This is a genomic window from Pontibacter sp. GD7 (assembly GCF_058216375.1).
In genome coordinates this window covers 1-56,511 of sequence record NZ_JBYZMP010000012.1, presented here as the reverse complement: position 1 = coordinate 56,511, position 56,511 = coordinate 1, and the positions used below count along the sequence as shown (strand labels likewise).

General features: G+C 41.4%; 59 protein-coding genes, 4 tRNA genes and 1 pseudogene (1 of these 64 only partly in view). 40 read left to right on the top strand and 24 right to left on the bottom strand.

Annotated elements, in window-relative coordinates; translation table 11 throughout:
• The 4 genes in view from AC4BAP_RS16580 to AC4BAP_RS16565 are tightly spaced (at most 19 nt apart) and all read left to right on the top strand, a layout consistent with a single transcriptional unit that may run on beyond the window.
• A protein-coding gene (locus AC4BAP_RS16580; RefSeq protein WP_490583788.1) for a type I restriction-modification system subunit M crosses the window boundary here: on the top strand, window positions 1–1,681 show its 3' portion. Its footprint begins 38 nt before the window's first position; only the last 1,681 of its 1,719 coding nucleotides appear in the window; the start codon falls outside the window, past its left edge; the stop codon is at window positions 1,679–1,681.
• Between the two features lie 11 nt (window positions 1,682–1,692).
• On the top strand, window positions 1,693–3,078 hold the full coding sequence (locus AC4BAP_RS16575) for a restriction endonuclease subunit S (protein ID WP_490583787.1): 1,386 nt from the start codon (window positions 1,693–1,695) through the stop codon (window positions 3,076–3,078).
• Window positions 3,079–3,091: 13 nt separating this feature from the next.
• Entirely contained in the window at window positions 3,092–6,067 is a 2,976-nt protein-coding gene (locus AC4BAP_RS16570; RefSeq protein ID WP_490583786.1) for a type I restriction endonuclease subunit R, read from the top strand.
• A gap of 19 nt (window positions 6,068–6,086) precedes the next feature.
• Window positions 6,087–7,058, top strand: a complete 972-nt coding sequence (locus tag AC4BAP_RS16565; protein WP_490583785.1) for a DUF3644 domain-containing protein — start codon at window positions 6,087–6,089, stop codon at window positions 7,056–7,058.
• Between the two features lie 119 nt (window positions 7,059–7,177).
• Here the strand turns inward: AC4BAP_RS16565 and AC4BAP_RS16560 are convergent, their stop codons facing one another.
• From AC4BAP_RS16560 to AC4BAP_RS16515, 10 genes are all read right to left on the bottom strand, one after another.
• Window positions 7,178–8,068: a GIY-YIG nuclease family protein gene (locus tag AC4BAP_RS16560; RefSeq protein ID WP_490583784.1), complete on the bottom strand. Its 891-nt coding sequence runs from the start codon at window positions 8,066–8,068 to the stop codon at window positions 7,178–7,180.
• Between the two features lie 138 nt (window positions 8,069–8,206).
• On the bottom strand, window positions 8,207–8,725 hold the full coding sequence (locus AC4BAP_RS16555; RefSeq protein ID WP_490583783.1) for a hypothetical protein: 519 nt from the start codon (window positions 8,723–8,725) through the stop codon (window positions 8,207–8,209).
• A gap of 27 nt (window positions 8,726–8,752) precedes the next feature.
• A complete protein-coding gene (locus AC4BAP_RS16550) occupies window positions 8,753–8,977 on the bottom strand; it encodes a hypothetical protein (RefSeq protein WP_490583782.1) in 225 nt (74 codons plus the stop codon).
• Between the two features lie 27 nt (window positions 8,978–9,004).
• Window positions 9,005–9,874: an agmatine deiminase family protein gene (locus tag AC4BAP_RS16545; protein WP_490583781.1), complete on the bottom strand. Its 870-nt coding sequence runs from the start codon at window positions 9,872–9,874 to the stop codon at window positions 9,005–9,007.
• A complete protein-coding gene (locus AC4BAP_RS16540; protein ID WP_490583780.1) occupies window positions 9,850–10,338 on the bottom strand; it encodes a hypothetical protein in 489 nt (162 codons plus the stop codon). The genes AC4BAP_RS16545 and AC4BAP_RS16540 overlap by 25 nt, the downstream gene beginning before the upstream one ends.
• A 31-nt stretch (window positions 10,339–10,369) precedes the next feature.
• Window positions 10,370–11,326, bottom strand: a complete 957-nt coding sequence (locus tag AC4BAP_RS16535; protein ID WP_490583779.1) for a PD-(D/E)XK nuclease family protein — start codon at window positions 11,324–11,326, stop codon at window positions 10,370–10,372.
• Between the two features lie 17 nt (window positions 11,327–11,343).
• Window positions 11,344–11,994: a hypothetical protein gene (locus tag AC4BAP_RS16530; protein WP_490583778.1), complete on the bottom strand. Its 651-nt coding sequence runs from the start codon at window positions 11,992–11,994 to the stop codon at window positions 11,344–11,346.
• 31 nt (window positions 11,995–12,025) lie between these two features.
• Window positions 12,026–13,615 (bottom strand): GIY-YIG nuclease family protein, encoded by a 1,590-nt coding sequence (locus AC4BAP_RS16525; RefSeq protein ID WP_490583777.1) that lies wholly within the window; start codon window positions 13,613–13,615, stop codon window positions 12,026–12,028.
• A 16-nt stretch (window positions 13,616–13,631) separates the two neighbouring features.
• Window positions 13,632–14,285 carry an 8-oxoguanine DNA glycosylase OGG fold protein gene (locus AC4BAP_RS16520; RefSeq protein WP_490583776.1) on the bottom strand — a complete coding sequence of 218 codons (654 nt, stop codon included), beginning with the start codon at window positions 14,283–14,285 and terminating at the stop codon, window positions 13,632–13,634.
• A 27-nt stretch (window positions 14,286–14,312) separates the two neighbouring features.
• Entirely contained in the window at window positions 14,313–14,840 is a 528-nt protein-coding gene (locus AC4BAP_RS16515; RefSeq protein WP_490583775.1) for a L,D-transpeptidase family protein, read from the bottom strand.
• 146 nt (window positions 14,841–14,986) lie between these two features.
• Here AC4BAP_RS16515 and AC4BAP_RS16510 point away from each other — a divergent pair, with 146 nt between their 5' ends.
• Complete coding sequence (locus AC4BAP_RS16510) at window positions 14,987–15,343, top strand: hypothetical protein (protein ID WP_490583774.1); 357 nt, start codon at window positions 14,987–14,989, stop codon at window positions 15,341–15,343.
• Window positions 15,344–15,405: 62 nt separating this feature from the next.
• Here AC4BAP_RS16510 and AC4BAP_RS16505 read toward each other — a convergent pair whose 3' ends face one another.
• Complete coding sequence (locus AC4BAP_RS16505) at window positions 15,406–16,095, bottom strand: hypothetical protein (protein WP_490583773.1); 690 nt, start codon at window positions 16,093–16,095, stop codon at window positions 15,406–15,408.
• Window positions 16,096–16,218: 123 nt separating this feature from the next.
• On the opposite strand from AC4BAP_RS16505, the gene AC4BAP_RS16500 reads away from it, so the two are divergent.
• The 17 genes from AC4BAP_RS16500 to AC4BAP_RS16420 all read left to right on the top strand — a co-directional run bounded on the left by AC4BAP_RS16500 (window position 16,219) and on the right by AC4BAP_RS16420 (window position 25,785).
• Window positions 16,219–16,404 (top strand): hypothetical protein, encoded by a 186-nt coding sequence (locus AC4BAP_RS16500; protein ID WP_490583772.1) that lies wholly within the window; start codon window positions 16,219–16,221, stop codon window positions 16,402–16,404.
• The gene (locus AC4BAP_RS16495; RefSeq protein WP_490583771.1) at window positions 16,385–16,765 is read left to right on the top strand and encodes a hypothetical protein; all 381 of its coding nucleotides are present in this window, start codon (window positions 16,385–16,387) and stop codon (window positions 16,763–16,765) included. Before AC4BAP_RS16500 ends, AC4BAP_RS16495 begins: the two co-directional genes overlap by 20 nt.
• A 289-nt stretch (window positions 16,766–17,054) precedes the next feature.
• The gene (locus tag AC4BAP_RS16490; RefSeq protein ID WP_490583770.1) at window positions 17,055–17,354 is read left to right on the top strand and encodes a hypothetical protein; all 300 of its coding nucleotides are present in this window, start codon (window positions 17,055–17,057) and stop codon (window positions 17,352–17,354) included.
• Between the two features lie 62 nt (window positions 17,355–17,416).
• A complete protein-coding gene (locus AC4BAP_RS16485) occupies window positions 17,417–18,229 on the top strand; it encodes a hypothetical protein (protein WP_490583769.1) in 813 nt (270 codons plus the stop codon).
• 43 nt (window positions 18,230–18,272) lie between these two features.
• Window positions 18,273–18,446 carry a hypothetical protein gene (locus AC4BAP_RS16480; RefSeq protein WP_490583768.1) on the top strand — a complete coding sequence of 58 codons (174 nt, stop codon included), beginning with the start codon at window positions 18,273–18,275 and terminating at the stop codon, window positions 18,444–18,446.
• A gap of 71 nt (window positions 18,447–18,517) precedes the next feature.
• Window positions 18,518–18,829 carry a hypothetical protein gene (locus tag AC4BAP_RS16475; RefSeq protein ID WP_490583767.1) on the top strand — a complete coding sequence of 104 codons (312 nt, stop codon included), beginning with the start codon at window positions 18,518–18,520 and terminating at the stop codon, window positions 18,827–18,829.
• A 38-nt stretch (window positions 18,830–18,867) separates the two neighbouring features.
• Window positions 18,868–19,623, top strand: a complete 756-nt coding sequence (locus AC4BAP_RS16470) for a cold shock domain-containing protein (protein WP_490583766.1) — start codon at window positions 18,868–18,870, stop codon at window positions 19,621–19,623.
• Between the two features lie 72 nt (window positions 19,624–19,695).
• Window positions 19,696–19,926 carry a hypothetical protein gene (locus AC4BAP_RS16465; protein ID WP_490583765.1) on the top strand — a complete coding sequence of 77 codons (231 nt, stop codon included), beginning with the start codon at window positions 19,696–19,698 and terminating at the stop codon, window positions 19,924–19,926.
• Window positions 19,927–20,089: 163 nt separating this feature from the next.
• A complete protein-coding gene (locus tag AC4BAP_RS16460; protein WP_490583764.1) occupies window positions 20,090–20,476 on the top strand; it encodes a hypothetical protein in 387 nt (128 codons plus the stop codon).
• Window positions 20,477–20,643: 167 nt separating this feature from the next.
• A complete protein-coding gene (locus AC4BAP_RS16455; RefSeq protein WP_490583763.1) occupies window positions 20,644–20,895 on the top strand; it encodes a hypothetical protein in 252 nt (83 codons plus the stop codon).
• Between the two features lie 100 nt (window positions 20,896–20,995).
• Window positions 20,996–21,232, top strand: coding sequence for a hypothetical protein (locus AC4BAP_RS16450; RefSeq protein ID WP_490583762.1), 237 nt, complete (start codon window positions 20,996–20,998; stop codon window positions 21,230–21,232).
• Window positions 21,233–21,372: 140 nt separating this feature from the next.
• Window positions 21,373–22,008 (top strand): recombinase family protein, encoded by a 636-nt coding sequence (locus tag AC4BAP_RS16445; protein ID WP_490583761.1) that lies wholly within the window; start codon window positions 21,373–21,375, stop codon window positions 22,006–22,008.
• 125 nt (window positions 22,009–22,133) lie between these two features.
• On the top strand, window positions 22,134–23,198 hold the full coding sequence (locus tag AC4BAP_RS16440; protein WP_490583760.1) for a hypothetical protein: 1,065 nt from the start codon (window positions 22,134–22,136) through the stop codon (window positions 23,196–23,198).
• Window positions 23,195–23,626, top strand: a complete 432-nt coding sequence (locus AC4BAP_RS16435; protein WP_490583759.1) for an STAS-like domain-containing protein — start codon at window positions 23,195–23,197, stop codon at window positions 23,624–23,626. The genes AC4BAP_RS16440 and AC4BAP_RS16435 overlap by 4 nt, the downstream gene beginning before the upstream one ends.
• Window positions 23,602–24,189, top strand: a complete 588-nt coding sequence (locus AC4BAP_RS16430; RefSeq protein WP_490583758.1) for a hypothetical protein — start codon at window positions 23,602–23,604, stop codon at window positions 24,187–24,189. Before AC4BAP_RS16435 ends, AC4BAP_RS16430 begins: the two co-directional genes overlap by 25 nt.
• Before the next feature lie 450 nt (window positions 24,190–24,639).
• Entirely contained in the window at window positions 24,640–25,269 is a 630-nt protein-coding gene (locus AC4BAP_RS16425; protein ID WP_490583757.1) for a hypothetical protein, read from the top strand.
• Between the two features lie 129 nt (window positions 25,270–25,398).
• On the top strand, window positions 25,399–25,785 hold the full coding sequence (locus AC4BAP_RS16420) for a hypothetical protein (protein ID WP_490583756.1): 387 nt from the start codon (window positions 25,399–25,401) through the stop codon (window positions 25,783–25,785).
• A gap of 315 nt (window positions 25,786–26,100) precedes the next feature.
• On the opposite strand, the gene AC4BAP_RS16415 is transcribed toward AC4BAP_RS16420, so the two are convergent.
• Window positions 26,101–26,592, bottom strand: a complete 492-nt coding sequence (locus AC4BAP_RS16415; protein ID WP_490583755.1) for a hypothetical protein — start codon at window positions 26,590–26,592, stop codon at window positions 26,101–26,103.
• A gap of 265 nt (window positions 26,593–26,857) precedes the next feature.
• Entirely contained in the window at window positions 26,858–27,241 is a 384-nt protein-coding gene (locus tag AC4BAP_RS16410; protein ID WP_490583754.1) for a hypothetical protein, read from the bottom strand.
• Between the two features lie 137 nt (window positions 27,242–27,378).
• Between AC4BAP_RS16410 and AC4BAP_RS16405 the strand changes: the two genes are divergently transcribed.
• The 8 genes from AC4BAP_RS16405 to AC4BAP_RS16370 all read left to right on the top strand — a co-directional run bounded on the left by AC4BAP_RS16405 (window position 27,379) and on the right by AC4BAP_RS16370 (window position 35,462).
• Complete coding sequence (locus AC4BAP_RS16405) at window positions 27,379–27,894, top strand: hypothetical protein (protein ID WP_490583753.1); 516 nt, start codon at window positions 27,379–27,381, stop codon at window positions 27,892–27,894.
• Between the two features lie 49 nt (window positions 27,895–27,943).
• Window positions 27,944–28,723 carry a hypothetical protein gene (locus AC4BAP_RS16400; RefSeq protein ID WP_490583752.1) on the top strand — a complete coding sequence of 260 codons (780 nt, stop codon included), beginning with the start codon at window positions 27,944–27,946 and terminating at the stop codon, window positions 28,721–28,723.
• Window positions 28,724–28,818: 95 nt separating this feature from the next.
• Window positions 28,819–31,728 (top strand): cold-shock protein, encoded by a 2,910-nt coding sequence (locus AC4BAP_RS16395; protein WP_490583751.1) that lies wholly within the window; start codon window positions 28,819–28,821, stop codon window positions 31,726–31,728.
• A gap of 4 nt (window positions 31,729–31,732) precedes the next feature.
• Complete coding sequence (locus tag AC4BAP_RS16390) at window positions 31,733–32,161, top strand: hypothetical protein (RefSeq protein ID WP_490583750.1); 429 nt, start codon at window positions 31,733–31,735, stop codon at window positions 32,159–32,161.
• A gap of 49 nt (window positions 32,162–32,210) precedes the next feature.
• Entirely contained in the window at window positions 32,211–32,558 is a 348-nt protein-coding gene (locus AC4BAP_RS16385) for a hypothetical protein (RefSeq protein ID WP_490583749.1), read from the top strand.
• 46 nt (window positions 32,559–32,604) lie between these two features.
• On the top strand, window positions 32,605–33,735 hold the full coding sequence (locus tag AC4BAP_RS16380) for a phospholipase D-like domain-containing protein (protein WP_490583748.1): 1,131 nt from the start codon (window positions 32,605–32,607) through the stop codon (window positions 33,733–33,735).
• Between the two features lie 63 nt (window positions 33,736–33,798).
• Window positions 33,799–34,401 (top strand): hypothetical protein, encoded by a 603-nt coding sequence (locus AC4BAP_RS16375; protein ID WP_490583747.1) that lies wholly within the window; start codon window positions 33,799–33,801, stop codon window positions 34,399–34,401.
• A gap of 56 nt (window positions 34,402–34,457) precedes the next feature.
• Window positions 34,458–35,462 carry a competence protein CoiA family protein gene (locus AC4BAP_RS16370; RefSeq protein ID WP_490583746.1) on the top strand — a complete coding sequence of 335 codons (1,005 nt, stop codon included), beginning with the start codon at window positions 34,458–34,460 and terminating at the stop codon, window positions 35,460–35,462.
• Between the two features lie 326 nt (window positions 35,463–35,788).
• Here AC4BAP_RS16370 and AC4BAP_RS16365 read toward each other — a convergent pair whose 3' ends face one another.
• On the bottom strand, window positions 35,789–36,028 hold the full coding sequence (locus tag AC4BAP_RS16365; RefSeq protein ID WP_490583745.1) for a hypothetical protein: 240 nt from the start codon (window positions 36,026–36,028) through the stop codon (window positions 35,789–35,791).
• A 503-nt stretch (window positions 36,029–36,531) separates the two neighbouring features.
• On the opposite strand from AC4BAP_RS16365, the pseudogene AC4BAP_RS16360 reads away from it, so the two are divergent.
• A pseudogene (locus AC4BAP_RS16360) lies at window positions 36,532–37,548 on the top strand (recombinase family protein); the annotation flags it as partial.
• A 535-nt stretch (window positions 37,549–38,083) separates the two neighbouring features.
• On the opposite strand, the gene AC4BAP_RS16355 reads toward AC4BAP_RS16360, so the two are convergent.
• The 4 genes from AC4BAP_RS16355 to AC4BAP_RS16340 all read right to left on the bottom strand — a co-directional run bounded on the left by AC4BAP_RS16355 (window position 38,084) and on the right by AC4BAP_RS16340 (window position 40,428).
• Window positions 38,084–38,167: transfer RNA gene (locus AC4BAP_RS16355), tRNA-Leu, on the bottom strand.
• Window positions 38,168–38,183: 16 nt separating this feature from the next.
• On the bottom strand, window positions 38,184–38,717 hold the full coding sequence (gene hscB, locus AC4BAP_RS16350; RefSeq protein ID WP_490583744.1) for a Fe-S protein assembly co-chaperone HscB: 534 nt from the start codon (window positions 38,715–38,717) through the stop codon (window positions 38,184–38,186).
• Between the two features lie 288 nt (window positions 38,718–39,005).
• On the bottom strand, window positions 39,006–39,296 hold the full coding sequence (locus AC4BAP_RS16345; RefSeq protein ID WP_187066526.1) for a putative quinol monooxygenase: 291 nt from the start codon (window positions 39,294–39,296) through the stop codon (window positions 39,006–39,008).
• Window positions 39,297–39,651: 355 nt separating this feature from the next.
• On the bottom strand, window positions 39,652–40,428 hold the full coding sequence (locus AC4BAP_RS16340) for an SAM hydrolase/SAM-dependent halogenase family protein (protein ID WP_490583743.1): 777 nt from the start codon (window positions 40,426–40,428) through the stop codon (window positions 39,652–39,654).
• Between the two features lie 96 nt (window positions 40,429–40,524).
• On the opposite strand from AC4BAP_RS16340, the gene AC4BAP_RS16335 reads away from it, so the two are divergent.
• The 4 genes from AC4BAP_RS16335 to thiL all read left to right on the top strand — a co-directional run bounded on the left by AC4BAP_RS16335 (window position 40,525) and on the right by thiL (window position 46,038).
• Entirely contained in the window at window positions 40,525–41,565 is a 1,041-nt protein-coding gene (locus tag AC4BAP_RS16335) for a PhoH family protein (protein WP_490583742.1), read from the top strand.
• A gap of 130 nt (window positions 41,566–41,695) precedes the next feature.
• Window positions 41,696–42,124 (top strand): GNAT family N-acetyltransferase, encoded by a 429-nt coding sequence (locus AC4BAP_RS16330; protein ID WP_490583741.1) that lies wholly within the window; start codon window positions 41,696–41,698, stop codon window positions 42,122–42,124.
• Window positions 42,124–44,235, top strand: coding sequence for a ComEC/Rec2 family competence protein (locus AC4BAP_RS16325; RefSeq protein WP_490583740.1), 2,112 nt, complete (start codon window positions 42,124–42,126; stop codon window positions 44,233–44,235). Before AC4BAP_RS16330 ends, AC4BAP_RS16325 begins: the two co-directional genes overlap by 1 nt.
• Window positions 44,236–45,012: 777 nt before the next feature.
• On the top strand, window positions 45,013–46,038 hold the full coding sequence (gene thiL / locus AC4BAP_RS16320) for a thiamine-phosphate kinase (protein ID WP_490583739.1): 1,026 nt from the start codon (window positions 45,013–45,015) through the stop codon (window positions 46,036–46,038).
• Window positions 46,039–46,197: 159 nt separating this feature from the next.
• On the opposite strand, the gene AC4BAP_RS16315 is transcribed toward thiL, so the two are convergent.
• Window positions 46,198–46,566 (bottom strand): hypothetical protein, encoded by a 369-nt coding sequence (locus tag AC4BAP_RS16315; RefSeq protein ID WP_490583738.1) that lies wholly within the window; start codon window positions 46,564–46,566, stop codon window positions 46,198–46,200.
• Between the two features lie 83 nt (window positions 46,567–46,649).
• Entirely contained in the window at window positions 46,650–48,059 is a 1,410-nt protein-coding gene (gene rlmD / locus AC4BAP_RS16310) for a 23S rRNA (uracil(1939)-C(5))-methyltransferase RlmD (RefSeq protein ID WP_490583737.1), read from the bottom strand.
• A gap of 613 nt (window positions 48,060–48,672) precedes the next feature.
• On the opposite strand from rlmD, the gene AC4BAP_RS16305 reads away from it, so the two are divergent.
• On the top strand, window positions 48,673–49,485 hold the full coding sequence (locus AC4BAP_RS16305; protein ID WP_490583736.1) for an SDR family oxidoreductase: 813 nt from the start codon (window positions 48,673–48,675) through the stop codon (window positions 49,483–49,485).
• A gap of 390 nt (window positions 49,486–49,875) precedes the next feature.
• Here the strand turns inward: AC4BAP_RS16305 and AC4BAP_RS16300 are convergent, their stop codons facing one another.
• A complete protein-coding gene (locus AC4BAP_RS16300) occupies window positions 49,876–51,147 on the bottom strand; it encodes a hypothetical protein (RefSeq protein ID WP_490583735.1) in 1,272 nt (423 codons plus the stop codon).
• A 355-nt stretch (window positions 51,148–51,502) separates the two neighbouring features.
• Window positions 51,503–52,240, bottom strand: a complete 738-nt coding sequence (locus AC4BAP_RS16295) for an SH3 domain-containing protein (protein WP_490583734.1) — start codon at window positions 52,238–52,240, stop codon at window positions 51,503–51,505.
• A 69-nt stretch (window positions 52,241–52,309) separates the two neighbouring features.
• On the opposite strand from AC4BAP_RS16295, the gene AC4BAP_RS16290 reads away from it, so the two are divergent.
• The 3 genes from AC4BAP_RS16290 to AC4BAP_RS16280 all read left to right on the top strand — a co-directional run bounded on the left by AC4BAP_RS16290 (window position 52,310) and on the right by AC4BAP_RS16280 (window position 53,341).
• A tRNA-Lys gene (locus AC4BAP_RS16290) sits at window positions 52,310–52,382 on the top strand.
• Between the two features lie 142 nt (window positions 52,383–52,524).
• Window positions 52,525–52,597: transfer RNA gene (locus AC4BAP_RS16285), tRNA-Lys, on the top strand.
• A gap of 129 nt (window positions 52,598–52,726) precedes the next feature.
• Window positions 52,727–53,341, top strand: a complete 615-nt coding sequence (locus AC4BAP_RS16280; RefSeq protein ID WP_490583733.1) for a DUF4403 family protein — start codon at window positions 52,727–52,729, stop codon at window positions 53,339–53,341.
• 67 nt (window positions 53,342–53,408) lie between these two features.
• Here AC4BAP_RS16280 and AC4BAP_RS16275 read toward each other — a convergent pair whose 3' ends face one another.
• Complete coding sequence (locus tag AC4BAP_RS16275) at window positions 53,409–54,770, bottom strand: hypothetical protein (protein WP_490583732.1); 1,362 nt, start codon at window positions 54,768–54,770, stop codon at window positions 53,409–53,411.
• A gap of 88 nt (window positions 54,771–54,858) precedes the next feature.
• Window positions 54,859–55,617: an ABC transporter ATP-binding protein gene (locus tag AC4BAP_RS16270; protein ID WP_490583731.1), complete on the bottom strand. Its 759-nt coding sequence runs from the start codon at window positions 55,615–55,617 to the stop codon at window positions 54,859–54,861.
• A 358-nt stretch (window positions 55,618–55,975) separates the two neighbouring features.
• On the opposite strand from AC4BAP_RS16270, the gene AC4BAP_RS16265 reads away from it, so the two are divergent.
• Window positions 55,976–56,057: transfer RNA gene (locus AC4BAP_RS16265), tRNA-Leu, on the top strand.
• The last annotated feature ends 454 nt before the right edge of the window (window positions 56,058–56,511 follow it).

The following is a 56,511-nucleotide window of genomic DNA, read 5'->3' as shown; positions in this document are numbered from 1 at the left end:
GGTGGCTGACCTATTGCGAGGTGATTACAAACAGGCAGAGTATGGCAAAGTGATACTGCCTTTTACCATATTAAGGCGACTGGACTGTGTGTTGGAAAAGACCAAGCCTAACGTACTGGCTAAGTATGAGTCTCTGAGAAACTCAAACATTCAGAACATTGACCCAATCCTTAATGCTGAAGCTGGGCTTAGCTTCCACAACCGCAGCAAGTATGATTTTGAAAAGCTGATAGCTGACCCTAACAACCTGGCTGCTAACCTTCGGAACTACATCAACGGGTTCTCTGAAGGCGCACGGGAGATAATGGAGTACTTCAAGTTCGAAGAACAGGTGAATAGGCTGGAAGAAGCTGACCTACTATTTCTGGTGGTGAAGCGTTTCCAGGAGATAAACCTGCACCCGAGTAAAATCAGCAGCATGGAGATGGGCTACATCTTCGAAGAGTTAATACGTAAGTTCGCTGAAATCTCCAATGAAACAGCAGGGGAGCATTTTACGCCACGTGAGGTGATACGCCTGATGGTGAACCTGCTGTTTCTCAATGACCGTGAAATACTCACGCAGGAAGGTATTGTGAAGACACTGTACGATGTATGTGCTGGTACGGGCGGTATGCTGTCTGTTGCGGAAGAATACCTGAAAGAACTAAATCCGAAGGCTCGTCTGGAAGTGTTTGGTCAGGAACTGAACCCTGAGTCCTACGCCATTTGTAGAGCCGACATGCTCATTAAAGGTCAGAATCCTGCTAACATTAAGTTGGGTAACTCCCTTTCTAATGATGGGCTTGAAAACAATAAATTTGACTATTGCCTGACTAACCCACCCTTTGGCGTGGAGTGGAAGAAAGCGGAAAAGCAGATAAAAGACGAACACCAGAAGAAAGGCTTTGGTGGTCGTTTCGGGGCTGGTCTGCCACGTATCTCGGATGGTTCTTTGCTTTTCCTGCAACACCTGGTTAGCAAGATGAAGCAGAATGAAGAGGGTAGCCGCATCGGTATCGTGTTCAATGGCTCACCTCTGTTCTCGGGTGGTGCAGGCTCTGGCGAGTCTGAAATACGCAAGTGGATTATCGAGAATGACATGCTCGAAGCCATCATTGCGCTGCCTGACCAGTTGTTCTACAACACGGGAATTGGTACATACATTTGGATGCTGACCAACCGCAAAACAAAAGAGCGTAGGGGCAAGGTGCAGCTTATCAATGCTGTTGGTTTCTACGAGAAGATGTCCAAGAGCCTTGGCAACAAGCGCAACGAGATTAGCCCTAAACAAATAGAAGATATCACCAAAATCTATGGTGAATTTGTGCCAAGTGAGCATTGTAAGCTATTCGACAACGAAGATTTTGGGTATAGTCGCATCACCATCGAAAGACCGCTGCGTAACGAGAACGGCAAGGTAGTAACCGACAAGAAGGGTAATCCAAAGTCTGATGCTTCGCTACGTGACAACGAGAACGTGCCGTTGACCGAGGACATTGAGGAATACTTCAAGCGGGAGGTGCTACCGCATGTGCTTGATGCTTGGATAGACCACAGCAAGACCAAAGTGGGCTACGAAATCAACTTTACTAAATACTTCTACACCTATAAGCCATTACGTTCGCTGGACGAGATACGTGCCGACATAATGAAGCTGGAAGAAGAGGTGTATGACGAGGTGGCTAATGTTATTTCCTAAATCAGAGAAGTATGATAAAAAGATATGATAGCTATAAAGTGGCAGAATTTGAATGGCTTGATGAGGTACCTACTCATTGGGAGGTAAAAAAGCTAAAGTATGTGATTCAGGATTTAGAGTCAGGTGTAAGTGTAAATTCGGAGGATATTCCAGTTGAAGAAGGTGAAGCAGGTATATTGAAGACGAGTTGTGTCTATACTCTCAGATTTGATGCATCAAAAAATAAAAAGGTGCTGCAAGATGAAATTGAACGAACTAAATGCGCAGTAAGAGCAAACAGCATCATAATAAGTCGAATGAATACCCCTGACCTTGTTGGTGCAAGTGGATATGTCTCGAATGCATATGATAATTTGTTCTTACCTGACAGATTGTGGCAAACTGTTTTCCGAAATGAAGTAAGTCTAAATGTTCCTTGGTTGAGTTATTTGATGATATCTGCTCCATTTAGGTCTGTACTAACTTCGAAAGCAACTGGAACCAGTTCCAGTATGAAGAACATATCAAAGGAAGACTTACTAAGTATTAGTGTTGGTTTCCCAAAGCTTGACGAACAAAAAGCCATTGCCAACTTCTTAGACGACAAAACCTCCCAAATCGACTCCCTAATCCAGAAGAAGCAGCATATGATTGCTTTGCTGGAAGAGGAAAAGACAGCGGTTATCAACGAGGCTGTTACCAAAGGGCTGAACCCTAATGCTCCGATGAAAGACAGTGGCATGGAGTGGTTGGGTATGGTGCCAGCGCATTGGAAGATAGTACCACTAAGGTATGTTGGGGAGTGCCAAAATGGAGTTAGTGAAGGGGCTGATTATTTTGGTTCTGGTTACCCGTTTGTAAGCTATGGCGATGTATATAAAAATATTTACTTACCAAAGAGTGTTGCTGGATTAGCAAAGTCTACTGAGGTGGATAGAGATAGGTTCTCTGTGAAAGAAGGCGATGTGTTTTTTACCCGAACTTCTGAGACAGTTGAGGAAATAGGAATTGCATCAACATGCTTACAAACCATTGAAGATGCAGTCTTCGCTGGCTTCTTGATAAGATTTAGACCGAAAGACAATTATTTGTTCAAGAGCTTTTCTCAGTACTTTTTCAGAAGCCAGACAGTGAGAACGTTTTTTATTAAAGAGATGAATCTGGTAACGAGAGCTTCATTAAGCCAGGAGCTACTTAAAAGATTGCCTGTGCTTTTGCCTCCTTATGAAGAGCAGCAAAGCATCTCCACTTATGTAAATCATCAATTAGAAAGGATACAGGGGGTAATTAATAAAGCATTAAGTGAAATAAAATTAATGCAAGAATATCGCATAGCCCTTATCTCCGAAGCGGTATCGGGCAAAATTGACGTGCGTGACTACCAACCAGAACCCATCACTTCCACAGCGTTAGCATAACCACACATTAGCTATGGCAACAGGCATCCACACCGAGCAGACCTTCGAAGAAGCCATCGAAGACTTTCTGATAGAAGAAGGTGGCTACACCAAAGGCGACAGGCACAACTTCAACAAAGACCTGGCTCTTGACGAGTCGGTAGTACTTTCTTTCCTGCAAACCACACAGCCCAAGGAATGGGCGAAGCTGAGTCAGATGCACGGTGCGGAGATGGAAAAGAAGTTGCTCTACAGGCTTTGTAAGGAACTGGAACTTAGAGGTACGCTGGATGTGCTGCGCAACGGCATCACTGATTTGGGCGTGAAGTTCAGGATGGCATATTTCAAGCCCGAGAGCAGCCTGAACCCCGAAGCGGAAACGCTGTACGAGATGAACCAACTAACCGTAACACGGCAGGTGAAGTACAGCAACCAAAACGAGAACTCGCTTGACCTGGTGCTGAGCGTAAATGGATTGCCTGTGGCTACGGCTGAACTCAAAAACCAGTTCACAAATCAAACCGTGGAGCATGCCAAGCAGCAGTACATGTACGACCGAAATGAGAAAGAACTACTGTTTCAAGGGAAGAAGCGTGCGCTGGTGCATTTTGCTGTTGATAAGGACGAAGTATACATGACCACAAAGTTGGATGGGAAAAGCACACGCTTCCTGCCGTTTAACTTAGGTCACAACAACGGTGCTGGTAACCCGATTAATAAAGAAGGTTATAAGACATCTTACCTGTGGGAGAAGATTTGGAAGAAGGATAGCTGGATGGACATACTCGGTAAGTTTATTCACTTGCAGGTGGAGCAATACGAGGTCAACGGTAAGAAGTATACAAAGGAAACCATCATCTTCCCACGTTACCACCAGTTGGATGTGGTGCGTAAAGTAGCGAAACATGCCCGTGAACATGGTGCTGGTAAGAACTATCTGATTCAGCATTCGGCAGGCTCTGGTAAGAGTAATTCCATCGCATGGCTTGCCTACCGACTATCCAGTCTGCATAATGAAAAAGATGAACGTGTATTTGATAGTGTAATCGTTATCACTGACCGAAAGGTGCTTGACCAGCAGTTGCAGAACACCATCTTTCAGTTTGAGCATAAGCAGGGCGTGGTGCAGAAAATAGATAAGAACTCTGCACAGTTAGCGGATGCGCTCAACGCTGGCTCCAACATCATCATCACCACTTTACAGAAGTTCCCTTTCATACTGGATAAGGTTGCTGAACTACCAGCACGTAGATATGCCATCATTCAGGATGAAGCCCATAGTTCAGCACACGGTGAATCATCCAAAAAGATAAAGGAGATACTGGCGGCTAAATCACTGGAAGAAGCGGAGAAAAGCGAAGTAGACACTGATGATGATAATGATACCGAAGATGCTATCCGAAAGTCTATGCTGGCTCGTGGCATGCAGCCCAACCTCAGCTTCTTTGCATTTACAGCTACGCCAAAGGAAAAAACTTTGAAAGTATTTGGTCAGGTGGATGCAGATGGGAAGCCAAAACCTTTCCACCTGTACTCTATGCGACAGGCGATACAGGAAGGCTTTATACACGATGTATTAAAACACTACACCACCTATAAGACCTTCTTTCAGCTAACTAAAGCCATCGAGGATGACCCTGCCCTGAACAAGAAGAAAGCTAACAAAGCGATTGGCAAGTACGTGTCGCTGCATCCGCACAACCTGGCGCAGAAGTCTGAGATAATGATAGAGCATTTCCGCCAGGTAACGAGCAAGAAGATAGGTGGCTTAGCCAAGGCAATGGTCGTGACAGGCTCCCGACTGCATGCGGTGCGCTACTACATGGAGTTCCAGAGATACATCAAAGACAAAGGCTACTCTGATATCAAAGCACTGGTTGCATTTTCGGGTAAGGTGCTGGACAACGGCAGCGAGTTCACCGAAGAGCAGTTGAACGGTTTCAAGGAAAAAGAACTACCTGAAAAGTTTGAAACCACCGACTATCAGGTGCTGCTGGTGGCGGATAAGTACCAGACAGGCTTTGACCAGCCCCTGCTGCACACGATGTACGTGGACAAGAAATTGTCTGGCGTGAAAGCAGTACAAACTTTATCCCGATTGAACAGGACCGCTAAGGGCAAGGAAGACACCTTCGTGCTGGACTTTGCTAACGAGCAGGAAGATATACTTAATTCGTTCCAGCCATACTACGAACTTACTACAGTTGATACTCCAACAGACCCGAACCTGCTATCTGACCTGAAATATAAGTTAGAGTTAGCGCAGATTATCTGGAAGTCGGAAGTGGATGTTTTCTGCGAGGTATACTTCAAGTCAACCGATAGGGTAAATGCCAAGCTTCAGAAGAAGCTGGATGTTGCCATAGACCCAGCGGTGCAGCGTTACAAATGCTTACCAAACGAAGAAGAGAAAGAAGACTTCAAGCACACGCTTATCACATTCATTCGCCTGTACTCTTTCCTGACGCAGATTATGCCGTTCCATGACATGGAGATGGAGAAGCTGTTTGCTTATGGCAGATTGCTGTACAACAAGCTACCTAAGAATGGGTCAGGTAAAGGCATTCATCTGGACGATGAAGTGGCGTTGGAGTATTACCGCATCCAGAAAATTAGCGAAGGCACTATTGCGCTGGAAGAACAGGGCGAATATGGTCTAAAAGGTACAACACAGGCTGGTATGCGAGGCGAAAAGGAAGAGCAGGCGCAGTTATCGGAAATCATTAAGGTATTGAATGATAGGTTTGGTACGGACTTTACGGAAGCCGACAAACTGTTCTTTGACCAAATAGAAGCGGAGTTAATGCTGGATGAGGAACTGTCGCTACAAGCCCGAAGCAACTCCATGGAGAACTTTAAATACGGCTTCGAGGATAGGTTCTTGACCAAAGTAATCCAGCGCATGGAGCTGAACCAGGATATCTTTACTAAGATTATGGATAACGAGGATTTTTCTCAACTGGTGAAAAACTGGATGCTCAAGAAGGTATATAAGAAGCTGAATGAGTAACACATATTAAACTTAGATAATGAAGCTTAAAAAAATCTGGTCTTTCAAAGAAGAGTTGCTAATCAAATCACGAGAAGCAATGCTTTGTGCTGTTCAGATATTCAATAACCCAAATATGAAGTTTAAATCAGAAAGCTTCATAGTATTGTCGAACATCGCATGGATGTACCTATTACACGCTTACTACAAAGAAAAAAAAGTAGAATACAGATATCATAAAATAGTAAACGGTAAAAGAAGGTTTGATAGGACTAAGAAAGGGGCATACAAGTGTTGGGAACTTGAGCGATGTTTAGATGATGATGCTTGTCCAATCGACCCCATAGCGAAATCAAACCTTAAATTCCTAATAGGTCTTCGACACGAGATAGAGCATCAAATGAGTCGAAGGGTAGATGATTACTTGAGTGCGAGATTTCAAGCATGTTGCCTAAACTATAATACACATATTAAAAGCCTGTTCAATGAAAGCTATGGAATTGATAAATATCTATCATTTTCATTACAGTTTTCAACTATAAATGAAGACCATGCGACACAGCTTCGTCAATTTTCAGACTTGCCCAAAAACATCTCTTCATATATCAATGCTTTTGATGATTCCTTAACAGAGGAAGAGTTTAATGATATAAGGTTTTCATATAGAGTTTTGTATGTACCTAAATTAGTAAATCGTAAAGGACAAGCAGATAAAGTGATAGAGTTTATCAAGGCAGATTCACCAGAAGCAGAATCCTTAAACAAAGAGTATGTTGTAATCAAAGAAAGGGAGAGAAAAAAGTATTTACCAGCAGAAGTATGGTCTCTGATGCAAAGCAAAGGATTCCCAAAATTTGGGCAGCATCAGCATACAATGCTATGGAAAGAATTGGATGCTAAAGCAAGCGGAAAAAATTACGGGATTATGGTTGCTAAACATTGGTACTGGTATGACACTTGGTTAGAGGAAGTAGAACGTCATTGTGTTGCCGAGGGAAATCGATATAAGTAGTTTAATTGTAAAGTTCAGGATATAAGCTGATACTCTATGGTATTAGGGAAATGAACTTTAAAGTACTTTGCTACGAAGATTAGCCATTTTGTAGGTCAAATAGTGACAACTACTTTCTTTTAGCTGTAGTAAAATTTATAGAACTTCGACAGGTACTTTATCCTTTGCCTTACTTCGTCTGGTGACCTTTGCAATCCCTCGGCAATTACCTCTAAAGGTATGTTCCGTTTCCAGAAGTTAAATAGTGCTTCGTCTTCCTCACGGAGCCATGGTGTATGGGCAAATTTCCACTTTTCTCTGAGAAGTCTTAGGTTCCCTGCTTTTTTAGCCTTTTCGACTATTTTATATGGTTTCCTGTACTTGATTACATTAGTGTTACTCAGGTTGCTGAGTAAATGACTGAATTCATCTGAAACGTCAGGTGCGTTTGTAAAGGTGAATACTGAATCAAAAACTTCTGCTCCATATTCAATTTTTCCCAACCAGCACATTCCAGTACTATGAATATGTGAGCCAATGCCATAGTTAATTTTCAGTGAGGTCTGAATCTGTGACTCTATCCTTTTATCTATGAATGTTTCAGCAGCGGTAGTACATGCCCATACTTCAATGTTGTGAATATACTCTTCATGCACAAATTTCTTCCAGTTAAGTTCGAAATTATCCCTTTTCAACAGGTCGTTGGCTGGTGCATCCTTTTCAAGTGTGGTGGTAGCCCACAGTTTACCTTTCTTGGCTAAGGAGTAATAGTACTCGTATGAATTACCTTCCTCAGTATGGCTCATTAATTCATAAATATCCTCATTGGTATTCACTTTCCATACTGTTCTCCTGCCAGACAACATCCCCACACGATGTTGCTCAATACGCCTGCTGAAAGAGTTTGTAGTGCCAACATATATGATTCGCTTTGGCGTACCTCGAAACACAAGTAAATATACCCCTCCCCCTAACCTACTCTCGGGAGAACTTAACCTTCCCATCGGGTGCCAAGTAAGGTTCTCTATCATGATTAAGCTTTACTTTACATTTACAACTTAACTACTTGGTCTTCGAAGGTAAAAGTGTTTGGGTTCGAAGACCGTTTTCTATGTAAATAGAAATGACTTTACCTTTATACCATATCTCTAAAGGCAAACAATTACTAATTATTTCCAAAATTGTGTACTGTCTGAGTCTCCATAAAAGTGGGAGTGACCATACCTAAATCCTTTCTCATTTAGCTTAAAGAATTCCTGAAATTCATCAATGTTTTTTTGCCAGTGTCTTGAATCAACTGGGTCTGAGTAATCTTTAGGAAGTCCAGTAGTTTCTTCTCCACAGATAAAGTATTTTATCTTCTTTCTTATCTCAACGCTTACCGTAGCTTTAAACCTGGTTGATTCCTTTTGGGCAACATCATAGATGGCTAAGATAGATTTTTCTGATAGGATTGGGGTCTTATACTCGTTCACACCACTATACGGCTCCCTGATATAAAGCCTTCTGTGTATCAGGTACCTGCCTAAGTTCAAGTAGCGATTGTATATTTCTCTAAAGAACCACCGCTTCATATCATTGGATATTATAAAAATAGGGATTTCTATCGCTTTGGTAGGGGCATAGTGTAGTGTTACAGTTGGGCGCTCTGCTAAACCTGGTAATGCATCAAACTCTACTGGTTCCATCTTAATGTTTGGTTTAATACTTAGTGATTACTTGGACTTGCTCCGCAAGAACTTGTTTAGTTGACTGGTATTCGGAATTCCAGTTAGCTTTTCAGTTTCATTTTCAAGAGCATAATAGCCTGTAACGACTTTTGGGTTATGCATATCATAGACTATGTACACGTGATACCTGTCGGTAACAGTGTAGGTCTTGGCTTGCCCCCAATAAATCATTTCGTGTATGTCAGCCATTTTATATTTAGGTAATTCCATAAGATTTAAATTTTATTAAAGTACACATTACTTAGCCTGATTCTGTATTATATTCCACGTAATACAGTTTAGTATTCCACCCTCATTGGCTATAGAATTACAATCAACCGTTGCTATTTTACTACCACTAAACAACTGCTCAAATTGCTTTACAACAGCTTCATCTTCTTCCATTTCAAAAGTTGGAACAATGACAACATCCTTCATCTGAAGGTAGTTGATGTAGATACCATTAGCCTGTATGGGTTTTTTATTGGCATAGGGGTTATAGGCAACTTCTAACCACTCAAGACCAGCATTATGCAGCGCCATCCGAAAGCATCTTTGAAACTGTGGTTTTTCCTTTGAGTAATCATTTATCAGCACTGTCTTATCATCCAGAAAACGCACCATTCCATCTGCATGCCCAATCTTGTCTGAAGAGTCGGTAGGGATGATAATTATTTTATCAACCTCAAGCTGTTTCTGTAGTTCTTTTATTAGCTGTTTCTCGGGTATGCTTGGGTTTTCCGAAAACACCTTGTCGCACATAATAACCTTGTCTGTAGCTCGAACCACATTACCACAATCAACCAGCATGTTCGACTTCTTTGGGTTAATGCCTATTGATTCACAGATACTATTTGTATCAGAAATTGTCTTTAGCCACTTCTTACTTTGTAGGTAATCAGGATTATAAACAAACTTGATGTAGTAGTCATGTGCCACCTGTATCGGCATATAATCCCTGCACCAAATGTCCTTTGTACCAGGTAATAGGTCATAACTGATGCCACAGTCGTTCAGCACATTTTCGAATCGCTTATAGAATGTGGGGTACTTTTTAGGAAGAGTATCAGCCAAGTACAGAAAATAAGTCTGGTCGTCTGTAATCATTTTGCCATTCGTTGCTGCCAAATGCTTTTAAAAACTTTCCCAACCTCTTTGAATTCAACGTGGGTAAAGGTGTCTGTTTTGGCATTGTTACACCAATAGCAGCAAAGAACAACGTTATCCATGTTATCATAAGGCAGGTTCGGCTCTTTCCTGTCGTATTCAAGCTTTCTACCCCTTTTATCTATTCGCTTTGTTTGAAGGTTTCTGCTCTCAAGCAACTCTGCAATCTGTGCTTCTGTAATGTCGCAATAGTGGCATTTCCTTTCCAGCTCGCTGTACCACTTGTAAAAGTCTTCAAAAACAGGAGTGAATTTCTTGGTTGTCCAAACCTTTCTGATTTTGGCAATTCGCTCCCGTTCATGTCTTAGTTCTTCGTACCACTGTGTTAGGGTCGGTCTGGAAACAGAAAGCTTCTGCTCTATTGCTGCGTAATTATCTCCGCATATTACATGGAGTCTCAAAAATTCTCTTTGTATATCTGTCATAATAGGGTTGATGCTTTGGGAGTGCAAAGAGTTATACAATTTGGTCTTGCCTATAATGGCAGGCTTTATGGTACTGCTTAACCTGTTCTACCAATTTCTGATAGCCTATTTCCTTGTTATTGATTAACACCTTCTCAATCGGAGTTTTTGCTGACCACCTCTCAAGCTGCCAACCTGATGCTGAGATTCTTACTTTCACGTCAATGCTGCCATTCGAAATTCTCAAGTACCCACCGCTATTGTTGTGGTTGAGAACAGAAGGGATTTTTAGGCTGTTGAGTTTTCTGTTAAGTATATTAAGTGCATGATGCCTGGCAGAGCGAACCTTTCTGTTTTCAACAGTCTGAACGAAGTCACAGAAATAGCGATAGTACTCATTATGCTCATTCTCTATAGCGTATCCATTAGGGAGTGTCAACTTTATCTTAGAGAAGAAATGGCTTAAAATGACCTGCTTGAACTTATTATCCTTTTCAAAAAAACACTTAGCTTCTCCAATAGCTTCCTTTTTATAAGGTGTGAGAATGATGTAGTAATGCCGCTTACCGCTGTGATGTTTCTCCACATACTTCCTGTAATCACTAAGCGGATTGTTTAAGTCATGGTTGATTTTGAATTCTATGCACAGTGCGAATTCATCAGACGAAATCAACAGGTCAATCCTTTTTGCTGATTCAGTAGGTTGTTCCACCTCTACATTAACTGTAGCAGTATCTATATGACCAATAGGCGACAAGTCTAAGGCATTGTCTCTGTAACCCCTGTTTCTAACTATGCTTTCAGAATCAGCATCATCTGCCAGACCTATGTCTGAACATGGTGCATCCAAAAGAGCATTAATGAACAGCAAACCAAGCCCATGCTTTTCTCTTGGTCTGAAAAAGAACCCCAGCAGATTAGCAAAGGGTACCTCACGGTTGTTGACTTTCAGTATCTCCATAAAAGTCTTTCTCGGCTCTTGGAAGATTATAGGGTCTATTTCAGCCATTGTAGTGAATACTTGTTTTACAGGTTAGTATATCTTGTGCCAAGGCAATCGAAACATATACCACCTTGAACATGGGAGTACAGGGGAATCAACCCGTTGCCCATACACTTTTTGCATGGAATCAGTGATTTAATGACCTTACCGTTTACATCGAGGTATGGCACTTTCACTCTTTTATGGAGATTGTCATGACATAAACCACAAAGTGTTGTAAGGGCTTCATCAGGATACTCCCAAGGCTTCAAACCCTCTTGATAGTACTTATGGTGAACATGTAAACCTTTGGTATATAACCACTTTATGCTCCTGTGAATATCTTTCAAATTAGAAATCTCGCCCATTGTTCTTTCATAAGCTATGATAGCATAAACTGAGTCAGTGGGAGCAGAAGGATAAATGTACAGGCATCTGTGATAGTTATCGGTAGGGTTAATTAATGTCTGTAATTTATTATATGGAATGTCTATACGAGCATGTGACCTGAATCTCCCAACCGTATAACTAACATGTGTTCTATTTCTATCTTGTGAAATACTGAACCTTGAAGCAGGTAATTCATTTACATATGACAGGTTCTCACAGTGAGTACATTTGTTCTTATCTCTTTCAATTATAAAAGCCCTTTTCGCTTTCCATCTGTTATCTAAGAGCAGTTCGGCATATGTCATTCTCTTATCTTTTATATAAGTTGATTGACTACTAATTATTCAAACCGTGAACTCTTGTTCCGAGCTTCTGCATATAGAGATACTCTATCGCTACAATCTCTCTTCTTGTAAGATTGCTTGGCAATGCCTGTAGAACAGAATAGCGGAAGTTTCTGTGGTATTCAGGTTCGGCTTCGCATAGACTTATCAACTCTTTGTTTCCCCCGTGAAAGTTTCTGGCATAATCGTTCCATCTCTGCCATATGCCTTCTTCGCCACAGGCAGAACCGATGTATTGATTTCCTGTTTTAGCATCGAGTATCATATAGATGCCATTAACAGCAGAAAGGTGGTTCTTCCAGTCCTGATTGGCATCAGGGTTTTGCACAAGCCTTTGCAGTTCATCAAATTCCAGCACGAAGTTCAGCAAACCTGGAAAGGACCCTAAGTAGCCCTTTGGAAGAATCTGAACGACCTCTTTTGGGTGTTTGTGATACCACTGATGCCAAGAGATGGCGTTATTCCCCCAGTCTATTACTATTCGGTCTACCAGATAGTCCAGGTCATGCACCTGCTCCAAGTCATAGTAATAGTATTGTTCGCCTTTTTCTACCCCTTTAACCTTGAATATGCCGAACAGAAGCGATTTGGTGCCTTCCTGACCGACAAAGGAGATAATGTAGTCGCAGTCTTTGAACACCTCTTTGCTTTGCTCACGCTGATACTCAAGAAGGCTTGATTTATCCTTAATTAACTCACGATACTCCTTCCTTTTGTCCTTATGGCGTACCAGTTTGACCTTAGCGTTTTTGAACAGGTCAGTTTTCAGGTTAAGGATATCTTGTAGTTTAAGAGACGGTTCAGACTTTGAAGAAGCATCAGGTTCATCTGATGATTTGAAAGTCGAAGCTGATAATGCAATGGACTTGTCTTGATATACTATTCCTATAACATCAACTATGAAATCGAGTAACCTTTGTCTCAGAAAGCCTTTGTCTTTTATATTTGTTACAGGCTCTGGCATACTGTGTAGGTGCTTGTTGCACAGTTCCAACTGGTTAAGGCTCATGCCCATCTCTGGCAGCATTTCAATATTTCCATCATGGTAAAGCTGAAACAGCAGCGGTAGAAGACTGTAAAGATGGGTATATGACCTTGGGAAAGGCATACCTTCATTCGCATCACGCTTTTCCAGCTTCTTTAAAATGCTCTGGTTCTCAAATTCAATCTTGAAGTGCCTGGACTGCCTTTTGTATGGTAAGCGAGACGCATTACCATACTTATAGTCAATGTATGTGAGTGCCAGATTAAGCAGGCTTAGTTCCAGATTCGGCTCAACTTCTGTTTGCAGGTAGTTTCTCAATTCTTCATGCGATTGAAAGAACGAGTTGGTTGGCATGATAGAGTCGCCCTCAGCCCGTGACAGGGCAGCACCGCTAATCTCGTCAGTACCGTAAACAGATGTTTCTTTAAACTTACCCGTTCCTCTGAATTTCAACGTAACCGCATCAATGCCATACACAGCCAGTTGTAAGTTTGATTTGGGACATTCCCAGAAATCATCCCTATTGAGCATCAACTTCACGTCCTCGTTGTTGAGTTGGCACTCAGGGCAGTAGCCATCGTTGTATAGTGTTTCCATTACCTAAGTAGTTGTCTTAATTAGCTTTTAAGTTATTGCCGAAGATGAACAGAAATTGCTCAATGCTCTCACCGCTGGTGCCGAGCCTTTCAGCCAAATCGTTCATGGTTCGGATATAATCCAGATAGTGCTTTCTGGTGTTGTCGTATCTGATAGACTTAAGTTCAGTAAAGTCGGCAAATACGTTGCTGCGGAACACGTCAATAAGCCTGAGGTCCAGTATCAGGGATGGATTACCGCTGAACTTGATGCCCATGAAGTAGAGAATCTTGCTGAAGGTGGACATGCCCAAGCCCTGTATGCTGTCAAATGTCTTCACCACCGCTTTGTAGTCGGAAACATCAGGACTGCTCTTCGCTTTGATACTGTCCAGTGCAGTTTCCAACGGTTCGATGTTCCTCAGGATGTTGACGAAATTATTGCCACGCATGCCGTTTGGATAGCCCCAGTAGATGATTTTCACAATCCATTCTCGGGTAGAGCCTGTATGAGAAAAGAGGTCTTGCCTGCTCAGTTCGAGCGTAGACCCATCTTGGAATAGCTGGTCGTTCAATGCCACTAACCAGTCGATTTGTGCCTCTGCGTTCTTCCAATTGCTGCGCTTTGTGGTAAAACTTTGGTGCATCACGGGCAGGCTATGCAAAAGATGTTGGTAATTATCTAATGTCATGTTGTTTGCTTTCTTTAAAGGAGATGGCTATGGCTTTATCTCTATGGGCGTTCCGATTGGCACGGCACCATAAAGCTCATCCATCTCAGCATCTGTAACTGCCATGCAGCCCAATGTCCAGTCGAACAGTCGATGAAATTTATAGATGAAGCCAGTGCCGTTCCGCAAGCCATGAATTTTGATGTCTCCGCCTGGTGATTTTCCTAAGCTTCTGGCATGTCTGATATCATCAGCGTTAGGGTAGGATATACCTAAGTTCTTATGGTAGGCACTATTGGGGTTCTTGTCATTTATAGTGTAGCTGCCCTCAGGAGTTTTCTTATCACCTTCACATTCCTTGTCGCCTTCGGGGTTTCTGCCCAATACGATGGTATAGGTCTTTATTAGCCTGCCATCTGAATATGCCAAAAGCTTCCGCTCTGACTTCAGTACTACCAGTTTGTCTATAGTTGTACCAGCAGGTAGTTTTGACTCAGGGTAGAAGTAATAGAGAGCAGCACCAGCAAATGCTGTGAATAGAATTGTTAAGAGTCTCTTCTTTAAAGTTGTTTTCACAGCGGTACTGGTATGGTAGTGCAGTAGTTATATTATATAAGCACAATATAGGAATAATATGGTACAGTTGGCTCCAATTCCTCTCATATTTTAGCTGTTAATGAGGCTCCATAAGTTTAATATATAAGTGTAAAAGTTAGAATGAGATGTTGATTTTGAAATACAGTTACCTGGATAGGAATAGGCACTTGGTGAAGCTGCTTGTAAAAGGCAAGTACGGCATTTACAGCCTTGCCCAAGCAAAGCTTGTCGCAGAGCCAGTATATGACCTCTTACAATATCACAGCTACACTGATAGCATTTGGGCTAAGAAAGACGGCTTCTACTTTTTAATAGACCACGCTGGCAAGAGGTTAGGTGATGTTTCGGTGTCAGAGGATGAATGGATGTTTGTGGATAAGAATGACCGCTGTCCTTCGTGTAATGGTGCCTGTTGCTCTGATTGCCACGGTTTTGGCATCGTACCGTTCAAAGGTGATTATAGTGGTTACTTTGACGATTAGGAGAAAACTGAATAAGCAGTTATGGCTGAAGCGAGCTATAACTGCTTTGTTTATTATGAAGGTCAGGATAGGTGGTTTCTGTTGTTTATTAAAGAAGCAGATACGTTGACATCAATAACCTCTACTCTCACCTGATATCCAGTCAGCAGCACCTTATCCACGTCCTTGTTCGGGTACGCATACAGACATACTTCCCACTCTAAATCAATACATTTCCCATACTGTATTTCCACCGTATCTACTTCTTGCAGCAAGTGGTTGAAGAAGTCTGATTTCTCCCATAGGAAGTTATATCTTACCCTGACCTCATCATCTTCTTTTATCCAGATTCTATATGCACCAATCAAGGTCTGATACACATATGTGTCTGCGCTGCCCACAGTCTCTGTTTGCCTGAAATTTAATGGGCTACGAATAATGCCAGCATCACAGTGTCCGCATCTGTATGCCGTTCCGAAACAGTTGCACTTTGAGTCGGTTCTGTAAAGGGTAGCGTAATAGTTCTCACTTTCGGAAGACATCGAAGTAACAATTAGGTTGCTGTCTATCCATTTATACTCTCCCTGCTGCGTTACTACCGCACCCCTACCGTTTCTTTCAAAGCTGAAGACATGGACAAATTCAGGATGGATTTCCTTAGTTCCTGCTGCCGATTGGCAGGTTATACCGAAAAGCTGCCTCTCGGAGCAGTAGGTTTTGTAAAGTTCTCTATCCTTGGCTTTATAAAGCAGTTCATTATGTAGTGTTATCATCGTTCTTGGTGTTTCTTTTGTCTATATATCAATCTGAAAAACCAGAAAAGCGGTAGATTTTTACACCAGTGGAAAAAGTAGTTTCATAATCTAATATATAGGTAAAGAACAGAGGGTTAAAGAATGAAACACAATAGAACAATCAAGATAAGTGACCAAGCGGACTATGCGCTCGAAGCCATTAAGCTGCTGATGGTCAGGAAGCTGAAGAGGCGCATGACGAAAGGGCAAATCGTTCAATACGCCCTTAGGACACTGGCAGACAGAATAGAAGAAACAATGGAGGGTGATGAAGATGAAAAAGAGTAGCGAAACCTCATATCCCCCTCAGGACAAATCTCATTTTTCCATACCTGTGGGCATGCTCATACCCATCGGGGGTGGCGGCTACTGCAAAGCTTTTATTGATGAGAACCTGCCATTAGATTCGCACCAGGCATATGACATAGTCACGGCAGCAGAGAACTACGACTATGCCATAGAGCAGTATGTGAAGAGACCAATGGAAGAGCTACCTGAAAAGATAGACGTGCTGCTGATATTCCATGATGCAAGAGAGCAGCTATACCAGACGCTGGCGGTACAGGTTATATTGAAGAAGGTGAGTGGCATGACTCAAGCGCCCACACCTGCTTCTGATACACGTAATGTGCTGCCATTCGATAAGTGAATAATCGAGTAGATGTGCTGATGATAAGGATTGCTATTAAGGCTGCGCTCATAATATCATCTCGCTGATGAAAAAAATACTCATTGGTAATCAGTGGCTTAAGTGCTTTATTATGGCTTTGTTGTTGTAATTATAGCTTTGCTATTTTGAAATATCATTTAGATTTTATATATTTGCATCATTATATAAGAAACGAGCCGTGGCAGATAAGCAACAAGAAGAAGAAAAAGAGAACAAGTCACTTTCGAGCATTTCACCAGAGTTTGTCCGAGCGATAAAAGACCTTCAGGTGAGCCAGGTACAAATCGCCAAGCGGCTTTACCCGTCTGAATGGAAGGAAGGAGATGAGGCGCAAAAGCGAAAGCTGACGGGGCGACTGAGGAATAAACTTGACGGCAGCGGTAAGCTGACAGACGAAGAGTTGTTCCAGATACAGAACATCGTAATTGAGTTAGGTGAGGCGATGATAATGGCAGCGAAGATGTCCATAGCTGAGACTGCTGGAAGGCGAAAGAAGAAGCTGAAAGAGCTGATACAGTACTGGGAAGAGGATGAAGAAGAGAATGGAGAAGAAGAGGGCGCAGATTAGACGTGTCCCTTTTTTTTGACCCTGTTAAAATCGAAAAGCTATAATAAAGCGTATTTAGCTGCATGAATATCAAAAAGCTTTATGCTTCTGAGGCAATAAATATACGCAAAATCAGCGATATATGCAATAATGACTATATCATATACTTAAATCTAAACAAACCAATTCAATTAATGAACATAGACAGAAAACGATTCCCAATCATCCAGCAGGTGCAGAACGGCAAATTAGATTTGCCTATGACACGCCACCAACTCAGTTTTTACGCTCCATATCTGTCCACTGCGGAGAGCATTGTGAAGCAAAAGCCAGCAATAGACTACCTGTGTCAGAGACAGGTCAAGTCAGTAATGAATGTCAGCCTCGACAACCCGATGTATACATCACAGGGCATTGTCTTGGTAGGCGACATGAGTTTCTTATACAGGATGCAGGCAGATACTGAGAACAGCGGGAAGTTGGATGTCTATGTTTATGAGGGCAGTACCCTGGTCAGCTATGCGGAGGGGTATTTACATGGAACGGAACTTGCAATCCGACCCTGCTCGCACATATACACAACGCAGGAAGTTATATGTGACTTTAACTTCATTTACCATTTCATCAAGTTTAAAAGGTATGTCCAGATAAAGGATAAAACCATTTCAACCAAAACAAGCCGTAGTTGCCAAACGCCTGGTGGGAAGGTGAAGACCGACTTCAAGTACCCTGTTCATGTGATTAGCGAGAGTTACTACACTAACATCGTCAGGAATGAGCCATTCAATGTCAGCGGACATAAAAGGCACTACAAGAGCGGAAAGGTGGTTGAGATTGCACCCTTTGTGAAGTCTGGGTATAACAGAAGTGCGGGTAAACTACCCTTGGCAGCTTAGTGAATACTAAAAAATATGTTTTCAACACTTAAATAATTTAAACATGACAGAAGAAGTAAAAGATGAATTGTTTGCCCTGTTTATTAAACTAAACGCAGCTTCCACTAAGCTTGAAGGTATGGCAATTGAACACAACCTGCCTAAACTCAAAAAGTTGACGGACAAGTGCGAGAGGGAGATTGAGCGTCCTATGCAGAGACTGATTAATGCTCTATAAGCACCTTGCACTCAATACTCAGGAGGATTCCTGATAAGACTACTAATTGTTAACCATTTAAATATTTAATCATGATTGAAATTATCGAAAGAAAACGGTACAACACCGACACGGCAACAGAGGTTGCAAGCTACTCAAACGGATTGGGTGGAGGCGACTTCCGCAGCATGAGCGAAACGCTCTACATCACACTTAAGGGAGTATGGTTTCTTTACGGGAGAGGTGGTGCATTGTCCGAGTATGCCGAGAGTGCTGGAAACCAAAGCTGGGGCAGTTCAAAAATCATACCCATGACACCAGAAGAGGCATACGAGTGGTGCGAGAGCCACAACAAGGTTAAAGCAATTCAGAACTATTTCAACGACTGGATAGAAGAAGCCTAAACCCTAACTTAAATTATTTTTCACTACATATTTAACTTATGAATGTAAGCATATCTACAAGATACCCACAGATAAACAGCTTTTACAAGAACAGGCAACCAATACAGCCTCTTAATCCAGACAACATCGGCAGGTTGAAGTTCTTAGACACCATCAAAGGTTATGGATACGTCATAACTGAAAATGGAAAAGAGGTTTATTTCCACAAATCGAGTATAAGTTCTGCATCTTTGAAGGCAGGCGATGAAGTTTGCTTCCACCTTAGGGCATCCACAAGATTTCCGAGCATGCTCGAAGCGGTAGAATTGCGCAAGGTCTACCGCTCAAAGGATGGGCAGCCAATCTTTAACAGGGTCAATAGCCACCTACATAAAGGAATTGAACCTATTCTTGAGAGTATAGCAGAACAAATCGATTGTAAGGGCAGAGTTTTTATCCAGCAGGAAATCGGCTTTAATGAAGTTATCGGTGAAAGCATTCTTGTGCGATTGAATCCAGGTGACGAGGTAGTGTATGCTGTCAGAAAAGGTCGTAAGGGTTATTCAAAATTTGTTTTAAATCGACAGCCAGAGGAATGTCGAACAGCAGCCATAGTGTTGAAAAGAGTCGATGAAGGTTACCTAATAATCACAGCCTTCATAGGCAGGCTTTCTGCCCCAGAGCCTTGGGACAAGAACGAAACAGCAGAGTCATTGCCTTTTTGGAATTCACACGCATTAATCTACGGGCATGAGGATGTGGATGAGGACACATTTACTGATATATGCCCATGGGCGGTAAGAACAGCAGCTTAGCACTTTGTTATTAACACTCACCAAATAATATTTTCAGTTAAATCATTTTCAAACATTTTAAATAAATAAATCATGAAAAAACAGAAGGTGTACAAAATCAGAAAATCAGGCACAGACGAGTACATGGGCTATTCCAAAGATGACTTTTCTGAAGACTTCGGCAAGCAGAAGGTGTACGTCTCGGAGAATAGTGTGAAGAAAGTATACGACCAGCTAACAGCCAAGGGGTATGACATTCAGATTGATGCCTTTGAACTGATTAACAGAAGGACAAAGGTTGCTGACCTGTTGGAGAGCCTATAATTAGAGCACACACAGGGCAGGATGCATATATTTTTTTGTATAAATTGTTACGCAATGTAACAATGGTTTGTAACTAATATTATGAATTTCCTACCCATGAGTCCAGCAAAAATTAAAATAAATGTTAATACAAACTTTCAATCAGGTAAAAAACATATCAGTTATGGGATACACTTTCAGAACATTGAAAACATTGCCTTATATCAAAAAGAAGGTACGGGCATTAATTGAAGATTACGAAAAGCCACTGTGGAAAGGTGCTAAGCCACGACTTCTCACTGATGTCCATTACAGTAGTAGGTTCGGTGAAGATAGCGGCTCTATATCACTAAACCACTGCCAGATAATCATGCCGACAAAAGTGTACGAAAATGAAGTCCTTCCAGCAATGAAATGGATTCATGAAGGCACGATAATGAAGTTCGGAATGGGTGATGGTCCAGGTTACTACTCTTTGGAGGATGGATTGCAAATTAACAGGAGGCTTAAAGAATGGGTAGGGCTGATTGACCGAAAAAAGAAAATCCAAAACATTCTGGATGCTTTCTAATAAATGATGGCACAGCGGTAATCTACCAGGCTATGTTAATAGACAGAAATGTTAAGCAATTAAATATTTTTTCACTTTAAATACTTTCTAAATATGATAGACAGAAAATTAAAAAGAAAGAGTTCAACGATTTAGAGACACTGAAAAGCATGTTGCGGGGCTGTGACATGAGAAGGATTGAGACACCTCTAACTCCCAGAGGAAAAGGCAAGCTTGTATTTGAAAGCAGGTTCACGCATGAGTATTTCTGGCTTGAATTTACCGAAGATATCATACAGGTGTTTATGCCAGCCGTACAACCGCATCCGTTGAACACAGAAAATAAGTTCCTGATAGACCCTTCGGCTTTTGATGTAATCCTGACACGATTGCTAAGGGAGTTGAAGATAAATATCCTGGTGAATAAAAGGCAAGCATAACGCCTCACTGAATAGAGCATATTATTTTACCAGCAATTGTTACGTTATGTAACATTTCGTATATTGGTAACACTAATATAAATGGCAAAAGAGCAATCATATGATTTACACAATTGATACAGAAAAGGAGTTGCCACCTGCACAGTATGCCAGGCGCATTGGGGTTGATGTGCATGTGGTCAGCAACTGGATGAAGCGGGAACAGATAAAGTTCAGGAGGATTGAGGAACTGGGGCTGACGCTGGTGGAAATAGGAAGCGAAAGCGAGAAAATCAGAGAAAGGAGAAAACGTATCATAGACGCTTTTCTAAAGGAAGAAAAGCGAATAAAAAAATAAGCCTACCAATTTTAGTTTTGATTACCCAAGGTGGTTCAAAATAAAGGTGTCATTTGAAAACCTTGATTTTGCTCTAAGAACAAAACTAAAATTGGATTCAAAGTAGTTCACGATAAAGTTTAGCTTATTTTAGACCACTTATGACCAAAACTCCTGTTTTACTTTTTTGCCGTGTAAGTAGTGACCAGCAGAGCTATGATTACCAACTGGAGGAGTTGAAGCAATATTGCGATGCTCACAATTATGAGATAGTTGAAACTATAGCAAATAACATTTCAGGAAGAACTGGAAATAAACGTCCTGACTTGGACCATCTGTTCAGCCTTGCTAAAAAGGGTGGATTCAGAAAGGTTATCGTAACATCAGTAGAAAGACTTGGACGTGATGCGAGAATGATACGAAGAACTATTGATTTTCTGCATGAGCGAAAAATCTCTGTAGTATTCAAAAACCAAAATTTTGAAAGCCTTGATGCAAACAGTGAAGAAACCTTTGTTACTAACATTTTAATTTCTGTCTATGCTGAAGTGAGCATGGAAGATAATAAGCAAAGGTCAGCTAAGATAAAAAGCGGTATGGCAAATGCCATCAAGAAAGGAAAAGTAGTGGGTCGTGCTGTTGGTTGGAAGAAAGACAATGAAATTCTACTGAAAGAGCATGCTAAATTGGTAAAAGATTTAAAGCAAGGATTATCATTAAATCAGTGTGCGAAGTTGCATGGCGTTGCAAAGAATACTGTTATAAAAGTTAAGAAGACTTTAAAAATGTTAGAATAGCTAAAGATTGTAATATTAATGTCCATGACCTAAGATTAATGTGTAATTTCACTATGCTATTTTTGCGTAACCTAAACATCATTACTAAGCGTGATACTTTACAAATGATGTGTTAAAGTGTATAAATGAAGAAATTATATACAGAACCGAAATTTAAACAATGGCATAAGCGCAGGTTGTTGAAAATTCAAAAACAAAAGAATAAACGCCTTAATAAAATTAGTAGTGTATATATACCAAGTATACAAGCTTTTCAAAATGACACAGTAGTTGATGGTGTAATAATTGCTCCAATTGATTTAAGGCTTATTGAAAATACAGAAGAGTGTTTAGCTTTCTTCAGAAGTATCCGTAGAAAAGAAAATATTGCTTACAATGCAGGAAATCGTTACGTCAAGATTTCACTCAGGGATATTGTAGAAATTGACTATGGAACAATAAGTATTCTTACAGCTATTAGGGATGAACTAAAGTTTAAAGGAGTAATTTTAGGTGGATTTTTCCCAAGAAAACATGAATGTAAAGTGTTTATTGAGGAGTCAGGCTTTTTAAATGGTATGGTTGATGAAAACAATCGTCCTTTTAAAAAGAAGAGCGAATCTGACATTATTTCTTTTGAGAAAGGATTTGGTGTACTTACAGCTGCAGACAACAAAAGAATTAGTGAAACTGTGAAGAACGTTGTAAACCATCTTACAGGTGAGCCTAAACATTTTCTTCCAGTTAAAACAATTTTATTAGAAATTTGCGGTAATTCTATTGAACACGCTTATAGTCCGAACCAGCAATGGCTTTTAGGGGTGAAATATGAAAAAGAGAAGGTTATTTTTACAGTAACTGATATTGGGAAAGGAATATTAGAAACATTATATATTAAGTTTAAGACCTATTTAAAAGATAAACTAACGAGGAGGACGAATCTTGAAGTTCTACATGGAGCATTTAATCAAAAATACGGCTCAAGTACACAAGAAGAAAATCGCAATAAAGGATTGCCAGCCATTAAATCAAGTGCGGAGCTTGAAGTAATCCTTAATTTAAAAGTATTGACCAATAATGTAATTTTGCACTTTGGAAAAGATAAATTATCAAGAACCTTTCAAAAGGGTTCTCCAAGGTTCAGAGGAACATTCTATCAATGGGAAATGACAAGAGACTGTATTGAAAAATACGATTACAGCAAAAAATGAAGAGAATTAGCATATTAAATGACTTCACAGAATATCCAGGGCTTAGAAATTGCTCAATAAGTGAGTTCTCAGGTGAAGAATTTTACCATAAGGTTTTGAATAAAGCTTTTAAAGAATCATTCGAAGATAAAGAAAAACTGGTTGTCAATCTTGATGGTACAGCAGGATACGCATCATCATTTTTAGATGAAGCTTTTGGGAACTTGGTTTATGATTTTACTTTGGATGAAGTCCGAAAATATATCGTGATAGAATCTCTTGAAGAACCATCTTGGAAAGATATGATAGAGCACAAAACTTACAAGGAGTGGGAAGAAAGGAGAAAAAACGTGAAGAGACCAAAAGTTACTGCACAGCATGAGCCTTGGTTCAGGTTAATTGATGGTTCTATTAGACTTGAAGAATGGGAACAACCTATTGCTGCCTAATTACTACTTGCAACATTGAATTTTATGATTTAATATATCTAATTGGGAAAATTTTAAAATCAACCTGTTACTGCTTTAAGTTAGTGGATTCAATTGGAGCTTCTGAAATAATTGACACTATTGGTATTATTGTTAATTCTGTATTAGCATTTTGGATTGTTAGAACTATTCAGAATAAATTAACAAATAAACGTGTACTTAAAGACCACTTTATTAATGAAGTAAAAGAGGTGCGTAACGAATATAGAATATGGATGAGCAGTCTATATTCTAACAATATTCATCCAAAAAGAGTCTTACCTTGGTTCAAATTAATGAACATCAGAATAGATGATTTAATGGTTTTTCTAAGCGAGAAATATAGAATTGATAAAGCTAAATTAAAGCCTTATCAAATCGAGCTTCGTGAGTTAATAACTAATAATCAAGATTTCATATCTCAATTTTCACTTAATCAACCTGTAGTATTTTCAGAATCTTCTAAAAATACGTTTGTGAAATTTCAACAGGACCACAATCAATTATTTAACAAAATCATTGTAGCCATAAATGATGCTAATTGAAATAAAGGGCTCTGAATATATATTCAAAGCCCTTTATTTCAATTAGCATAAAATTAATTGTACTTATTACATTACTTTAAATGGTCTAATGTTAATAAGCCTACTTAGTATTCTTTAAAATCAATTGAAAATAAATATTTTATCGAATTAAAGTACTTACCCGACATTAAACCCTTCTAACTACTTTCAATTCAAATTTGCTTATTTATACGTTTAGTACATTAGGTTTTCAATAGCTTGTTTAGCTTTTCCTTGCGTGTATAAATAACAAGTAGTGTTCATAATCTCTATATTACTTTTTGTCATTTATGCGTGATTACCAAATTAAAGAAATAGCTATTTGTTAATAGTTAATAGTTTATTGAATATATATTAAACCATATATTGCATATTATTTAAATTATTTACAAAATAATATCACATATATCTATTCAAATGAATATTAACCTGATGAAGGACTTTATAAGTCAGCGGCTTGAGTTGTTTAAGAGTAACAGTATAAATAAAAACTTACCTAATAATAATGGGCTTATACTCCACTTTATTCCTGAAAAATTAACTGAGGAAAAATTAATTGATTGGGAGAATGAAAAACACAGAAATTATATTAAGCGTTCATTTAGAAACTTTTCAGATAGTAATACTACTTACCAAGATTTGGGTACAGAAATTCAGGCTTATACTCCTGATAGAATATCAATTTCATGTTTTAAAAATGGTATTATAGAGTCTTTCAAGTCTCCATTAGAGAGACAGAACACCTTGCGTAGTGGGTTTGATTATGTCAATGTAGATAACATTTTTTATACATTAAGAAATTTCACAGAAGCAAGTAAGTCTATCCATAAAGAAATTTTCAACTCACAAGCTCCTTATTATATTTTTGTCACATTCTTCGGCATTCCAGGAACTTACTTTTATTCTTTTGAAGGTAAATACCTTACAACTACCCCATTTATGGCAGAGAACGGACGATTTGAACCTGTAATATGGAATGATTTGGACATCAATATTATGCCAGAACTGGTACGTCAAGTTGATAATGGCATAAAAAATATTACTAATTGGGAGAAAGTATAGCTGACTGCCACCCTTTAACTTACAAGTCACACATTATTTGCCTTACTCAGATAGTGTGTGACTTCATCAAGTGAATGACAATTACCACGGATTCTAAAGTTTCATTAGACTACCTAACTCCACAATGGCATGAAATTAACCAAGACAGGTCAGGAAAACCTTACACTTAACGAAACCCCTTTAGACTACACATTATCAGATTTCTGGCGATGGAGCGTATCAGACATATTAAGCAACGCTACCAGGGGACGTTTAGCTGAGTTTATTGTAGCCACTGCCACTAACATTGACACAACACAGGTCAGGGATGAATGGGGAGCATATGACCTGCTAACACCAGCTGGTGTTAAAATAGAGGTAAAGTCAGCAGCTTATCTTCAATCATGGGAGCAAACAAAGTTATCAAAGATTTCTTTCAGCACGAGACCTGCAAAACCTTGGGATTGGGAGATAGATAAGCGTTCAACGGTAGCAGTAAGAAGTGCTGATGTTTATGTATTTTGTCTAAGGTATTAAGTAACTACACAAGAAGCCAGCATTTTATAACGATTAGTGTGTAATCGCCACTAATTGACCTGACACTACGGCTAATCATGGTAGCAGAAGGCTTACAGGTTCATTTTTGTTTCGCAACCCCTCCATGGTTTGGTGAGAGGGGGTTACGAAAGAAAATTGTTAAGTAAGGAGTGTCAGGTTAACTATTGTTCACTTCCAGAGAATGTAAGCTTACATCCAGACTATTATATTTTAATGTATTGAAAATAATTATCAAAGCTGTTGGTTATAATAAGCTTGACCAGTAGTTAAGGTTTTGAATGTCTTAAGCATTCATTATTCAAATACATAAGCACCCAAATCTCTTACGTGGTTACCAAAAGTTTCTTTACCCTTGACTATGTTAAATATTTCGCAAGATTTTAGACGTCTCTGTAAATCAAGATTGGCTTTTACATCTTTCTCTATGTCACATTGTTCGTCATAATGAGTCTGAAAATACACGTACATACTTTCCCTTATGATGTACTCAAAAGCTTCCATTATGTAATTGTGCGTTTCATGTGGTAGCTTACACTCTGTGGCATCAGTAATGGGTTGTGGGTTTGTTACATCCTGAGTGAAAAGTACCTTCTTGCTTTTCCGACTACAATTGTAATAGTAGTTCAGTAACTTAATTTTATTTTCACACTTATTTCTACTATAGATATCTTCTTTTTCAATTTCGAAGAAGTACACATTTTTTAGTTTATTCAAATAAACTTCAATTGTGACTTCTATAACAACCGCAGTTTTTCTATCTAATTCAATTTCTTTAGCTATTGACATAATGTCTTTGAAACGGTTTGTGATTATTTTTTGCTCTTCAAATTTACTGCTAATGTAAGCAGAGTTCAATATGATGCTAACTTAATAACAAATTAAGTGGAATTGTCACGAATGACCCAGATGCAGTATAAAACATTATCCAGTTCCAGCACTTTTCGTGAACGGAATATTTATGAATGCCTGATATTTGGATACCCAAAGGTAGTTTAAAACAGGAGCAAGAAACGTGGAAAAGGAGATTTGTAAGTAGTATGACACATGCTAATTATGTGCCTGGCAAAGTCAAGTGTGGGAGTGATTCGACACTACTTTTTACCAATCGACCTGAAATCTTTATAATGTATGCCCCTTCTTCTAAATCAGTTTTGAGCAGCGTTCCGACATAAACAAACTTTCCTTCCTCTATTTTTAGTAACTCAAAGTTTATCATTGCATAAGATTTATCATACAATATCATCCTATTCAGGATATCGTAATTTATCAGCTTGGTATACCCCATATCATTTATGTTGAAAATAAGATTGTGTGGGTATTTTAGATAAGCAAATGTTTCGCCATTGGTTACAGAGTTTTGGATGATGTTACCATCATCATCTGCCAATGTGTATGACAGTCGGATTTTAGGTAGTCCTGTTGGAGATATGAGCATATAGTAGAGTTAAGCAGAGGGTTACTATAAAAGCTCCCTAAAGTTATTCAAATCTAATAATATTGTTAAATTACTATAAACTTATAGTTTAATATTTTAATTTGCTTTAATCTTTACATTATCCAACCCTACATTATATGCAATTAGAAATACTGCTGGCAGTTGCAGCTACGTCCTTCATATGGCTACTGATTCTGTTTTACTTCTACTACTCAAGCAAGAAAGATGCAAGAGCCATAGAAGATAAACATAACTCCAAAATAGAACATCTGCTGGCTACTAAACAGGCTGAACTGAAAGAAAGCTACGAGAAGGGATTATTGGATGCTGAGGTGAAAAAAGAATTTGGGGTTGTAGTAAGACCATGGAGCGAAGAGGTTAAGAGTAGCTCCTTCTGGAAAAGCAAAAAAACCGTTAAGGTTGGCTATAGCCATCAGCTATATTCAAACGGCATTCCATGCTTTGAGCCGCACATCACAGTATGTGATGAGATATCGAAAGAGAAATATAATGAAGAAAATATTAATGCTGCCCTGCAAAGAGTTGATGTGCTTCTTTCAAGCTTAGTGTTTACCAAAAATCCCGCTGTACAAATTTTAAGTAGTGTGGCATCTCCACTTAGGAATCAGAGCAAAGAAGAAGCGGTAAACTAACAACTATACAGAACAGAGGACAAATACAGAGAACAAAATCGAAAATAATATGGATAATATACAGGAATACAAAAACTTCATAAAGCATGACTTCGAAGGGTGGCTAAAAGATGATAAATGCCAAACAGCGGTTCAGTTGAACAGTAGCATAGGTGAAGAATACTTTGATACAGCCAATCCTCATTTTTTCACTGGTAATTTAGCCTCGGAACTGGTGCTTGTTCATCTGAATCCAAAAAGGAACAGAGACCAGTACAACAGGAGATGTGATTTCAAAGCTTTTGAAGATTACTGGGAGTTCTATACTAAGTTCGGTCGCAACCACTACGGAATTTACTCAGGAAGGAAGCACAAATCACCATTCGACCATAAGCAGATAAGGTTTTTAAAGCCTTTTAACTTGCTGCCTTTTAAAGAAGAAGATGTGTACCATAACCTGGAAGTTGTTGTTGACAACAAACTTCAGATAGAGCTGGTGCCGTATGGTTCGCCTGATTTTAATTATAGGACTGTAGGTATTGAAAACCTGAGACCATTTATAGAAAACATTCTCAGAGTGATTGTATCTCATCAACGAAAATACGTTGTCTTCTGTGGAAGGGTATTTTGTGACCTTTTACGAAACTATATTATCGAAGAGAATACTCACTCTTCCAGGTTAACCAAAGCTGATGGCACGGAAACAAGAGATGTATTTGAGCTGATAAAGGTAAAGCTTGAGATTGATGGGCTGACAATTGATGCGGCAATCGCACCACAGTTTGCCAAACAAGGCGCACCTATTAGCCGATATGGCGAAATGGTTGTCAGCGCTTATAACAGTAACTAATACTATAGCAAATCTTTAAGCTGATATAATTATTACCCCCATGAATGAGAGCTTATATTGAACTTTAACTCTCAAATATACCCTGCATTTACGCTATGACAAACAACTTAAATCAAAACCAGTCTGGAAAGGTAATGTTTTGGAGTGGGTCTTTCGGTTTTATTCAGGCATCAAGTGGAGAAACTTTCTTCTTCCATAAGAACAGCTTGGTAAATGAGAATAACAAGCGGTTGAAACTTCTGGATGAAGTCACGTTTGGCTTACAGGAAATTACAAGCGGAAGACATCAAGGAAGTAAAGTTGCTACAGAAATCAGGATTGCTAAGCGAGGTAAATTACATGATTACAAGCGATATGTAGGAAGAATTTCTGACTGGAACGGTCACGTTGGATATATTGAAAGCCCGCAGCAGGACAAGAAAGTTTTGTTTTTTGAATCGAGAAAACTCGACAGGAGTGATAGTTTTTCGGATGGTGACTTTGTCGTTTTCCACCAAGTCAAATCAACAACAGACCCAGAACAGCTCTTCGCTTTGTTTGCATACCCCCTGAAGAAAGAAACTGATATTCGTTTTCTACAGCAACAATTTGAAGACAGCCACCAAGAAGAAATCAGCAAGCATATTGATTCTATAATTAACAGAGTAACCCTTTCTACAAACAGCAGATTCCGACTTGAACTTGAGCGTATCGGTTATGTGGAAAATCATTTATCCTACTTAAAGCTCGTTCAAAAGATAAAAGAATATAAAGATTTAGGATACACCCCCAGATTCAGCAGATTGAAAAGCCGATGTTCAGAAGTGTACCTGCTTCAGTTATGGGAATCTGGTATTATTCATGATATTGACTTAGAGTTACTTAAAACATATTTCTATAAAACAACTTCTGAAGCCAAGCGTGTACTGATTCGGAAGATAGCTGAAGAAGACAGAGAAAGTGTACTACTCAGTTATTATGAAAATCTAAAATCTGATGGTAGAATTTCTTTCTTCAACAATCATGTAAAAACCTTGCTTGACATTGTATGTCGCAATGAGAAGACAAGAAACGCTGCTGTCTACCAAACTGTCAAAGCCCACCTGCTTACGGTACTTAACCCAGATGAACTAATACAACTGTGGCTTAGTAACTATATTGACATTCTGCCTGATAGTTACCTTATTGAAAACATTGATATTGACAGGTTGGACAATGTTAGAGCATTACTATCTAAAGGGAATGATGTACTGATACATTTCTTCAGAAAGCAGCTTGAAGAATATTTCAGTTGCATTGCTTCTGCAGATTTTGAGCAAGAGCTACCCATTCTTGTCAACAGACTTAAGATATTTGACGAGATTGTGGGCGATACTTATACCTCCGTTAAGGAAGCTGTTTTACGACACTTTGACGAGCATCAGAAATTTATACTGTGGGTTTTAGAATCAAAGCTTGAGTTTGATGCTAAAACGTACTTCGAAGCGAATCATAGCCACCTGAATGATTTTTATAAAGTACTGTTCTTTATTAACCCAGAAATAGACAGCACATCTCCAGATATTATCAAACTTGGAGAAATTGCCTATATAACACAGCAAGGGCTTGAAACTTTTGCATCAAAATTCAAGTGGAATTCTCTTATACATCCTATTACACATTCGAAGTCTTCTGCTTCTTGCAGTTGTTCCTTTATTGGGGCAATCAGAACTTTCACAGAAAGATATGTGGATGTTGAAATTGATATTCGTAAGCTTGCTGAAGTCATTTTTGAAACATTACCCAAGTACCAGGTATATCATGTACGCTTATGGTTAAATGGCTATGTTAGTGCAGATTGCTATGACTATGTAGGCTTCCGAAATGTCTTTAAACTGCTTGAACCTGAAGAACAAGTTAGATTTAAAAAACTTGGTGATAGCCAATTACTTAAGCTTGAGGTAATGGACCCTGAAGCAGCTCAGGTGGAGCCATGTAATAATATCCTATCCACTTCTGAATTTTTGACCGAATATGGTGCTTATCTGTACAATCTGTACTTTGATGGTGATAGTATGATGTTGAAAAAAGAGAATGGTCAATATACTAAACCTGCTGAGGTATTAATGGCAAGTTCTGGGTTAAACCGAGTTCCAAAAGCAAGTATTCTTAATCAGAAAGTAATCAGGGTTAAAGTATCTGCTGAAAATGAAATTATAGAAGTTGATGGGCTGGATGAGGTATTAACCATGATACATACTGGTGAAATCCTTAAATCATATGGTAAAGTAATAGAGCCACTTGGCAGTAAGAGAGAAAATTCTACAGCATATGTAGAAGACTGGCATGTACGCAGTCAGGTAATTGATTACCTTAAAGCTCATCAATTACCTGATACAGAACCAGTGTATGTTTATGAACCCAAAAACTTCTTCAGAAGGATTGATGAGAATTCTGGTATAGACAACAGAGAATTGACTGCTCTTTACGCAATCGAAACGGAAGACGGGTTTGGAATAGTATGGGAGAATACCAACTTGGATAAAGACAGGGCGACCTATATTTTCAAAACGACAAAAGAAAACCACAATTCCCAGTTAATTAAGATTAAGGATGCCATCGTTTCTATTGCACAGTTCAGGTCTTCATTGACAAGCAAAAAGCCAGGTGATGAAGAGCTTTTGATATTTAAACGCAGCTATGGATTTCTTAAAAAGATAAAAAAATCCAGGGGTAAGGCGGATGCTTTCGAAATGTGGAAACAAAAGCTTGAATCTGCTATTAATAAACCTGTGCCTATACTTCCATCTGCTGAAGAGCTTTTAAGAATTGAAAACTGGACTCCTGAAATACCTCACACAAGCAGGATTGAATCATCACTTAAAAGAATCAGGGAAGTTGATATTGATGTTGTAAATCTCGATATGAATGGCGGAGTGACAATCAAAAAGAACATTGAGAGTTCACCAATTCACTCAAAACAGAGCTCACTTTTACATATGCTTCAATCATTTAACAACTATTTTCTTCAAGATTTTGACCTTTAGCCATATGGAAACCATAACCCCTGAACAGGAAATCGAGCAACAGCTAATCCAGGAATTACAAAAATTAAAAAAGGCAGTTGCTTACATAGAAGAAGCAAAAGAAACCACGACTACTTCTGCAAAACTATTAGCGGCAATGAATGCCAGGTATGAGCAGATGAAACTCAATAATACAGATTATAAGGCTGCTGTAAAGATTGTTGAAACAGAGCTTCAGAAAAAGATTGCTTCTGACAGGAAATCAATAACTAATTCATTGCAAGCTGTTAATAGCAGATTTGATTCAATAGAAGCTACTTATAAATCCGAATTAATTGAGTTGAGAAAATCTAACAAGATATTAAAACTCGTAAGCTATGCCAGCTTAACTGTTTCATTGCTTTTTCTAATCAGCTTAATACTGGTTCTTGTTGCTGCTATCAATGATTTATAGTGAAGACTTGTATGGGAATAGGTATACATAAATAAACCAGGTATAGAGAATGAATAACGATATAGAATACATAGTAGAAGATGCTGCACGCATAGTTATTGATAATGTCAGTCTTGAATTAAAGTTGAAGTTAACCCTCGAAGATATCGTCAAGGTCTTAGACATTGAGTTTGAATACCAACAACAGATAGGTTTAACAGACAATAGCATTGAGTTGTGCGGATATCCTTTTCCAATCAATGAAGATGATATGCAAGAGTACATCATCACCGAATGTATGAAAGTTGGCATTCATCTGGCTCAGAACGAAGTAGAAGAGATACTGGAAGCAGAAACTATCTATTTGCAAAAAATAGGTTTGATAGACGAAGAGGGTATGCAATCCTATCATAATTAATGCTTCCTTTTATCTAATACACTTTCTGATTAACCTTTAAAACGATATGACGCAAACTTACTTCTCTGGCATAGAGACAGCATTGGTTGATAACATCAGCAAAGCAAGAGAATCAATTAAAATTGCAGTGGCATGGTTTACAAATTCAAGACTGCTGGAAGTCCTTCTGGTAAAACTTGGTGAAGGAGTTAGGGTAGAGTTAGTAATCCGAGATGACTACGTCAACAATTCAACAGATTCATTGCCATGGTCAGATTTCGTAAATCACAATGGCAGGCTTTACTTTTCATGTAACAGAAAGAAGCTGCATCACAAGTACTGTATAGTAGATTATAAAACTGTTGTTTCTGGTTCATATAACTGGACATATCAGGCAGAGTATGTCAATCAAGAAAATATTATTATCTCGGAAGATACTAAGTTTAGCAAAGGGTATCTCCTAAATTTTGAAGAATTAAAATTGGGTAGCATTCCCGTTGGAGACACTTCGATTCTTAATATAAGGCTGAAATCGGAAGTACCTTCTGATGAAGAACTTTTCGTAATAGAAGAACTCAACCTTATGCATAAATCCTTACATCCAGAAGAGTCTTTATCTCTTGCAGAGAGGTGCTATCATCAAAAGATGTATGTACAAGCTATTGAACAGGTTGATACTCTGTTAAGGAATGGTTATTCTGAGCAAGCTGCATATGAGATTAAAGCTTGGGCTTTGTTAAAACTTGAGAATTTTGACGAGGTTATAGCTACTATCGAGCGTGGACTAATATTGTATGATAATAATCCTGAGTACTACAACGTGCTGGGGCTTGCTCACGCCTGTATCGGGAATAATTCTAAAGCTTTAAAGCTCTTTGATACTGCAATAAGTTTATTGCCAGATGTTACCACATATTACTGGAATAAAGTCATTACATTGAGAAATTCTGGAAGTGACAAGGCTGCACGTAAAGAAGAACTTAATTTGATTAAGGTAGCTTCTGAAATCATTAAGAAGAAGGATTGCTACGATGCTTGCATTGTAATGAAAGCATATGCTGAAAGAGGGTATCTAAAATCGAATCAAGAAGACAGAGAAAAAGATGCTGTTTCAGCTAAAGAAATCTTTTATAAGCTCCCTGAAAATGAAAGAGACCTCCATGATTTAGAAGATATTAATATTCTCTTCAAGAATTAAATAATACATAATTAAAAGGAAGTAATCTTCAATAACTTTATCAAAAGTGAAACATTATAGTAAATGCCCTCATTAGGAAGAATACAAGCTACACTAAAGGCAGGTCAGGAAAGCTTCAGTCACAACAATAAAGCATTAAGTCATACCCTTTTAGACTTCTGGAGGTGGAGCGTATCAGATATACTCAGTAATGCTACCAGAGGTCGCTTAGCTGAGTTCATTGTAGCCACTGCCACTAAAATTGAAATATCGCAGGTAAGAGATGAATGGGGAGCGTATGACCTGTTAACACCAGATGGAGTAAAGATTGAAGTGAAATCGGCAGCTTATCTTCAATCCTGGGAGCAGAAGCAGTTATCAAAGATTTCGTTCAGCACTAAGCTATCCATGCCATGGGATTGGGAGATAGATAAGCGTTCATCTGTAGCAGTTCGAAGTGCCGATGTATATGTGTTTTGCTTATTACATCATCAGGATAAAGCAACAGTTGACCCGTTGAATCTCAACCAGTGGGAATTCTATGTTTTGGCTACTGAGGAACTGAACAACTACACCAGGAGCCAACATTCTATCACATTAAACTCTTTGAAAAAACTTACTACTGCTGTCAGATACGATAAGCTTGACCATGAGATAAAGTTGGAATACACGTTAAATATTAAGTAAGAATGGGATGATGAAAATACAGTTATCTCTTTCAGCTTGTAATTAGCCTTTAAAAAATGGTAGAAGAAAATTTTAGTATTGCATTTGGTATTAACGAAAGTGGAAACCTGATTTCTGTTGATGATGCAGTAAAAGCAGAGCAGTACTACTGTATTGAATGTAGTTCTCCACTAATGATTAAACATGGTCAGATTAGAGAAAAACACTTTTCTCATGTACCAAACTCAAACTGCAATAGGGAAACAGTTCTCCATAAAACAGCCAAAAGGTTAATCCATGATGTAATTAAGCAAAACTTTAGAAATGAGAGCGAAATCAATCTAAGATTAGAATGTGATAGTTGCGATGTGCCACACACTATTAAAATCAAAATGGGTTCTTTTTCCGATTCTAAAGAAGAAGTGAGAATCGGAAACTTCATTTGTGATGTAGTAGGATTCAGGAACAATTCGCCATCATTAGGTATAGAAATTTATCAGACTCATAAAGTGGATGATGAAAAAGGTGAGAACTTAACTTTACCATGGATTGAGTTAAATGCTTCTGATGTAATAAATAACCCGCATGAGTGGAAGCCGATTAAATATAAGCTACAAAAGAGCCTGTGTTTACCCTGCAAGACCGAGAGCAAAAGAGTTGAAGAAGTATGTGCTAAATGGAAAATAGACAGGGATTTATATAGTACTGAAAAGAAGGTAAATCAATCAAAGTATATAGCGAGTACCTCTAATTGCTGGAAGTGTAAACAAGAAATTCCAGTATTTTGGTGGAAAGGTGTGCCTTTTGCAGAAGATACACCTCCACAGCCATCTCCATGGACTATAAGAAATGAATATTCTAAAGCTTATGGGGGAAAATACTATGCTAATACCTGTCCAAATTGTAAAAGTGTACAGGGTGACAATTTTGTATTTCTTGGTTCAAGTAGCCCCTTTAAGGAACTCCAATTAGACACAACAAAACCAGGAGTTGTGAAAGCTGCTATTAGCTACAGAGAGATAAAAAGTGAAAAAGACATCAATGATGTAGTGAATACAATGTTTAGAGGTTTTCGCATTTAGCTATACCGTTCCCAAACAAGGTCATATGGAAGTATTGCTGGCGCTTCGCTCAACTATTTGACCATATTAGAAGCATCAAACAACATTACATATGCTGAAAGCATTTATTTTTTTTACCCTAATCACTGGTATAGTTTACATCCTGTTCTACCCATTAATCAAGAACTCAGTTAACAGAAAGCTGCTCGTTAAGTGGTTCTTTATCTTGTATGCTGTTGCAATCCTTATCTCCACGATAAACACATATTTCTTGTAGGGGAGCATCAGGAATATTGATGGCATTGTCGGTATTGTTAATGTTGATGCTTACAGTTAGGCAATGCCATTTACCCGTCAATATTTAATAAGCTTTTCCATTTACCTGATTCAGCGTAGCATTTTATCACACTGTTTCGCTCTACCAGCAATTGGGTCATATACCTCTCAAGAAAAAGCTTGTCAGCGAACATACCGCATATACCGAAAGGGGAGGTGTAGTCAAACACATCCTGCATCAGCATAATGCCGTTTCCAGCTTCATGGAAGTGGTGTTCATGTTTGAAACGCTTGAAAGCACCCTCCTCCATTTCATCGGCAAAATAAAAGGGGCGTTCATATTCGGTGATTCAGCTGGAAAGATGCTGGCAAACCCCAAAATGCTTTGCCCTCCACGTTACGGACTCACCCAAACATATCAATCCCGAAATAACGCCTGCAATAGCCCGCTCACACGTATGCTCGGTTGAGATAACATGTAAGTCGATGCTTCTGGATGAATCAAAGAATACCTCTGCTGGTGCGCTAATGGTTGTTTCGAGACTTATAATGGGCATAGTGGTAGCAGCGAGTTATATTGAGAGGTTTCTTAAATTGGAACCAGTTAGACGAGTGGTACAACCATTCAACATGCGCCTCATTTGAAAAGGTGCTACTATCTAAAACCTCTATTAATATTTTGACCTTTCAGGTGTGCTGTTGAAGCAAGTTCAGCCGTTAACTATGAAGTATAGTTTAACTCCAAACTAAGTTAGCTAAGCAACATTGATTTTCAAGATATATGTAACTGATTTTAAATCAAAAGCCTTTCAAGATGGAATATGAATACTTTAAAAGGTTTGCACCAGCCCGAGCAAAGGATGGTACAAATAAAGAAAAGTGTGCTGTAATTTATACACGTGTGTCTTCTAAAGAACAACTCACAAATGACAGCTTAGATACCCAATATAAAGAGTGTACAAGCTTTGCATTGAAAAACGGCTTTAAAGTAAAAAAGTACTTCGGTGGCGTATTTGAATCTGCAAAGTCTGATGAAGACCGTAAAGAATTTCGAGCGATGCTTAACTATGTCACCAATGACAAACATAAAATCGGGGCTATCATATGTTTTAACTATGACCGATTCTCAAGAACAGGTTTGCAAGCGATTGAAATTATATCGCTGCTGCAACGCCATTCAATCAAAGTTTATTCAGCTATCAACACTTTCGACCCAGAATCTATTGAGGGGAAAGTTATGTTGACAATGACCTTGTTGCAAGCAAACATTTCTAATGTGAATAAAAGTCTGGATACGAAGCGGAAGATGAGGGAGAAGATTAGTAATGGCATTTGGGTACACAATTGCCCTCGTGGGTATGCGAGAGATGAGAAAAAGAACATTTACATCACCAAAGAAGGTGAGCATATCAGAGAAGGCTTTAAAATGCTCTTACAGGGCTTCTCGCCAACTGAAATACAGCGGTTTTTGCATCTAAAGGGATTAAGAGTTAATACTAAAAGATGGGCTGAGATATTTAGAAATCCTTTTTACTGCGGTATTATGCTTTCCAATTCATTTGATTATAAACCAGTGGAGGGGAAGCATCCCAAACTTGTATCGGTACAGGAATTTAAACGAGTGATGGAAATTCTAAATAGAACTGAACATCCAAAAAACGCTGATTTCACAGTTAACCATGGAGTTCCGCTCAAAGGCTACCTAAAATGTGCAAACTGTGGCACCAGGTTTACTGGATATCTAAACAGAACGAAGAGAAGGCATTACTACATCTGTAACAACAAGGAGTGCCGTTCCAATGTCTCTGCTGCAAAGGCGAATCAGGAGTTTGTTGAACATCTCAAAGTTATTGTTCCGATGTCTATTGGGTCACCTCTCATAACTAAAAGACTGGAAGAGTTATTTATCGAACTGGACAACATTAACTCAATGGATATCCAAAGCAACGAGAGGGAACTGGTTTCGGTAAAATCGAAAATAAATATGTTGGCTGATAAATTGCTTGCTGGCGTTGTATCGAATGATTTGTTCAAAGAAAAACTTAGTGAACTTGAACTTGAAAAGGAGAGATTAGAGGAACTGTTGGAAAAGCAGCAGATTAATTTATCGAACCCGAAAGAAGTTGTTAGAAAATGTGTGCGATATGTACGAGAATCACCTTTTCTATGGCAGAATGAGGGTTTTGCGGTTAAGCGAAGGGTACAGCAAACAACTTTTAAAGGAGATATTTATTACGACAAGAAAAATAGCCGTTATCGAACTAAAGATGTAAACTATTTATTTCACATAATCAACTTATTGACAGCGAGTTATGGAAACAAAAAAGCGGACTTATCACTCGAAATAGTGAATAAGTCCGCTCAAGTACCTTGGGCCGGAGTCGAACCGGCACGAGTGTTACCTCATTGGTGTTTGAGACCAACGCGTCTACCAATTCCGCCACCAAGGCAAATGGTGTTCCTCGATCAGGAACGTGCTGCAAACTTAGATAAAGTTTCCTGAATACGCAACAGGTATTTTTTCTTCAGATAGTATGTTTTTATCTCCTGCAGGGCCTCCTCTTTGGTAAGTCCGTGTAACTCAGTGTATCGCTGCAGAACAGGCAAAATATCGTTGTCCATGGTAGCCATAATGCCGCTACTTTTTTCTCCGATCTCGTGCAGTTTGTCGGCATCAAAATCGAACTCCAGCTCCATCAGTTCCTCGTTCAGCTCCATCATCTCCATTAAAAAGTCGGAGGGGAGTTCGTTCTTCCCTTCTTCCAGCAGCCCGTGTTCTTTTAGGATGTACTGCATGCGCAGGTCAGGGTCGGAGAGTGTTCGGTAGGCGTTGGTGTTTTGCGTGCTTAACTGCAGAATTTCCTCCTGTTTCTCCTGTGGCTCATTGGCGTAAAAGTCGGGGTGGAACTCGCGGCTAAGCTGGTAGTATTTTGCCTTCAGCGCTTTTTCGTCAAGTATAAAGCTTTCAGGTATATCGTAAAATTCGAAGTAATTTTTCATGTTTTATAACAGGTTGATCTGCTCGCTAAAGCAATTTATACTTTGCAAAGGTACAGTAAAAGCAGCAAGATTGTTTAAAACAGTTTCTCAGACCTCGCAGCGTTCCATGACCTCGCAGCGTTCCCGAAATACTCCGGGACAGGTCTCCGCTCCTGCGAGCGTCTAAAGAGGTAGAAAGTTAAAGAGTTAGAGAGTTAGAGATTTAAAGAGTTTTGATATTCACTCATACGCTCATTCATTCACTCATTATTGCAGGAAATAAGACGCTCGCTGCGAGGTCTTTGCTATTTATACTTTTACCTGCACATTAGACCACGCCTGAGGTTTATCTGCAAACAACGCTTTGGTTGCTTTCCATACCTGGCCGAAAAGCTCGGAGTCGCGATAGTTGTTCAGGTGTTCTTCGGAGTCCCAGAGGCTATAGGTGCTGTAAATGTTGGGATGGTTCAGGTCTTGTAAAAGCTCCACGTGGTTGCAGCCCTCAAAAGCCCTGATTTTATCTTTAGAATTGCGGAATATCTCCAGGAAGTCAGCTGTTTTATCTTCCTGAAACGTCATTCGGACGATGCGAATTAACATAATTGTGAATGTGTGTATGAGTGATTGAGTGAATGGGCTTCCTGCAAAAACAGGCGATATTGAGCCGATTACGGTCGAAATTAACAAGAAGTATTGACTTTGCCTCAGAGAATACGCCTTTCAACAACCAGCAACCAATAGTCAACACACATCCTTACACCCGACAAGACGCAAGATATTGCGTTTTTACGATCAATTAAGGGATAGCAAATGTAGAAACCTATTTCCTTGTGGCTACAAAGACGCAAAATATTGCGTCTCTACATCACGAGTAACGAACAACTAATAACCAATAACGAAATCATTTTGCGTTTCAACATCCCGAATAACGAATAACTAACAACCAATAACGAAATCACGCTCCAGGATAAAACCGCACGTCTACCTGCGAGTCGAAGCCGAGACCTAGCAGCTCGGCTGCATGGCCCTGATTGATGCCGATGCAAAGCTGTTCCTGGCTATTGTAAGTACAGCAGCAGTCGCCGTCGTCTACCTGGTTGTAGGTAGGGTGAATGCGGCCCACAGTTTCCCTTCCGAAATGGATCGTGTAAGTTCTGCCGTGGGCAATGGTTTCCACGCACTCGCGGGTGATGTTGGTGATCAGGTTTCCATAGCGGTCCACGTGTATGACGTGGCCAGTAATGGAGTGGTCGTTGAGGCGCAGCTGGCGGTTAAGCAATTGCCTGAAACTTTGGGTGCGTTCGCCTAAAATCTCCAGGTCGCCGCCATTGGCCAGGTATACAGCCGCAGGTGCCAGCAGGTCCTTTGCCGGGAAAGACATGAGCGGTTTGTCTGTATTGATCTCTACAACCATTTCTGGCTGCCCGTCTGTTAAAAGCGAAAGCAAACCGTTGTCGGACATCAGGAAATAGTGGCCTTTATACTTTGCCGCATGATATTTGCCCTGTTTATTGCCGTGGGTGTTTACGGCCACCAGGTGCACCGTACCTTCCGGAAAGTCACGGAAAACAGCACTCAAAACATACTCGGCCTGCGCGATGTTGTAAGGCTCGATACCATGCGAGATGTCCACGATGGTGGCATCAGGATTTTGGGTAAGTATTTTTGCTTTTACAGCGGCCACATAATGGTCGGTGTACCCAAAGTCAGACAGAAACGTAATTACAGCCATACTACGAACTATAATTTGAGTAGATTTGTATTAATATATATGTAATTTAGTTAAATTATAGTAATATAACTAACAAACTATATTTGAGGTAAACATTTGGTAGAGAAAGTAATAACCCTAGAGAATATTTCTCTGATTGATTTTCTGGGGACAGAGAATCAAAACATCAAGCAACTGGCTGCGGCTTTTCCGAGCAGCAAGATCATTTCCAGGGGCAATGAAATCAAAATTCAGGGGCAAACGCCCGAAATCACTAAAATTCACGAAATTCTCGCTTCTTTAATTGACCACTACCATAAATTCGGAAAGATTACGCATAACAGCGTAAATAGATACCTTTCTGCTGATGCTTTTACGGATGAGGAGGTAATTGTTACCTCGCCGGACGTGATTGTGTATGGCAGCAAGGGTGGCATTATCAAGGCCAAAACCCCGAATCAGCAGAAGCTGGTGGATGCAGTTGAAAAGCATGACCTTATTTTCGCGCTTGGTCCTGCGGGTACAGGTAAAACCTATATCTCGGTGGCGATGGCGGTGCGTGCCCTTAAAAGCAAGGAGGTAAAAAAGATCATCATCTCAAGACCTGTGGTAGAGGCCGGCGAAAGCCTCGGTTTCCTGCCCGGCGATATGAAGGAAAAGGTGGATCCATACTTACGCCCGATCTATGATGCCCTGGAGGACATGATACCGGTTGAGAAGCTGAAGTATTATCAGGAAAACAAGATCATTGAGATTGCGCCGCTGGCTTACATGCGTGGCCGTACACTGAACAATGCCTTTGTGCTGTTGGATGAGGCTCAGAACACGACGCCTGCCCAGATGAAGATGTTCCTGACACGTATGGGCCCGAACGCCAAGGTGATGGTAAACGGTGACCGTTCGCAGATAGACCTGCCACGCGGCCAGCGTTCCGGCTTGTTTGAGGCCATGAACATCCTGCGTGATGTAAAGGGCATTGCCTTCGTGGAGATGAAAGCTGAGGACGTAGTGCGCCATCGCCTGGTAAAAGACATCGTGAATGCCTACAGCGTAATGGAAGAAGAACGACGCGCTGCCAAGGAGGCTGCCGATGCAGCCTTGAACGGAGAGCCTGTAAAGCCCATAAACGGTACCAAACGGAAACGCAAGGTAGAGTAAGCTTTAGCAGATGAAATATGACTGCAGCTAAATTTAGTAGCCGCAGTACTTTAACTTTGTAAAATAGAGACGCAATTTTTGCGTCTCTTAATTTTTATACCACGTTTAACAGATTTATACTTTTTTACCCATGATCTCACTGAAGAAAGTAGAGAACGAGCAGGAAATGCAAACAGCGCACAGCATCAGGATGCAGGTTTTTGTGGAAGAGCAGAAAGTGCCGCGCGAGGCTGAATGCGACCAGTACGAAGCAACCGCCACGCATTACGTGGCAAACTTCGATGGTGTACCCTGTGGTGCTGCCAGGTGGCGCAAAACCGAAGCTGGCATTAAGCTGGAGCGATTTGCCGTGTTGCAGCCTTACCGTAATAAAAAAGTGGGTGCACGTGTGCTGGAGGAGGTACTAAAGGATGTAAAAGAAGCACACCCGGGAAAAAAGATCTACCTGAATGCACAGTTGCCTGCAGTTGCTTTTTACAAGCAGCATGGCTTTGAAACAGAAGGGGAGATGTTTACAGAGTGCGATATACAACACTATAAAATGGTATACAAAGGCTAATGTTACGGTGGGCGCCATATCCGTTTGTGCGCATCACGCTTAGCTTTACGGCAGGTATACTGCTTTATATCATCACGGGCAGGGAGTTTAAGTATAGCTTTGGACTTCTTGCCTTTTTCTTTTTAGCATTCGTAACAGCCACCCTGCTTTCCTGGAAGTATAAATCCGAAACAGTAACCAATACTGCCGGATTGCTGGGGTTGTTAGGTTTTTTTGCTGCAGGTCTGTTTACTGCCCATTACCGCACTGCTACGCATCACCCGCTGCACCTTTCTCATTTGCCAGTTCCGCCAACACATTATTTAGGCACAGTTCAAGATTATGTGTTGCAAAAACCAGGTTACCAGAGCACTGTGCTGCAGGTAGAGCAAGTAAACGTAAATGGCCAGTGGCGGCAGGCATCCGGAAAAGTGCAGCTATCCGTGCCCCATGACAGTGACAGAACATTTGAACTTACATACGGCGACCGGCTTTTAATTAAAGGCGCCCCACAACTGGTTTCAGCGCCTTCCAACCCGGCGCAGTTTAACTACAGGCAGTATCTTGCCAACAAGAACATTTACCACCAGCACTACCTGCGCACCTACCAGTATCAGACAATTGGAAGCGACCCTCACTCAAAAGTGCTTTATTTCAGTATACAGCTCCGGCGCAAACTGGATAGCGTGCTGCAACTCCGCCTGGAGGAGCAGCGGGAATATGGCATTTCATCTGCGCTTATACTTGGGGTAAAAGACGAACTCGATAACAACATCCGGAACGCCTACTCCCAGACAGGTACCATGCACGTGCTGGCAGTGTCTGGCTTGCATGTGGGCCTGATCTTTACCGTTCTGGTACTGCTGCTTTCAAAATTTAACCGCACCGCGCAGCAACGATTTGCAGTGGCCATACTTACCCTGGCCATACTTTGGCTTTACGCCTTTATTACCGGGCTGTCGCCGTCGGTGCTACGTGCTGTGCTAATGTTCAGCCTTGTAACAATTGGCACGGCGCTGGGCCGAAACACGAATATCTATAACACGGTTGCCATTGCAGCTTTAGTATTGCTGTTCATTAACCCTTATAATTTACTGGAGGTGGGGTTTCAGTTGTCGTTTTTGGCAGTGCTGGGCATTGTGTATCTGCAGCCTCGGTTTTACAATCTGCTGGAAATTGATAACTGGTTCCTGGATAAAATTTGGGCTCTGTTTACAGTTGCCATGGCCGCCCAGCTGGCTACCTTTCCGCTGGGCATGTTCTACTTCCACCAGTTTCCGGTATACTTCTGGCTGGCAAACCTGGTGGTGGTGCCGCTGGCAACGTTTGTGCTTTGGTCGGGGGTAGCGGCGCTGTTGTTAAGCTGGGTGCCGGGTTTAAACTGGCCGCTCTTTAAAATACACTTCGGATTTATCTGGTGCATGAACGAGTTTAACCTGTGGGTGCAACAGTTGCCGCAGGCCATCATTAACGGTATCGACATCACGCTGCTGCAAACTATACTTTTATACTTACTGCTACTGGCTTTTATACTTTTTCTGGCCCTTAAAAAACTCCGTTACCTAAGTATAGCTACAGGCATAGTAGCCATACTTTCGGTGCAGGAAATACTGGAAACAATGCAGCAGAAGAGACAAAGTACGCAGGTTGTACATAGCTTAAGGGGCAGCACCGGTATATCGCTAGTAAATGGGCAGCAAGCCGTCCTGTTAGCCGACTCCGCATTGTTGATTAACCAAGGCAATTATACGTTTAATGTGCAGCCATACCTTTGGCAGCAGGGAGTGCAGGAACCACGCTTTGTTTCGCTGGAGCATAGTACACAGGAAGCAACTCCTTTTCAGAAACTGCCAGATGGGAATCAACTGTTGGTGGCTAACGGAATCCGGTGGCTTATACTTTCAAATCCGCCCTCACTTCAGCCCGTTGGCAACTTTGCTGTGGATTTTATACTACTGCGGAAGAATGTGCGCATTAAGCCAGAAATCTTGACGAGTTATACTTTTGATAAAGTTATACTTGACGGCTCCAACAGCTTCTGGTACCGGGAACGTATGCGGAGGGAGTTAAGTGCAGCAGGTTTGGCCTTTCATGATGTGATGGAGCATGGGGCTTTTGTAGTGGGGGAGTAGTAAGGGGTAAACTGTTCTTCAATACCGGGGCCAACTACCTATACCTTTCATTTCTAAGGAAATCAAATTTATTGTTTTGTCATATCAACATTTAATACATTCTTCTTTTTAGCTAGCTTTTCGCCTCGCCGGCTGGGCCTTACTTTTCTCCTTGATGAGAAAAGTAAGCAAAAGAATCAAGACGATTTTGAACTCGCTGAACGCTCAAACAAAAAATCGTCATTGGTGCACATTGCTAAGGTTGTTGCGCTAAGGGGAGAGTATAAATCACACCCCTGCAACCCTTTCAAGAAGGGAATTTTCAGTACACAATTGAAACACCCCGCAACCACTCAAGAGGGGAGTGCCTATACAACATGTTTTATACTTGCTTTCCAGTTATTACAGCCGCTGGCTAAGAAGTGTCGATCCCAGCCTTTGGGTGGGGGAAGGGGCCCTCGATAAAGAGCGCCTTGTAGCTGTTGCGGTGCCGAACGAAGTGAGGCAGCCGGAGCAGAGCGTAGGCAGCTTCAGGTACACAGCGCGATGCTAAAAGGCGAGGCCACGCGGCCTTGAGCGCACCAAAGCTTAAGTTGAAACTTTATGCAAGCAAGACAGAGAATAACAGGTGTTAGATAGAAAGGTAGAGAACTGATAGATATACTGTTCCTAGCTAATACGCCTTCTACTGTTATGTGAGTAGAATACTCAATAAGAAGGGGGGAGTGAGGTTATACCTACCTCTCTAGCACAAACAAACGCTTTTCCGTACCTTTGCATCTCCAAAACGAGAAAGACATGAGCGAATATACACCACTAAGCGAAGTAGGCGAGTTTGGCCTGATCAGGCTGATAAACGAGAAGATCGAGCTTCGCAATGAATCAACCATTAAAGGCATAGGCGACGATGCGGCTATTTTAGAGCCAGGAGAGAAGCAGATCGTGGTTTCTTCAGATATGTTGCTGGAAGGCGTGCATTTCGATTTGACGTTTTGCCCGTTAAAACACCTTGGCTACAAAGCGATAGCGGTAAACGTATCAGATATTGCTGCCATGTATGCCAAGCCGACTCAGGTTACGGTTAATATTGCGTTGGGTGCACGCTATACCGTTGAAGCAGTGGAAGAGCTTTACGAAGGCATCCGTATTGCTTGCGAACACTATAAAGTAGACCTGGTTGGCGGTGATACAACCTCATCGCATGGTGGCCTGGTGATCAGCGTTACTGCTATTGGCGAGGTTGCAAAAGGTGAGGCAGTGATGCGCAGCGGGGCCAAAGTAAACGACCTTGTCTGCGTAACCGGAGACCTAGGTGCCGCTTACATGGGCCTGCAGATTCTGGAGCGCGAGAAACAGGCGTTTATGGCTAACCCTGACATGCAACCGGAACTGGAAGACAAGCAGTACATTGTGGGCCGTCAGCTACGCCCGCAGGCACGTATGGATGTAGTTTATGACCTGAAGGAGAAAGGCATCAAGCCTACATCGATGATCGATATTTCTGACGGGTTAGCATCTGAACTGTTCCATATCTGCAAGCAATCTGGGGTTGGAGCAAGAGTTTACAAAGACAACCTGCCAGCTGATGAGCAGATGCTGCAAACTGCCCTGGAGTTCAACATCGACCCACTTACCTGCATCATGAACGGCGGTGAGGACTATGAACTACTGTTTACAGTACCAATGGCAGACCATGAGAAGCTGAAAAACCACCCGGATGTAAGTATAATCGGCGTTATAACCGAAGAAAGCGAAGGCATCAACCTGGCCACCAAACACGGCAATGTCTATCCGCTAAAAGCCCAGGGGTGGAGTCATTTTTAGAGCGCAGTGCGATCTGGACACAGGACGCAGGACATAATACACAGGACTTATACAATAATTTTGACAATAAAAAAGGGAGGTGGTAAGCCTCCCTTTTTTATTAATATTATCGACTTAAAAAAGTCTTAAATCTTGTGTCTTAAGTCTTGTGTCTCAAAACTAATCCTCCGGATAAGGTATAAACACAAAGCTCTGGAAGTCGCCGTCTGCTACGAACAGGCAGCAGAACTCGTCCGGGTCTTTGTAGGCTGCTCTAAACTCCTCAACTTTGTCTGGCATGATAAGCTGGCGCTGCACAAAGTCTTCTAAGTATGAAGCGTTAATGTGCCACTCCAAAGCCACCTCCTCTTTAGCCAGAAACACGGAGCCAACCGGCAATTGTGTGCGGCTGAAAACAAAGATCGGGTACTCCGAAATTTTGCGTTTGCGCACCTGATACGATGCTTCCTTCAGTGTCTCGGCCACTACTACAAAATCCTTCGAGATAGTGCCCAGGTACTTACCGTTTAATTCAGGGTCGTTGTACATATCTATAATGGACGTAAGATTTCAGACACAAGACACAAGATTTATGAATAATGTCTTACGTCTTGTGTCTGAAATCTTGTGTCTTACTTAGCTGTTAACAAAACTATATTTTCTACGTGGTGCGTTTGCGGGAACATGTCCACGGGTTGCACACGGGTAACATCATACTTTGTGGAGAGTAATTCCAAGTCGCGTGCTTGTGTGGCTGGGTTGCAGCTAACATACACAATGCGGTTAGGGTGTGCCTGCAGCAGTTTCTCTACCACATCCTGGTGCATGCCAGCACGCGGCGGATCTGTGATCACTACATCCGGTCTGCCGTGGCGCTCGATCAACTCATCCGAAAGTATGTCTTTCATATCACCGGCATAAAAAGTAGTGTTGGTGATGTTGTTGATCTGCGAGTTGATCTTGGCATCCTCAATAGCGCTCGGTACATACTCGATACCAATTACCTCGCGGCATTGCCTTGCCACAAAATTGGCAATGGTGCCAGCGCCGGTGTAAAGGTCATAAACCAGCTCGTCTCCTTTCAGGTCCGCCAGCTCGCGGGTAAGTCTGTAAAGCTCGTACGCCTGGTCGGCGTTGGTTTGGTAAAATGACTTAGGACCCACACGGAACTTGATGCCTTCCATTTCCTCGTGGATGTAGGGCAGGCCTTTGAAGCAAATTACATCGAGGTCGTGATAAGTCTCGTTGCCTTTCGGATTTACCACATACTGCAGCGAGGTGATTTCCGGGAAAGTAGTAGCCAGATGCTCCATCAAGGCTTGCATTTCCTCCGGTCTGTCTTCAAACACCTGTACAATCACCATCAGCTCGCCGGTGTTGGCCGTACGGATGATGAGGTTGCGCATGTAGCCTTCCTGCTTCACGATGTCGAAGAACGGCAGGTCATGCTCTTTGGCATACTTTCTAACCTCCAGCCTGATTGCGTTGGATGGGTCTGGCTGCAGGTAGCAATGCTTTATATCCAAAATCTTGTCGAAGCGGCCCGGGATATGGAAGCCCAGCGCATCGCGGTCAAACTCCTCTCCCGACTGAATCTGCTCGTTAGTCAGCCAGCTGGTATTCGAAAAAGTATACTCCAGTTTGTTACGGTAATAGCGGGTTTTCTCAGAGCCAAGTATAGGATCAAACGCTGGCAAAGCAACTTTACCGATGCGCTCCAGGTTGTCTTTTACCTGCTTCTGCTTAAAGTGTAGCTGCGTGTCGTAGCCGATGTGTTGCCACTTGCAACCGCCACACACACCAAAATGTTCGCAAAAAGGCTCTACACGCAAATCAGAGTACTCTCTGAAAGCTACCGGAACAGCCTCCATAAAGCTTTTCTTTTTGCGGGTAACGCGCAGGTCCACCACGTCGCCGGGTGCCACGCCAGCCACAAAAATAACCATGTTGTCGTGGCGAGCCAGGCACTTGCCTTCCGCCACCATGTCCTCGATCTGGATATTCTCCAGTATCGGTAATTTCTTTTTATGCTTATTTCTCACGATGATGCAAAAGTACGAAAAACTTGTGTTGGATGGTTAAATGGCTATGTGTTGAATGGTTATTTGTTGTTAGTTATTGGTTATTCGATTGTAGAAACGCGATATCGTTAATCGTTGTTAGTTATTCGTTGTTCGATTGTAGAGACGCAATATTTTGCGTCTTGTCTGCTACAACGCAGAAGATCTCGTTTATTTTTGACATTGTAGAGACGCAATACCTTGCGTCTTGCCAACAACAGCGCGAAATTTCCGCTTCAGCGATACCTGTTAAAGTATAAAATCTAAGTATGGATTACTTTCCGGACCTCATAGCGTCTTCCAGACCTGTGAGCGTCTCAACGTTATAGCAAACAAGACGCAAGGTATTGCGTCTCTACAAACTCCAATAACGCTTGACTAACAACCAATAACTAAATCTTCTGCGTTGTAATAAACAAGACGCAAAATATTGCGTCTCTACATACCCCAATAACCAATAACCTACAACGAATAACGATATTTCGTCTCTACAATCGAATAACGATTAACAAATCAACCATTTAACAATTCAACCATCAACAACCACCAATTAACCATATCTTTGTAGCTGCATTAATATCAGGACCAAGTATAGATGAAAGATAAAGTAGTTCTTATTACAGGCGGTACATCAGGTATAGGCAAGGCCTTGGCTTTTGCGTTTGGCAGGGAAGGGGCAAAGGTCGCTTTTTCGGGCCGGAAGCAATCAGGATTAGATGAAACAAGTGCTGAGCTATCTGCAGCTGGCATCGATAACCTGGCTATACAGGCCGATGTGAGTATAGAGGTTGACTCTGAGCGGATGGTGCAGGAAACCGTTAACAAGTATGGTCGCCTGGATATTTTGATCAATAACGCAGGTATCTCGATGCGTGCTTTATTCGAAGACCTTGACCTGAGTGTGCTGCGCCAGGTAATGGACATCAATTTCTGGGGAACTGTATACAGCACTAAGTATGCGCTGCCATACATTAAACAAGCCAAAGGATCCATTATAGGCATTTCATCTATTGCCGGTTATCGAGGCTTACCAGCTCGAACGGGTTACTCTGCCTCTAAGTTTGCCATGCACGGCTTCTTGGAAACACTGCGTACCGAACTGCTGCATTCTGGTGTGCATGTGCTGCTGGCTTGTCCTGGATTTACAGCCTCTAACATACGCAACACTGCCTTAGCTGCCAACGGACAGCAGCAGGGCGAAACACCACGTGAAGAAGAGAAGATGATGAGTGCAGAGGAGGTGGCAGATCGAATTCTGGTAGCTACTAAAAAACGCAAGCGCGACCTGGTAATGACCACGCAGGGTAAAATGGCTGTCTGGATAAACAAGCTGTTCCCAAGCCTCGCCGACAAGCTGGTGTACAATGTAATGGCTAAAGAGAAAGACTCTCCGCTCAATAAAGGATAAGTATAATTAACTCAAGTTTAGGTATTTGGTAAACCGGGTAGGTGTAAACACACCCCTGCGCCCCTCTCAAGAGGGAAATTTTACCTCCCTCAGCCCCTCCTTTTGTTGAGGGCCCCTACCCCCAGAGGGGAATTACATGCACGAGCAAGATTCCCCGCCTCTGGACTAGTCAAGACGAGCGTTTGGAGCTAGCGAGCGCAGCGCTTTTGGGGTGGGTTAATCGCAGCCTGAGTTAATTACGCGTAAATAATCAATAAACTTGAGGTAATTAAAGAAACAGGCCGCTGCAAGTATAAATTTATACTTGCAGCGGCCTGTTTCTTTACTCCTTATCCAGAAGAACTACAAACAGTCCACGAATAACGAGCAACGATCAACAATCAACGTCAATTAAAAGTACATTCTTCCGCCACCTCCATCGAAGCGTGGGTTTACGATGTTGTTGAATATGGAGCCGAACCTGTAGCGAATTCCGAAGTTAAAGTAGAAATCGTAGTTGGAGTTTAGCTGCCTGCGGCGGGTCAGCAGGTCTTCGCCGGTTACAGTGCCTTTTAAAATGTTCAGCTGGTCATGCTGAATGGCATAATAACCGCCTACGTTAAACGACAGGCCTTTCACAAGCCTTATGTCGGCATAGCCTGAGAAAGTGAGTCGCTTCTTGGTAAGGTCGTGCAGGTAATGGCTGTAGGTAGTAGATCCGCTTAGCTGTCCCCATTTCTGGTTAAAACTCATGTCCAGAGAGAGGCTTTGCTGAAAACGCAATTCTTCATGCTCAGAGTAAATCGTCTCCTCCATGTATTTAAAATAGCGCGGACCAGCCTTATACATCAGGCCTACATACTTGTTGTTGGATTCTGAGTAAGGGTAAAAGTTATACTCTATGGCAGGCGTAAGCTCCAGCGCCAGATCGTAATTGTTGTAATCGGATTTAAGCGCGCTGAAGTAACCACCCGCTGATAGTTTATTGGTAAGCGACCATACCGTGGTATTGCTGAGGTTATAGCTTCTGTTGGTGTAAGTGAACTCCGCATCGCCTTCCCCGAAACGGTTGTTGCTTTCACTGGCATTCGTTGAGAAGCTGGTCTTTAGTTTATCGGTTACCCGATTGGCGCTGAAACCACCACTCAGGTAGTTGCTGGAGTAGTTTTTGTCGCCGCTGAAATAGCCACGCATGTTCACGTTAAATACCCAGAAGTTCCAAGGATCTTCGGTAGGCGCAGTTGCAATTTCGGAGGCTTGGTCGGCACCTTTAAACGAAATGAGCAGGTCTTTTGCCTTGTCTGTTTTCAGCAGAAAGGGGAGTAGCCCTAGTTTTATCTTGGCAACGGCTTCCTTGCGGTCTTCATCGTCGGTGGCTGTGGCCTGCCTGATGTAGCTCAGGTTTTCGGTCATGCCCTCAAACTTGCCCTGGCCCACAAACTGAAGCTTATACTCGCGGCCTCCGCTACCAGTGCGTTGCGACGTTATCTGCAAGTATACATTGGATTGGAAGCGATCGTTTACATAATCCACAAACGTGATTTCACGCTTTATATAGTCAGAGTCGCAGAAGGTTTGGCAGTCGATAAAAACCCGCAGGTTATCGAACTTGGTAGCCGGTATCTGGGCCTGTGCGCACAGCGAAACCAGCAGCATAGCCAGCAGCAGGAGGTTTGTTTTCATGTGAGAGTAAAGTTTTAGATTTTGATATCTGTAAATATACTATTATGTATATATACAAAGTACAATACCCTCAGTTTTTTTATGATGTGTTATTAACAGGCCAGATTGGCGTTTAACTTAGAAGCTGTTTAGAGTTTTAGTTAAGAAGTATGACTTCGCCATTGTTGGTGTTTTTCACCAACAATTAAAAGACGTTGACTATTATACTTGCTGGTGAAAACACGCAGCAAGGGAAGGCAGAGTAGACTTTAATAAACTATAAACAGGCTCTATTATTAGACCTGTTGCCTGTAAATGAAAAGAAAAGGTATCCTTGTGTGAGTCTAACAACAAATAACCAACAACGAATAACAAACTACGGCAACTCCAGCAGATTGCTTTTGCGGATGTAAGCTTTGGAGCCCTTCCATTTTATCTCGTACCAGATATCCTGCTCGCCGGTAATGGGTACTTTGTGGCCCTGAGAGGCCGTTGCCAGCCACGATGCCCCCGCAGATGGCGCAGACATGATAGCCACATTGCTGTTTCTGATGATGCCGGCATCGCCCAGGTTGAGGTAATTGATGTAGTAAAGTATAAACAGCAGGTATAAGGTAAAGCCGATCTTGAACTGACGTGTAAACTTGTGCCCCCTTCGCCAGCTAAAAAACATGATAGTAACCGTAACCACAGCAGCCAGCAACATCAGTTCCAGTATGCGCATGTAGTATTTGTTGAACTGTGTTTTAAAGAACTGCAGATCGTTATACTCATAGCCTTGCAAACGGTGCGCTTGTGCCAGCTCCTCCATCTTTTTTAGGGTAGAACGGCTTGGCTCTTTGGTATAGAACATGTGTAGGTAGTACATGGCCCCGGTATAATCGCGCAGCCCCTCCTTTATGTAGGCCATTTTAAGCAGCATTTGAGGGGAGTATACCTGTTGGTTGTGCAGTACTTCTTCGTATAAGCCCAAAGCCTCGGTATAATGCTGCTTCAGAAACAAAGAATCTGCCTGTAAGAGCGTAGAATTATCTGCCTGAGAATAAGCTGGTTTTATAAAAAGCGTTAAAAAAAGTATCAGAAACGCCGATATTTTGAACCAAAGATTTTGCATTTAAACAGATGGTTGTTACTTTTGCATCGCAATTCAGGGAAACGTCCTTGAGAATGCAAGTTACTAAAAGATTCCGTAGCTCAGCTGGTAGAGCAATACACTTTTAATGTATGGGTCCTGGGTTCGAATCCCAGCGGGATCACAAATGAAAGCGAAGCCTTTTCGTGCAGGAAAGGCTTTTTATTTCGGCTCTTGTAAAGGAGTTTTGCAAAACCTGAAAATTTATTTTGCAGTTTAAAATAAAGCTTCTAATTTTGCCCTCCCAAACAACGGGAAACAGTACCGATTCCGTAGCTCAGCTGGTAGAGCAATACACTTTTAATGTATGGGTCCTGGGTTCGAATCCCAGCGGGATCACTTCAGAAGCCTCAAACAACAGTTTGAGGCTTTTTTTATTTATACTTGTGTCAACATTTAGCGTATTGCTTTTGGTGCATGTAACAAGGTGCGTATGCGTATCTGAAGCAAAATCCCTAACCAACAACTATGGAAGAACCCATCAGAATCTCCCTGCCCGTATCGGTGTCTTACCCTGCCCTGGAAACTGTGTTAAAAAAGCAATTAGTTGGTGAGTACCTGCCCAAACCCGAAGAAGGAGCTGAGCCCTATGCACAAGTATTGGATGTAGGTATAAGCGGCAGCAGTGCGGCGACCAATGAGGTTATACTTCGAGTTAAGGTAAGCATACTGCGCACCGTAATGAAGCGCGACAACGTTGACCTTTACGTATTGGCAACTCTGGGATATGACAATGCATCGCAGCAGTTGTTTGTGGAGCAATTCAGGCTAAGCTCACGTACTAGCAGTACTTTTTACAACACGGCCCTGGAGGTAATGGTAAACAAGGTAGCTTACAGCCAGATCATCAGGAAAGCCAATATCAGCCTGAACACCATTATTGCCACAGAATTAGCTAAAGCAAACGCCATGCTGAGCGAAGGGCTGGAAGTAAAGGAAGGCATTAAACTGTTGGGGGTAGTAAAAGAGGTGCGTGTGCAAAACGTAACACTGTTGCCTCAGAAAGTAACTTTAACAGTTGAAGTAAGCGGCAGTTTGGAGGCCAGTATACAGGACCTTTCGGGGCTAATGCAATTTATGTAGAGAATCAGAGTAAATGTTACTATAAAAGTATAAGCCCCGGCAATTTGATTTGCCGGGGCTTATACTTTTAGGCTTCTGCCTTAAACAAGGTCTCGAACAGCTTATACTTATAGCTTGGGTACTCTTTAAGCACAGCCACCAACGCAAAGTACATTACGCCAAGCAATACCGGGTAGATGAGGTATAGCACGGGGTGCAGCAGTGGCAGGAACAGCATGCCGTAAAGCGCCATCCCCAGAAAGTTGTAGAAATATGATGATTTCGCCTCAAAACTAAACAAGCCGCCTTTTATAGCTTTTGGGCTGATGATGGACACGATAATGCCGAATGGGGTAAGGAGCAGCACAGAGGCAATGTACATGGCCACAATAAACATTACATTGTCGTGGTTGAACAGCGTTACATACAGCACCGTTAGCGCGGTATCCATGAGCAGGGGCACGCGCAGTGGCAGCAGGCTGGCCTTTAGAAAATCGGTGAAATTGGTACTTGTTCTCTCAATAGAAAGCCAAAGGTTTTTATAAAATCCCCAGGCATTGTTAAAAACATACGAGTAAATGATCATCGGGCCTACAAACACCCATAGTATCAAATTCTCATCAAAAAGGTGCGTTCCGGTTTTATAAGAAGAGAAGGCATCCACTGCCAGGAAGAAACCTTTGAACACAAGCCCAAACAAGATCATCTGCTTGGCCAGTTTATGGTTTTTGAACAAGCGCCATCCCAGGCTGCGACGCGCATTGGTGCTATAGGTCACTTCACGTAATTTGGGCTCAGCTGCGGCAAGCTCAACAAAATAATTAGCCAAAATCAGGGCACCAAGGCTTGCCAGGTGCACGATCATGTATAGCCATTCATCAGATGCCGTAAACATAGGTGCCTGCACCTGCAGGGCTATAAAACCGCCTGCCAGCACTACCGCCGAAACAAAATTTATACTTAGCCAGCGCATACGCCGTTCCACAAGCACCTGCAACGACCTCAGTGTAACGTGTGCCGTGAACATGACAAGCATACTTTGCAACAGGTGCAACAAGGTATACTCCGGCGACATCAGGAAAAGCAGAAACAGAAAGTTGATAAGTATAAAATAGAACGGCGACACCAGTTCTACCACCAACTCCGTCCAGAACTTCTGCAACATCCTGACAGGGTAAATGCGTGGTATCAGGTTAACCTTAGGCACATAGGCCGGAAAGAACCCGCGCAACACAACAATGGTAAGCAGAAGCAGGTTGGCATACTGCAACACCTTTTGCACACTGGGATTAATGCCGCCCATGTGTGCCTTGGTAAGAAGCATTGAGAAGAACCAGGCGTAAAATGCCGAGCCCACTATACCCAACGAGAGTAACAGCACACGCTGCATCTTTTTCTGCCTGAAAAAGCTGGCAAAGCGTGCCCGGCATGAGAATAATATCAGGTCCATTTAATCTAGTTAAGAGTTAAGAGTTTAGAGTTATGAGTTGAATGTTAATTGTAGAGTGCACTTTTAACTTTCAACTTTTAACTCATAACTAACTAAGCATCCAGTCGAAGTTGGTTTCTACGTTGTGGTGTGGCAACAGCAACTGGAACAGGGCCTGGTCTATCAGGTTTTCCCCGTTCATGGTAAACTCCTGCACAGAGCCGTTATACATCAGGTGCCCATCATTCAGCACTCCGATATGTGTGGCAATTTTTTCTACGTAATTCAGGTCATGCGACGAGATGAGCACCACGCGGTTTGGCGTGCTGTAGTTACGGATCAGGTTTACGAGCAGCTGCGCAGCTATCGGGTCCAGGCCGGTGAACGGCTCATCGAGTATAAGCACGCTGGGCTTGTGAAGTATGGCAGCGGCAATTCCCACTTTCTTTTTCATGCCAGTGGAGTACCCCGCGATGTTCTTGTTCAGTGATTCTTTATCGGTGAAAAAATAATTGGTTAAGCTGGTGATTCGCTCCGCAGCCTCAGTAGAGGATAATTTGTAGAGTTTAGCCACAAAGTTAAGGTACTCCAAACCGGTAAATTCTTCTATCAGGGGATTGTCTTCGCACAACGCACCCAGGTTCTGCTTCACTTCAAAGGCCTGCTGGTGGTAGTCGCGGCCAAACAGGGTAATGGTGCCGCTGTCTGGCTGCACAAGGTCGAGTATGCAGTTCAGGAAGGTGCTTTTACCTACACCATTCTTCCCTAACAGGCAGTAGCACTGCCCCTGGTCAATTGTTAAGTTCAGGTCGCTTAAAACCTGCTTTTTTCCGTAAGCCTTTGTTAAACCTGTTATCGCTATACTCATATACCTCTGAAACTAAATTGCCAATCCTTTAATAGCCAAACAATTACCATTTAATAAGGTTAAGGATTGGCTTCCTTTTGTTCTAATTACCTGCAAGAAAGGCTGATCGTTTTACAAGCGAAAAAGCCCTTGGCCACACAAACCCGACTGTGCTTATGTTTTGAACATGTACTTAGGCTTAGTTGGTTTCTGAAAAGCAGAATAAAAAGATATTATTTTCTGAAGTTTATCTAAGCTGCTGATTTTCTTGGAGAAAGTATATTTTTTAGCGCCAGAACTATGTTGAGAAACTGCAGCTTGAGCGTTGATAGTTGCATATATCGGGCAGGCTATTTACTTTTGCAACCACTTACTACCAGCGCACGTGGTGAAATCGGTAGACACGCCATCTTGAGGGGGTGGTGCCTTCGGGTGTGGGAGTTCGAATCTCCCCGTGCGCACTCTTCTTTTTTACTTCTTCTTCTTTATAGTTTCTGCTTTCTACTTTTCTTTGAACTGCCTGTTCTTGGGTAATTAATTTCTGCTGTTCTTTCTAATGGCAGCTGATCCTCAGTCTTACTTGGCTATCGTTTCATAGTTTGCTTTGGTGCGCTCAAGGCGGGGGAAGGGGCCCTCTTTTCCTGCGCATGCGCGCTGCCCTTGCGGGCACCGGATCTCACAAGGCGGCTCTTTAAAGAGGGCCCCTACCCACTACTGTTCGAAAGCTTTCACAAATACGTAATCTATAAGGATGTATTAAGAAAGGAGGTTGTTGTGAAGGTGAAGGATTTGCTTTTGTTTATTCCGGATAAGGATCTTTCTGAACTGGCAGCCCAGACCCGGGTGGACCATCAGGTCAAAAAACTCAGCGGCAGGGTGATGTTCCAGCTGCTTTTGCTCTCGCTGCTGGAAGGG

What these genes read in the sequence shown, in the direction of transcription:
- AC4BAP_RS16575 (WP_490583787.1), top strand. Translation starts at nt 1,693, where the DNA reads ATGATAAAAAGATATGATAGCTATAAAGTGGCAGAATTTGAATGGCTT.
- AC4BAP_RS16570 (WP_490583786.1), top strand. Translation starts at nt 3,092, where the DNA reads ATGGCAACAGGCATCCACACCGAGCAGACCTTCGAAGAAGCCATCGAA.
- AC4BAP_RS16565 (WP_490583785.1), top strand. Translation starts at nt 6,087, where the DNA reads ATGAAGCTTAAAAAAATCTGGTCTTTCAAAGAAGAGTTGCTAATCAAA.
- AC4BAP_RS16560 (WP_490583784.1), bottom strand. Translation starts at nt 8,068, where the DNA reads ATGATAGAGAACCTTACTTGGCACCCGATGGGAAGGTTAAGTTCTCCC.
- AC4BAP_RS16555 (WP_490583783.1), bottom strand. Translation starts at nt 8,725, where the DNA reads ATGGAACCAGTAGAGTTTGATGCATTACCAGGTTTAGCAGAGCGCCCA.
- AC4BAP_RS16550 (WP_490583782.1), bottom strand. Translation starts at nt 8,977, where the DNA reads ATGGAATTACCTAAATATAAAATGGCTGACATACACGAAATGATTTAT.
- AC4BAP_RS16540 (WP_490583780.1), bottom strand. Translation starts at nt 10,338, where the DNA reads ATGACAGATATACAAAGAGAATTTTTGAGACTCCATGTAATATGCGGA.
- AC4BAP_RS16535 (WP_490583779.1), bottom strand. Translation starts at nt 11,326, where the DNA reads ATGGCTGAAATAGACCCTATAATCTTCCAAGAGCCGAGAAAGACTTTT.
- AC4BAP_RS16530 (WP_490583778.1), bottom strand. Translation starts at nt 11,994, where the DNA reads ATGACATATGCCGAACTGCTCTTAGATAACAGATGGAAAGCGAAAAGG.
- AC4BAP_RS16525 (WP_490583777.1), bottom strand. Translation starts at nt 13,615, where the DNA reads ATGGAAACACTATACAACGATGGCTACTGCCCTGAGTGCCAACTCAAC.
- AC4BAP_RS16520 (WP_490583776.1), bottom strand. Translation starts at nt 14,285, where the DNA reads ATGACATTAGATAATTACCAACATCTTTTGCATAGCCTGCCCGTGATG.
- AC4BAP_RS16510 (WP_490583774.1), top strand. Translation starts at nt 14,987, where the DNA reads ATGTTGATTTTGAAATACAGTTACCTGGATAGGAATAGGCACTTGGTG.
- AC4BAP_RS16505 (WP_490583773.1), bottom strand. Translation starts at nt 16,095, where the DNA reads ATGATAACACTACATAATGAACTGCTTTATAAAGCCAAGGATAGAGAA.
- AC4BAP_RS16500 (WP_490583772.1), top strand. Translation starts at nt 16,219, where the DNA reads ATGAAACACAATAGAACAATCAAGATAAGTGACCAAGCGGACTATGCG.
- AC4BAP_RS16495 (WP_490583771.1), top strand. Translation starts at nt 16,385, where the DNA reads ATGAAGATGAAAAAGAGTAGCGAAACCTCATATCCCCCTCAGGACAAA.
- AC4BAP_RS16485 (WP_490583769.1), top strand. Translation starts at nt 17,417, where the DNA reads ATGAATATCAAAAAGCTTTATGCTTCTGAGGCAATAAATATACGCAAA.
- AC4BAP_RS16480 (WP_490583768.1), top strand. Translation starts at nt 18,273, where the DNA reads ATGACAGAAGAAGTAAAAGATGAATTGTTTGCCCTGTTTATTAAACTA.
- AC4BAP_RS16475 (WP_490583767.1), top strand. Translation starts at nt 18,518, where the DNA reads ATGATTGAAATTATCGAAAGAAAACGGTACAACACCGACACGGCAACA.
- AC4BAP_RS16470 (WP_490583766.1), top strand. Translation starts at nt 18,868, where the DNA reads ATGAATGTAAGCATATCTACAAGATACCCACAGATAAACAGCTTTTAC.
- AC4BAP_RS16465 (WP_490583765.1), top strand. Translation starts at nt 19,696, where the DNA reads ATGAAAAAACAGAAGGTGTACAAAATCAGAAAATCAGGCACAGACGAG.
- AC4BAP_RS16460 (WP_490583764.1), top strand. Translation starts at nt 20,090, where the DNA reads ATGGGATACACTTTCAGAACATTGAAAACATTGCCTTATATCAAAAAG.
- AC4BAP_RS16455 (WP_490583763.1), top strand. Translation starts at nt 20,644, where the DNA reads ATGAGAAGGATTGAGACACCTCTAACTCCCAGAGGAAAAGGCAAGCTT.
- AC4BAP_RS16450 (WP_490583762.1), top strand. Translation starts at nt 20,996, where the DNA reads ATGATTTACACAATTGATACAGAAAAGGAGTTGCCACCTGCACAGTAT.
- AC4BAP_RS16445 (WP_490583761.1), top strand. Translation starts at nt 21,373, where the DNA reads ATGACCAAAACTCCTGTTTTACTTTTTTGCCGTGTAAGTAGTGACCAG.
- AC4BAP_RS16440 (WP_490583760.1), top strand. Translation starts at nt 22,134, where the DNA reads ATGAAGAAATTATATACAGAACCGAAATTTAAACAATGGCATAAGCGC.
- AC4BAP_RS16435 (WP_490583759.1), top strand. Translation starts at nt 23,195, where the DNA reads ATGAAGAGAATTAGCATATTAAATGACTTCACAGAATATCCAGGGCTT.
- AC4BAP_RS16430 (WP_490583758.1), top strand. Translation starts at nt 23,602, where the DNA reads ATGGGAACAACCTATTGCTGCCTAATTACTACTTGCAACATTGAATTT.
- AC4BAP_RS16425 (WP_490583757.1), top strand. Translation starts at nt 24,640, where the DNA reads ATGAAGGACTTTATAAGTCAGCGGCTTGAGTTGTTTAAGAGTAACAGT.
- AC4BAP_RS16420 (WP_490583756.1), top strand. Translation starts at nt 25,399, where the DNA reads ATGAAATTAACCAAGACAGGTCAGGAAAACCTTACACTTAACGAAACC.
- AC4BAP_RS16415 (WP_490583755.1), bottom strand. Translation starts at nt 26,592, where the DNA reads ATGTCAATAGCTAAAGAAATTGAATTAGATAGAAAAACTGCGGTTGTT.
- AC4BAP_RS16410 (WP_490583754.1), bottom strand. Translation starts at nt 27,241, where the DNA reads ATGCTCATATCTCCAACAGGACTACCTAAAATCCGACTGTCATACACA.
- AC4BAP_RS16405 (WP_490583753.1), top strand. Translation starts at nt 27,379, where the DNA reads ATGCAATTAGAAATACTGCTGGCAGTTGCAGCTACGTCCTTCATATGG.
- AC4BAP_RS16400 (WP_490583752.1), top strand. Translation starts at nt 27,944, where the DNA reads ATGGATAATATACAGGAATACAAAAACTTCATAAAGCATGACTTCGAA.
- AC4BAP_RS16395 (WP_490583751.1), top strand. Translation starts at nt 28,819, where the DNA reads ATGACAAACAACTTAAATCAAAACCAGTCTGGAAAGGTAATGTTTTGG.
- AC4BAP_RS16390 (WP_490583750.1), top strand. Translation starts at nt 31,733, where the DNA reads ATGGAAACCATAACCCCTGAACAGGAAATCGAGCAACAGCTAATCCAG.
- AC4BAP_RS16385 (WP_490583749.1), top strand. Translation starts at nt 32,211, where the DNA reads ATGAATAACGATATAGAATACATAGTAGAAGATGCTGCACGCATAGTT.
- AC4BAP_RS16380 (WP_490583748.1), top strand. Translation starts at nt 32,605, where the DNA reads ATGACGCAAACTTACTTCTCTGGCATAGAGACAGCATTGGTTGATAAC.
- AC4BAP_RS16375 (WP_490583747.1), top strand. Translation starts at nt 33,799, where the DNA reads ATGCCCTCATTAGGAAGAATACAAGCTACACTAAAGGCAGGTCAGGAA.
- AC4BAP_RS16370 (WP_490583746.1), top strand. Translation starts at nt 34,458, where the DNA reads ATGGTAGAAGAAAATTTTAGTATTGCATTTGGTATTAACGAAAGTGGA.
- AC4BAP_RS16365 (WP_490583745.1), bottom strand. Translation starts at nt 36,028, where the DNA reads ATGGAGGAGGGTGCTTTCAAGCGTTTCAAACATGAACACCACTTCCAT.
- hscB (WP_490583744.1), bottom strand. Translation starts at nt 38,717, where the DNA reads ATGAAAAATTACTTCGAATTTTACGATATACCTGAAAGCTTTATACTT.
- AC4BAP_RS16345 (WP_187066526.1), bottom strand. Translation starts at nt 39,296, where the DNA reads ATGTTAATTCGCATCGTCCGAATGACGTTTCAGGAAGATAAAACAGCT.
- AC4BAP_RS16340 (WP_490583743.1), bottom strand. Translation starts at nt 40,428, where the DNA reads ATGGCTGTAATTACGTTTCTGTCTGACTTTGGGTACACCGACCATTAT.
- AC4BAP_RS16330 (WP_490583741.1), top strand. Translation starts at nt 41,696, where the DNA reads ATGATCTCACTGAAGAAAGTAGAGAACGAGCAGGAAATGCAAACAGCG.
- AC4BAP_RS16325 (WP_490583740.1), top strand. Translation starts at nt 42,124, where the DNA reads ATGTTACGGTGGGCGCCATATCCGTTTGTGCGCATCACGCTTAGCTTT.
- thiL (WP_490583739.1), top strand. Translation starts at nt 45,013, where the DNA reads ATGAGCGAATATACACCACTAAGCGAAGTAGGCGAGTTTGGCCTGATC.
- AC4BAP_RS16315 (WP_490583738.1), bottom strand. Translation starts at nt 46,566, where the DNA reads ATGTACAACGACCCTGAATTAAACGGTAAGTACCTGGGCACTATCTCG.
- AC4BAP_RS16305 (WP_490583736.1), top strand. Translation starts at nt 48,673, where the DNA reads ATGAAAGATAAAGTAGTTCTTATTACAGGCGGTACATCAGGTATAGGC.
- AC4BAP_RS16300 (WP_490583735.1), bottom strand. Translation starts at nt 51,147, where the DNA reads ATGAAAACAAACCTCCTGCTGCTGGCTATGCTGCTGGTTTCGCTGTGC.
- AC4BAP_RS16295 (WP_490583734.1), bottom strand. Translation starts at nt 52,240, where the DNA reads ATGCAAAATCTTTGGTTCAAAATATCGGCGTTTCTGATACTTTTTTTA.
- AC4BAP_RS16280 (WP_490583733.1), top strand. Translation starts at nt 52,727, where the DNA reads ATGGAAGAACCCATCAGAATCTCCCTGCCCGTATCGGTGTCTTACCCT.
- AC4BAP_RS16275 (WP_490583732.1), bottom strand. Translation starts at nt 54,770, where the DNA reads ATGGACCTGATATTATTCTCATGCCGGGCACGCTTTGCCAGCTTTTTC.
- AC4BAP_RS16270 (WP_490583731.1), bottom strand. Translation starts at nt 55,617, where the DNA reads ATGAGTATAGCGATAACAGGTTTAACAAAGGCTTACGGAAAAAAGCAG.